Source organism: Leifsonia poae (assembly GCF_020009625.1).
Classification (GTDB): domain Bacteria; phylum Actinomycetota; class Actinomycetes; order Actinomycetales; family Microbacteriaceae; genus Leifsonia; species Leifsonia poae_A.
Genome location: NZ_JAIHLP010000002.1, coordinates 3,884,990 through 3,940,486 on the forward strand (window position 1 = coordinate 3,884,990; position 55,497 = coordinate 3,940,486).

At 68.6% G+C, this 55,497-nt stretch carries 57 protein-coding genes (2 of these 57 only partly in view); 35 read left to right on the top strand and 22 right to left on the bottom strand.

Going from position 1 to position 55,497, the window contains the following annotated elements:
• Positions 1-487, bottom strand: partial view of an ROK family protein gene (locus tag K5L49_RS19125; RefSeq protein ID WP_223695120.1) — the 5' portion only. 461 nt of this gene lie to the left of the window's left edge; the window shows 487 of its 948 coding nt (coding positions 1-487); its start codon is at positions 485-487; the stop codon falls past the left edge of the window.
• Positions 488-572: 85 nt separating this feature from the next.
• On the opposite strand from K5L49_RS19125, the gene K5L49_RS19130 reads away from it, so the two are divergent.
• The 5 genes from K5L49_RS19130 (at position 573) to K5L49_RS19150 (ending at position 5,717) form a co-directional block, all read left to right on the top strand.
• Positions 573-1,553 carry a sugar-binding transcriptional regulator gene (locus K5L49_RS19130; RefSeq protein ID WP_223695121.1) on the top strand — a complete coding sequence of 327 codons (981 nt, stop codon included), beginning with the start codon at positions 573-575 and terminating at the stop codon, positions 1,551-1,553.
• A 1-nt stretch (position 1,554) separates the two neighbouring features.
• On the top strand, positions 1,555-2,592 hold the full coding sequence (gene deoC, locus K5L49_RS19135; RefSeq protein WP_223695122.1) for a deoxyribose-phosphate aldolase: 1,038 nt from the start codon (positions 1,555-1,557) through the stop codon (positions 2,590-2,592).
• A 16-nt stretch (positions 2,593-2,608) separates the two neighbouring features.
• The gene (locus K5L49_RS19140) at positions 2,609-4,123 is read left to right on the top strand and encodes an aldehyde dehydrogenase family protein (protein WP_223695123.1); all 1,515 of its coding nucleotides are present in this window, start codon (positions 2,609-2,611) and stop codon (positions 4,121-4,123) included.
• Positions 4,120-4,980 (top strand): aldehyde dehydrogenase family protein, encoded by an 861-nt coding sequence (locus tag K5L49_RS19145; RefSeq protein WP_223695124.1) that lies wholly within the window; start codon positions 4,120-4,122, stop codon positions 4,978-4,980. The genes K5L49_RS19140 and K5L49_RS19145 overlap by 4 nt, the downstream gene beginning before the upstream one ends.
• Positions 4,981-5,147: 167 nt before the next feature.
• Entirely contained in the window at positions 5,148-5,717 is a 570-nt protein-coding gene (locus K5L49_RS19150; RefSeq protein ID WP_223695125.1) for a GDSL-type esterase/lipase family protein, read from the top strand.
• Positions 5,718-5,722: 5 nt separating this feature from the next.
• Here K5L49_RS19150 and K5L49_RS19155 read toward each other — a convergent pair whose 3' ends face one another.
• From K5L49_RS19155 to K5L49_RS19165, 3 genes are read right to left on the bottom strand one after another with little or no spacing between them, the layout of a single operon-like run.
• Positions 5,723-7,060 (bottom strand): M20/M25/M40 family metallo-hydrolase, encoded by a 1,338-nt coding sequence (locus tag K5L49_RS19155; RefSeq protein WP_223695126.1) that lies wholly within the window; start codon positions 7,058-7,060, stop codon positions 5,723-5,725.
• A 21-nt stretch (positions 7,061-7,081) separates the two neighbouring features.
• Complete coding sequence (locus K5L49_RS19160; protein ID WP_223695127.1) at positions 7,082-7,609, bottom strand: O-acetyl-ADP-ribose deacetylase; 528 nt, start codon at positions 7,607-7,609, stop codon at positions 7,082-7,084.
• Between the two features lie 4 nt (positions 7,610-7,613).
• The gene (locus K5L49_RS19165; RefSeq protein ID WP_223695128.1) at positions 7,614-7,892 is read right to left on the bottom strand and encodes a metal-sensitive transcriptional regulator; all 279 of its coding nucleotides are present in this window, start codon (positions 7,890-7,892) and stop codon (positions 7,614-7,616) included.
• 290 nt (positions 7,893-8,182) lie between these two features.
• Between K5L49_RS19165 and K5L49_RS19170 the strand changes: the two genes are divergently transcribed.
• The 3 genes from K5L49_RS19170 to K5L49_RS19180 all read left to right on the top strand — a co-directional run bounded on the left by K5L49_RS19170 (position 8,183) and on the right by K5L49_RS19180 (position 11,407).
• Positions 8,183-8,608: an RbsD/FucU domain-containing protein gene (locus tag K5L49_RS19170; RefSeq protein WP_223695129.1), complete on the top strand. Its 426-nt coding sequence runs from the start codon at positions 8,183-8,185 to the stop codon at positions 8,606-8,608.
• A gap of 88 nt (positions 8,609-8,696) precedes the next feature.
• The gene (locus K5L49_RS19175) at positions 8,697-9,041 is read left to right on the top strand and encodes a DUF6804 family protein (RefSeq protein ID WP_223695130.1); all 345 of its coding nucleotides are present in this window, start codon (positions 8,697-8,699) and stop codon (positions 9,039-9,041) included.
• Positions 9,042-9,250: 209 nt separating this feature from the next.
• Positions 9,251-11,407 (top strand): DEAD/DEAH box helicase, encoded by a 2,157-nt coding sequence (locus K5L49_RS19180; protein ID WP_223695131.1) that lies wholly within the window; start codon positions 9,251-9,253, stop codon positions 11,405-11,407.
• A gap of 29 nt (positions 11,408-11,436) precedes the next feature.
• On the opposite strand, the gene K5L49_RS19185 is transcribed toward K5L49_RS19180, so the two are convergent.
• The 4 genes from K5L49_RS19185 to K5L49_RS19200 are packed head-to-tail and all read right to left on the bottom strand — an operon-like array spanning position 11,437 to position 13,960.
• Positions 11,437-11,652, bottom strand: coding sequence for a hypothetical protein (locus K5L49_RS19185; RefSeq protein WP_223695132.1), 216 nt, complete (start codon positions 11,650-11,652; stop codon positions 11,437-11,439).
• A 44-nt stretch (positions 11,653-11,696) separates the two neighbouring features.
• A complete protein-coding gene (locus K5L49_RS19190) occupies positions 11,697-12,326 on the bottom strand; it encodes a response regulator (RefSeq protein WP_223695133.1) in 630 nt (209 codons plus the stop codon).
• Positions 12,323-13,522, bottom strand: a complete 1,200-nt coding sequence (locus K5L49_RS19195) for a sensor histidine kinase (protein ID WP_223695134.1) — start codon at positions 13,520-13,522, stop codon at positions 12,323-12,325. The genes K5L49_RS19190 and K5L49_RS19195 overlap by 4 nt, the downstream gene beginning before the upstream one ends.
• 45 nt (positions 13,523-13,567) lie before the next feature.
• On the bottom strand, positions 13,568-13,960 hold the full coding sequence (locus K5L49_RS19200) for a DUF3224 domain-containing protein (protein ID WP_223695135.1): 393 nt from the start codon (positions 13,958-13,960) through the stop codon (positions 13,568-13,570).
• A 76-nt stretch (positions 13,961-14,036) separates the two neighbouring features.
• Between K5L49_RS19200 and K5L49_RS19205 the strand changes: the two genes are divergently transcribed.
• From K5L49_RS19205 to K5L49_RS19220, 4 genes are all read left to right on the top strand, one after another.
• Positions 14,037-14,651, top strand: coding sequence for a CYTH domain-containing protein (locus K5L49_RS19205; RefSeq protein ID WP_223695136.1), 615 nt, complete (start codon positions 14,037-14,039; stop codon positions 14,649-14,651).
• A gap of 175 nt (positions 14,652-14,826) precedes the next feature.
• The gene (locus tag K5L49_RS19210) at positions 14,827-15,855 is read left to right on the top strand and encodes a 6-phosphofructokinase (protein ID WP_223695137.1); all 1,029 of its coding nucleotides are present in this window, start codon (positions 14,827-14,829) and stop codon (positions 15,853-15,855) included.
• A gap of 43 nt (positions 15,856-15,898) precedes the next feature.
• Entirely contained in the window at positions 15,899-16,825 is a 927-nt protein-coding gene (locus tag K5L49_RS19215) for an NADP-dependent oxidoreductase (RefSeq protein ID WP_223695138.1), read from the top strand.
• A 46-nt stretch (positions 16,826-16,871) separates the two neighbouring features.
• Complete coding sequence (locus tag K5L49_RS19220; protein ID WP_223695139.1) at positions 16,872-17,279, top strand: hypothetical protein; 408 nt, start codon at positions 16,872-16,874, stop codon at positions 17,277-17,279.
• A gap of 27 nt (positions 17,280-17,306) precedes the next feature.
• Here the strand turns inward: K5L49_RS19220 and K5L49_RS19225 are convergent, their stop codons facing one another.
• Positions 17,307-18,596, bottom strand: a complete 1,290-nt coding sequence (locus K5L49_RS19225) for an alpha-hydroxy-acid oxidizing protein (RefSeq protein ID WP_223695140.1) — start codon at positions 18,594-18,596, stop codon at positions 17,307-17,309.
• Between the two features lie 40 nt (positions 18,597-18,636).
• On the opposite strand from K5L49_RS19225, the gene K5L49_RS19230 reads away from it, so the two are divergent.
• Entirely contained in the window at positions 18,637-19,026 is a 390-nt protein-coding gene (locus K5L49_RS19230) for a DUF1622 domain-containing protein (protein ID WP_223695141.1), read from the top strand.
• 6 nt (positions 19,027-19,032) lie between these two features.
• Here the strand turns inward: K5L49_RS19230 and K5L49_RS19235 are convergent, their stop codons facing one another.
• Positions 19,033-19,419: a DUF5997 family protein gene (locus K5L49_RS19235; protein WP_223695142.1), complete on the bottom strand. Its 387-nt coding sequence runs from the start codon at positions 19,417-19,419 to the stop codon at positions 19,033-19,035.
• Positions 19,420-19,460: 41 nt separating this feature from the next.
• On the opposite strand from K5L49_RS19235, the gene K5L49_RS19240 reads away from it, so the two are divergent.
• Positions 19,461-20,156, top strand: a complete 696-nt coding sequence (locus K5L49_RS19240) for a LysR family transcriptional regulator substrate-binding protein (protein WP_223695143.1) — start codon at positions 19,461-19,463, stop codon at positions 20,154-20,156.
• Here K5L49_RS19240 and K5L49_RS19245 read toward each other — a convergent pair.
• From K5L49_RS19245 to K5L49_RS19260, 4 genes are read right to left on the bottom strand one after another with little or no spacing between them, the layout of a single operon-like run.
• Entirely contained in the window at positions 20,125-22,122 is a 1,998-nt protein-coding gene (locus tag K5L49_RS19245; protein ID WP_223695144.1) for an amino acid transporter, read from the bottom strand. The two genes, K5L49_RS19240 and K5L49_RS19245, sit on opposite strands and share 32 nt — an antisense overlap.
• Before the next feature lie 46 nt (positions 22,123-22,168).
• Positions 22,169-23,665 carry an SDR family oxidoreductase gene (locus K5L49_RS19250; protein ID WP_223695145.1) on the bottom strand — a complete coding sequence of 499 codons (1,497 nt, stop codon included), beginning with the start codon at positions 23,663-23,665 and terminating at the stop codon, positions 22,169-22,171.
• 9 nt (positions 23,666-23,674) lie between these two features.
• A complete protein-coding gene (locus K5L49_RS19255) occupies positions 23,675-24,304 on the bottom strand; it encodes a methylated-DNA--[protein]-cysteine S-methyltransferase (protein ID WP_223695146.1) in 630 nt (209 codons plus the stop codon).
• The gene (locus K5L49_RS19260; protein WP_223695147.1) at positions 24,301-24,846 is read right to left on the bottom strand and encodes an RNA polymerase sigma factor; all 546 of its coding nucleotides are present in this window, start codon (positions 24,844-24,846) and stop codon (positions 24,301-24,303) included. Before K5L49_RS19260 ends, K5L49_RS19255 begins: the two co-directional genes overlap by 4 nt.
• Before the next feature lie 187 nt (positions 24,847-25,033).
• Between K5L49_RS19260 and K5L49_RS19265 the strand changes: the two genes are divergently transcribed.
• From K5L49_RS19265 to K5L49_RS19275, 3 genes are all read left to right on the top strand, one after another.
• Positions 25,034-27,610, top strand: coding sequence for a DEAD/DEAH box helicase (locus tag K5L49_RS19265; RefSeq protein WP_223695148.1), 2,577 nt, complete (start codon positions 25,034-25,036; stop codon positions 27,608-27,610).
• A 169-nt stretch (positions 27,611-27,779) separates the two neighbouring features.
• Entirely contained in the window at positions 27,780-28,997 is a 1,218-nt protein-coding gene (locus K5L49_RS19270; RefSeq protein ID WP_308116571.1) for an inorganic phosphate transporter, read from the top strand.
• Complete coding sequence (locus K5L49_RS19275; RefSeq protein WP_223695149.1) at positions 28,994-29,326, top strand: peptidase; 333 nt, start codon at positions 28,994-28,996, stop codon at positions 29,324-29,326. Before K5L49_RS19270 ends, K5L49_RS19275 begins: the two co-directional genes overlap by 4 nt.
• A gap of 90 nt (positions 29,327-29,416) precedes the next feature.
• Here the strand turns inward: K5L49_RS19275 and K5L49_RS19280 are convergent, their stop codons facing one another.
• Complete coding sequence (locus K5L49_RS19280) at positions 29,417-30,694, bottom strand: uracil-xanthine permease family protein (protein ID WP_223695150.1); 1,278 nt, start codon at positions 30,692-30,694, stop codon at positions 29,417-29,419.
• 85 nt (positions 30,695-30,779) lie between these two features.
• Between K5L49_RS19280 and K5L49_RS19285 the strand changes: the two genes are divergently transcribed.
• From K5L49_RS19285 to K5L49_RS19305, 5 genes are all read left to right on the top strand, one after another.
• Positions 30,780-32,234 (top strand): NCS2 family permease, encoded by a 1,455-nt coding sequence (locus K5L49_RS19285; protein ID WP_223695344.1) that lies wholly within the window; start codon positions 30,780-30,782, stop codon positions 32,232-32,234.
• Positions 32,235-32,352: 118 nt separating this feature from the next.
• Positions 32,353-32,667, top strand: coding sequence for a DUF4190 domain-containing protein (locus tag K5L49_RS19290; protein ID WP_223695151.1), 315 nt, complete (start codon positions 32,353-32,355; stop codon positions 32,665-32,667).
• An 82-nt stretch (positions 32,668-32,749) separates the two neighbouring features.
• Entirely contained in the window at positions 32,750-33,433 is a 684-nt protein-coding gene (gene trmB / locus K5L49_RS19295; RefSeq protein WP_223695152.1) for a tRNA (guanosine(46)-N7)-methyltransferase TrmB, read from the top strand.
• Between the two features lie 9 nt (positions 33,434-33,442).
• Positions 33,443-34,825 (top strand): aldehyde dehydrogenase family protein, encoded by a 1,383-nt coding sequence (locus K5L49_RS19300; RefSeq protein WP_223695153.1) that lies wholly within the window; start codon positions 33,443-33,445, stop codon positions 34,823-34,825.
• 145 nt (positions 34,826-34,970) lie between these two features.
• Positions 34,971-36,494 carry an aspartate ammonia-lyase gene (locus K5L49_RS19305; protein WP_223695345.1) on the top strand — a complete coding sequence of 508 codons (1,524 nt, stop codon included), beginning with the start codon at positions 34,971-34,973 and terminating at the stop codon, positions 36,492-36,494.
• A gap of 87 nt (positions 36,495-36,581) precedes the next feature.
• Here K5L49_RS19305 and K5L49_RS19310 read toward each other — a convergent pair whose 3' ends face one another.
• On the bottom strand, positions 36,582-37,457 hold the full coding sequence (locus tag K5L49_RS19310) for a fumarylacetoacetate hydrolase family protein (protein WP_223695154.1): 876 nt from the start codon (positions 37,455-37,457) through the stop codon (positions 36,582-36,584).
• Positions 37,458-37,527: 70 nt separating this feature from the next.
• Here K5L49_RS19310 and K5L49_RS19315 point away from each other — a divergent pair, with 70 nt between their 5' ends.
• On the top strand, positions 37,528-38,448 hold the full coding sequence (locus K5L49_RS19315) for an alpha/beta fold hydrolase (protein WP_223695155.1): 921 nt from the start codon (positions 37,528-37,530) through the stop codon (positions 38,446-38,448).
• Positions 38,449-38,468: 20 nt separating this feature from the next.
• Here the strand turns inward: K5L49_RS19315 and K5L49_RS19320 are convergent, their stop codons facing one another.
• The gene (locus K5L49_RS19320) at positions 38,469-39,233 is read right to left on the bottom strand and encodes a glycosyltransferase family 2 protein (RefSeq protein WP_223695156.1); all 765 of its coding nucleotides are present in this window, start codon (positions 39,231-39,233) and stop codon (positions 38,469-38,471) included.
• Positions 39,234-39,280: 47 nt separating this feature from the next.
• Complete coding sequence (locus K5L49_RS19325) at positions 39,281-40,798, bottom strand: AlkA N-terminal domain-containing protein (RefSeq protein ID WP_223695157.1); 1,518 nt, start codon at positions 40,796-40,798, stop codon at positions 39,281-39,283.
• A 92-nt stretch (positions 40,799-40,890) separates the two neighbouring features.
• Between K5L49_RS19325 and K5L49_RS19330 the strand changes: the two genes are divergently transcribed.
• The gene (locus K5L49_RS19330) at positions 40,891-42,285 is read left to right on the top strand and encodes an FAD-binding oxidoreductase (protein ID WP_223695158.1); all 1,395 of its coding nucleotides are present in this window, start codon (positions 40,891-40,893) and stop codon (positions 42,283-42,285) included.
• 207 nt (positions 42,286-42,492) lie between these two features.
• A complete protein-coding gene (locus K5L49_RS19335) occupies positions 42,493-42,867 on the top strand; it encodes an FKBP-type peptidyl-prolyl cis-trans isomerase (RefSeq protein WP_223695159.1) in 375 nt (124 codons plus the stop codon).
• A 78-nt stretch (positions 42,868-42,945) separates the two neighbouring features.
• Here the strand turns inward: K5L49_RS19335 and K5L49_RS19340 are convergent, their stop codons facing one another.
• A complete protein-coding gene (locus K5L49_RS19340) occupies positions 42,946-43,386 on the bottom strand; it encodes a carboxymuconolactone decarboxylase family protein (RefSeq protein WP_223695160.1) in 441 nt (146 codons plus the stop codon).
• Positions 43,387-43,468: 82 nt separating this feature from the next.
• On the opposite strand from K5L49_RS19340, the gene K5L49_RS19345 reads away from it, so the two are divergent.
• Together K5L49_RS19345 and K5L49_RS19350 are read left to right on the top strand one after the other, a co-directional pair.
• Positions 43,469-44,050, top strand: coding sequence for a GntR family transcriptional regulator (locus tag K5L49_RS19345; protein WP_223695161.1), 582 nt, complete (start codon positions 43,469-43,471; stop codon positions 44,048-44,050).
• Positions 43,948-44,916, top strand: a complete 969-nt coding sequence (locus K5L49_RS19350) for an aminotransferase-like domain-containing protein (RefSeq protein ID WP_223695162.1) — start codon at positions 43,948-43,950, stop codon at positions 44,914-44,916. The genes K5L49_RS19345 and K5L49_RS19350 overlap by 103 nt, the downstream gene beginning before the upstream one ends.
• A gap of 24 nt (positions 44,917-44,940) precedes the next feature.
• Here the strand turns inward: K5L49_RS19350 and K5L49_RS19355 are convergent, their stop codons facing one another.
• Complete coding sequence (locus tag K5L49_RS19355; protein WP_223695163.1) at positions 44,941-45,699, bottom strand: SDR family NAD(P)-dependent oxidoreductase; 759 nt, start codon at positions 45,697-45,699, stop codon at positions 44,941-44,943.
• A 78-nt stretch (positions 45,700-45,777) separates the two neighbouring features.
• Here K5L49_RS19355 and K5L49_RS19360 point away from each other — a divergent pair, with 78 nt between their 5' ends.
• Positions 45,778-46,383 (top strand): acyl-CoA-like ligand-binding transcription factor, encoded by a 606-nt coding sequence (locus K5L49_RS19360; protein WP_223695164.1) that lies wholly within the window; start codon positions 45,778-45,780, stop codon positions 46,381-46,383.
• A 40-nt stretch (positions 46,384-46,423) separates the two neighbouring features.
• Here K5L49_RS19360 and K5L49_RS19365 read toward each other — a convergent pair whose 3' ends face one another.
• Positions 46,424-47,464, bottom strand: a complete 1,041-nt coding sequence (locus K5L49_RS19365; protein ID WP_223695165.1) for an NAD(P)-dependent alcohol dehydrogenase — start codon at positions 47,462-47,464, stop codon at positions 46,424-46,426.
• Positions 47,465-47,530: 66 nt separating this feature from the next.
• On the opposite strand from K5L49_RS19365, the gene K5L49_RS19370 reads away from it, so the two are divergent.
• The 3 genes from K5L49_RS19370 to K5L49_RS19380 all read left to right on the top strand — a co-directional run bounded on the left by K5L49_RS19370 (position 47,531) and on the right by K5L49_RS19380 (position 49,494).
• Positions 47,531-48,310 (top strand): VOC family protein, encoded by a 780-nt coding sequence (locus K5L49_RS19370; RefSeq protein ID WP_223695166.1) that lies wholly within the window; start codon positions 47,531-47,533, stop codon positions 48,308-48,310.
• Between the two features lie 128 nt (positions 48,311-48,438).
• Entirely contained in the window at positions 48,439-48,708 is a 270-nt protein-coding gene (gene rpsO / locus K5L49_RS19375; RefSeq protein ID WP_223695167.1) for a 30S ribosomal protein S15, read from the top strand.
• Between the two features lie 105 nt (positions 48,709-48,813).
• Positions 48,814-49,494, top strand: a complete 681-nt coding sequence (locus tag K5L49_RS19380; RefSeq protein ID WP_223695168.1) for a lysoplasmalogenase family protein — start codon at positions 48,814-48,816, stop codon at positions 49,492-49,494.
• Between the two features lie 29 nt (positions 49,495-49,523).
• On the opposite strand, the gene K5L49_RS19385 is transcribed toward K5L49_RS19380, so the two are convergent.
• On the bottom strand, positions 49,524-50,726 hold the full coding sequence (locus K5L49_RS19385; protein ID WP_223695169.1) for a low temperature requirement protein A: 1,203 nt from the start codon (positions 50,724-50,726) through the stop codon (positions 49,524-49,526).
• Positions 50,727-50,772: 46 nt separating this feature from the next.
• On the opposite strand from K5L49_RS19385, the gene K5L49_RS19390 reads away from it, so the two are divergent.
• The 4 genes from K5L49_RS19390 to K5L49_RS19405 all read left to right on the top strand — a co-directional run.
• Entirely contained in the window at positions 50,773-51,207 is a 435-nt protein-coding gene (locus K5L49_RS19390) for a VanZ family protein (RefSeq protein ID WP_223695170.1), read from the top strand.
• A gap of 61 nt (positions 51,208-51,268) precedes the next feature.
• On the top strand, positions 51,269-52,411 hold the full coding sequence (locus tag K5L49_RS19395; protein ID WP_223695171.1) for an LLM class flavin-dependent oxidoreductase: 1,143 nt from the start codon (positions 51,269-51,271) through the stop codon (positions 52,409-52,411).
• Positions 52,411-53,040: an FMN reductase gene (locus K5L49_RS19400; RefSeq protein WP_223695172.1), complete on the top strand. Its 630-nt coding sequence runs from the start codon at positions 52,411-52,413 to the stop codon at positions 53,038-53,040. Before K5L49_RS19395 ends, K5L49_RS19400 begins: the two co-directional genes overlap by 1 nt.
• A gap of 497 nt (positions 53,041-53,537) precedes the next feature.
• On the top strand, positions 53,538-55,497 hold the 5' portion of the coding sequence (locus K5L49_RS19405; RefSeq protein WP_223695173.1) for a polyribonucleotide nucleotidyltransferase. Its footprint extends 335 nt past the window's final position; 1,960 of the gene's 2,295 nt are visible here — the first part of the coding sequence; it begins with the start codon at positions 53,538-53,540; its stop codon lies beyond the right edge, outside the window.

Below are 55,497 nucleotides of genomic sequence, written 5' to 3' on the forward strand. Positions count from 1 at the left end.
TGATGACGCGTCCGCCGACGATCAGTCCGCCGCCGATCCCGGTGGAGACCACCATGCCCATGACGTTGTCGACGCCCTGGGCCGCGCCGACCCAGTGCTCAGCGAGAGTGATGGCGACGCCGTCCATCTCGAGGGTCACCCGCAGGTCGAGCCCGGCCTCGTTGACGACGCTCTGCACGAAGTCGCGCAGCGGGTAGTCGCGCCAATGCGGCACGTTGAGCGGCGAGACGAGCCCGGCATCGCGGTCGATCGGGCCGGCGCATCCGATGCCGGCTCCGACCAGTTCGGCGTCGGCGGGGAGCGCCGCGATGGCGTCGCGCACGACACCGCCGACGGAGGCCTCCAGGTCGGCGACGGTGGCGTTGCGACCGGTGGGGCGGCGGTGGCGGGAACCGTCGATCAGGCGGCCGTCGGTGTCGACGAGCGCGGCTTCGACCTTGGTTCCGCCGAAATCGACGGCGATGGCGAGGGGTGTAGGCACGGTCATTACCCTAAAGGAAAGACGCCATGCTCATATGAGCAACAAGCGCGCAAGCGTTGCTCCTGGTGTCCCCGGTTCCTAAGCTGGGGGAGTGGCCCTGAACGACACCGACGAGATCCTGGCCGTCAAAGCGGCGGAGCTGTACTACGAGGCCGGCAAGACGCAAGACGAGATCGGCCTCGCGCTCAGCGTGAGCCGGTGGAAGGTCGGGCGTCTGCTCGTCGCGGCGCGTGAGCACGGTTTCGTGCGCATCGAGATCGTGCACCCGAGTGCTCGCCGGTTCTCGCTGGAACGCGAGCTCTGCGGCTTCTACGACCTGACGGACGCCGTCGTCGTCCCGGCGACCGACTCCGAGGCGGAAGTGCAGGCCCGCGTCGCACAGGCCGCCGCCGACTACCTCACCACCCTGCGCCCGGTGCCGCGCAGCCTCGGCGTGAGCTGGGGGCGCACCCTGAACGCTGTCGCCGCCCGCTTGCGCCCGGGCTGGGCCGTGGGCGTCAATCCGGTGCAGATCAACGGCAGCGTCTCCAGCACCCGGCAGGCCACCGCGGCCGCCGACACGGCAGTCGTGATCGCGCGCAAAGCCCAGGGAACCGCGACGCTCCTGCCGAGTCCGGCGATCTTCGAGCAGGCGGCGACGCGGCGGGCCATCGAGGCCGACCGCTCGGTGCAGAGCGTACTCGAGGTGGCGCGCAACGCCTCGGCCTACCTGTTCAGCGCGGGCGTCGTCGACGACAGCTCGGTGCACGTCGACAGCGGTTACCTCACCCTCGACGATGTCACCTCGCTTGCCGAGAAAGGCGCGGTGGGCGATGTTGTCGGCCGCTTCCTCACCGAGACAGGACAGGTCGCCGACGAAGACCTCAACGATCGAACCCTCGGCATCTCGCTCGACGAGCTGCGTGCCGCCACGACATCCATCGCCGTGATCGCCGGAACGACGAAGCACCGGGTCGCGCATGCGGTGGTGTCGAGCGGCCTGTGCACCATCCTCATCACCGATGAGGCCACCGCGAACAGCCTGCTCGGTCGCAATCCGTCCGGGCACGAAATCAACACAATGAAGGAGTGACGTGACCATCGAAACGACGCCGCCCGTGCGAACCCTCGCACCGGCGGCCCGGGCAGTGGATGTGCTGGGGGGCGACCTCACCGAGGCGAGCCTGCGCCGGTATCTGAACGGCATCCCCGGGGTCGACGCGGTCGGCCTGGAGCAGCGCGCCGCCGGCCTCGGCACGCGCTCGATCAAGACCACCAGCAAAGCATGGGCGCTCGACAAGATCATCGAGCTGATCGACCTCACCACCCTGGAAGGCGCTGACACGCCCGGCAAGGTGCGCTCGCTAGTGGCCAAAGCGCTGACGCCCGACCCGGGAGACCTGAGCGCGCCACGCCCGGCGGCGGTCTGCGTCTACGGCGACATGGTGCCGTACGCCGTTCAGGCGCTCGGCACCGCGCACGCCGGACACAGCCGGGTGGCCGGTGACACGGGCGGTGTGAACGTCGCCGCGGTGGCGACCGCGTTCCCGAGCGGGCGCGCATCCCTCGCCGTCAAATTGGCGGACACGGCGGATGCGGTGGCCGCCGGCGCCGATGAGATCGACATGGTCATCGACCGCGGGGCTTTCCTCTCGGGCCGGTTCGGGCTGGTGTTCGACGAGATCGTCGCCGTCAAGGAGGCCTGCCGCCGCCCCGACGGCAGCTACGCCCACCTCAAGGTGATCCTCGAGACCGGCGAACTGAACACCTACGACAACGTGCGCCGGGCCTCCTGGCTCGCCATCCTCGCCGGCGGCGACTTCATCAAGACTTCCACTGGAAAGGTGTCCCCGGCGGCGACGCTGCCCGTCACCCTGCTCATGCTCGAGGTCGTTCGCGACTGGCATACGCTGACGGGCGAGCAGATCGGTGTGAAACCGGCCGGCGGCATCCGCTCGTCGAAAGACGCGATCAAGTACCTCGTGACCGTCGCCGAGACCGCGGGAGAGCAGTGGCTGCAGCCGCACCTGTTCCGCTTCGGCGCCTCCAGCCTGCTCAACGACGTTCTGCTGCAGCGCCAGAAGCTGACGACCGGACACTACTCCGGCGCCGACTACGTCACGATCGACTAACCGAAAGCCACGAACCATGAGTTTTCTCGAATACGCACCGGCCCCCGAGTCGCGGTCGATCCTGAACCTGCGCGACAGCTACGGCCTGTTCATCGACGGCGAATTCGTCGCCGGCAACGGCACGCCGTTCCAAACCATCTCGCCCGCCACAGAGGAGCGCATCGCCACCATCGCGACAGCGAGCACCGCCGATGTCGACACGGCCGTCTCAGCCGCCCGCCGCTCCTACGAGCGGGTCTGGTCGCGGATGAGCGGCAGCGACCGCGGCAAGTACCTGTTCCGCATCGCCCGTCTCGTGCAGGAGCGCGCTCGCGAGCTCGCCGTCGCCGAGAGCCTCGACAACGGCAAGCCCATCAAGGAGAGCCGGGATGTGGATGTCCCCCTGGTCGCCGCCTGGTTCTTCTACTACGCGGGATGGGCCGACAAGCTCGACCACGCCGGCGTCGGCCCCGCGCCGCGCGCCCTCGGCGTCGCCGCACAGGTGATCCCGTGGAACTTCCCGCTGCTCATGCTGGCGTGGAAGATCGCCCCGGCCCTCGCGGCGGGCAACACTGTGGTGCTCAAGCCGGCGGAGACCACCTCGCTCACCGCGCTCCTCTTCGCGGAGATCGTGCAGCAGGCGGATCTGCCCGCCGGCGTGGTGAACATCGTCACCGGCGCCGGTGAGACCGGCCGCGACCTGGTCAGCCACCCGGACGTCAACAAGGTCGCCTTCACCGGTTCCACCGCCGTCGGCCGGGAGATCGCGCGGTCCGTCGCCGGAACCGACAAGAAGCTCACGCTTGAACTCGGCGGCAAGGCGGCGAACATCGTCTTCGATGACGCGCCGATCGACCAGGCCGTCGAAGGCATCGTCAACGGCATCTTCTTCAACCAGGGTCACGTGTGCTGCGCGGGCAGCCGCCTCCTGGTACAGGAGTCGATCCACGACGAGGTCGTCAACCGCCTCAAGACGCGATTGTCGACCCTGCGCCTCGGCGACCCGCTCGACAAGAACACCGACATCGGGGCGATCAACAGCGCCGAGCAGTTGCAGCGCATCCGCGAACTCTCCGACATCGGCGAGGCCGAGGGGGCCGAGCGCTGGACCGCCGACTGCGTCATCCCGGAGAACGGGTTCTGGTTCGCGCCGACCATCTTCGACAATGTCTCCACCAGCCACCGGATCGCCCGGGAGGAGATCTTCGGGCCGGTGCTCTCCGTGCTCACATTCCGCACCCCGGCGGAGGCGATCGCCAAGGCGAACAACACGCCATACGGGCTGTCGGCCGGAATCTGGTCAGACAAGGGCAGCCGTATTCTCGCCGTCGCCGACAAGCTGCGCGCCGGAGTGATCTGGGCCAACACCTTCAACCGGTTCGATCCTGCCAGCCCGTTCGGCGGCTACAAGGAGTCCGGCTACGGGCGCGAGGGAGGGCGCCACGGGCTGGCGGCCTACCTGAAGCCGGGCCGGGCACTGCCGGCGGTCTCGACCCGCGCATCCACCTCGACCTCGTCGACCACATCGACCCGCAAGGGAGCCAAGAAATGAGCCGCCTGACCGTGCCGAAGACGTACAAGCTCTACATCGGGGGCGCGTTCCCGCGCAGCGAGTCCGGCCGCACCACTGAGGTGCGGTCGGCCACGGGTGTGTTCCTCGCGAATGCCGCCAAGGCCTCCCGCAAAGACGCCCGTGACGCCGTCGTGGCGGCCCGCGCGGCCCTCGGTGGATGGGCGGGGGCGACCGCGTACAACCGCGGCCAGGTGCTCTACCGCATCGCGGAGCTGCTCGAAGGTCGTCGCGCCCAGTTCGTGGACGAGATCGTGCAGTCCGAAGGCCTCACCGCCGCGGCCGCCGGTGCGCAGGTCGACGAGGCGATCGACCGCTGGGTCTGGTACGCGGGCTGGGCCGACAAGTTCGCCCAGGTCGTGGGGAACGCCAACCCGGTCTCCGGCCCGTACTTCAACATCTCGGTGCCGGAACCGACCGGGGTCGTTGCGATCGTCGCACCGCAGGACTCCAGCCTGCTCGGCTTCGTGAGCGCGATCGCACCGGCCCTAGTCGCCGGCAACACGGTCGTGGTCGTGGCGAGCGAGCGATTCCCGCTATCGGCCATCAGCCTCAGCGAGGTGCTGGCGACCAGTGACGTCCCGGGCGGGGTCGTCAACATCCTGACCGGTTCGCCGGCCGAGATCGCGCCGTGGCTGGCCTCCCACGCCGATGTGAACGCGCTGGACCTGGTGGGCGCGGGAGAGCTCGACTGGGTCGACCTGCAGATCGCCGCTGCTGACACGCTCAAGCGCGTGCTGCCGCCGGAGAACGGCGTTGAGGCGGCCTCGCCGGCGCTCGACCGCATCGCGTTCTTCACCGAGACGAAGACGGTCTGGCACACCAAGTCGCTCATCTGACACATCCATCGGGGTGGCGCGAATCGCCGTGCGATCACCTGGTCGCACGGCGATTCGCGCCACCGTGTTCGGGTGATGAGGTCGAGAACTCGGGACCGTCGGGCTCCGGTGCACTGGCGCGCACCCCGATCCCGGGGGAGGATGGGGGAAGAACGTGAGGAGGTGCGATGTCGGATGCGGCACCGATGGCCTTCGTCGGCGACAGTCTCACGCAGGGTGGGGACTGGCAGACGTGGCTACCAGGAGAGACGGTCTACAACTTCGGTGTCGGCGGTGACGCCACCGACGATGTGATCGCTCGTCTCGATGATGTGATCGGCGCTCGCCCGGCGGTCGTCGCCCTGCTGATCGGCACCAACGACCTCGCCTGGCGGCGCTCCGTCGAGCATGTGGTGCGCAACGTGGAGACGATCCTTGTGACGCTGCGGCGGGAGCTGCCCGAGGTGCGCATCCTGGTGCAGTCGGTGCTGCCGCGCGGGCACGAGTTCGCCGACCAGATCCGAGACATCAACCGGCATCTGTGGCAGTTCGCGCCGACGGTGTACGCCCATTGGCTCGACCTCTGGCCGGCTCTGGCCCTGGAAGACGGTGAATTGAACCCGGCGTACAGCGACGACCGGCTGCACCTCAACGCGGAGGGCTACCGCATCTGGGTGGACGAACTCGTCCCCGCCCTGGAGCGGGTGCGCCAGCTGCCCCCGACGAGCCGCGCGATCACCCTGCCCGATCTCGGCTGATCCGGTCAGCGGGAGCGGAGGAGTGAGGCGTAGAAGCCGATGCCCCGCAGCCAGGTGCGCACGTGCATCCGTTCGTTGCGGGCGTGGAGAGTCGCCCGCTCATCACCGCTCATCTCGAACGGCGTGAAACGGTAGACGGCGTCGCTGATCGCGGTGAAATGCCGGCTGTCGCTCGCGCCGAGCATCACGTACGGGGTCACTATCGCTTCAGGGTGGGCTGTGCGGATAGCGGCCGCCATAGCGTCCCATTCCGGGCCGCTCGTCGGTGAGACGGGGGAGGGTTCGCTCGGGTCGACGGCGACGATGCCCACCAGAGGGTCGTGGATCGCTTTGCGGATGTGGGCGAGGGTCTCGGCGACGCTGGAGCCGACCGCGATCCGCACGTTCACCACTGCCTCGGCTGTTTCGGGCAGTGCGTTCGCCGCCAGGCTGCCGCGGAGCTGCGTGACGGCGGTCGTCGTCCTGACGATCGCGCGCGTCTCGTCGCTCATCCGGCTGAGCACAGCCACCAGCGCCGGCTTGAGCCGGCGCGCGTTCGTGAACACCGTGCGTAGTGCGCCGCTTGTGTGCGCGCCCAGCGTCTCGACCATCTGCAGGTTCGTCTCGGAGAGTCGCGCCGGAAAGGGCTTGGCGTTCAGGCGGGTGATCGCGCGTGCGAGTCGAACGGTGGCGGTCAGTCGTGGGGGAGTCGAGGCGTGTCCGCCGCTCTGTTCGACGGTCAGGCTGATGCTGGTGATGCCCTTCTCACTCACCCCGACGACCGCGATCGGCTCGGTGACTCCGGGGAAGATCCCCTCGACGACGGCCCCGCCTTCGTCGACCACGAGTGCCGGGCGGATGCCGCGTTCGGTGAGGGTGGCGACGATCGAGATGGCCCCGGAGCCGACCGTCTCCTCGTCGTGCCCGAAGCTCAGGTACACATCGTTCTCCGGCGTGTATCCGTCGGCGACGAGTGTCTCGACGGCCTCCAGGATGGCGACCAGTGCGCCCTTGTCGTCGAGGGTGCCCCGGCTCCACAGGACCCTGTCATCGCCGTCGCCCGTGAGTTCTGCCCCGAACGGCGGATGCTGCCAGCCTTCCTCGGTGGCCGGCACGACGTCGTAGTGGGCGAGCAGCACCGTCGGGGCGCCCTCGCCCCGCCCTCGCCAGCGGTAGAGCATCGAGTGCCCGTGGAGCTCGCGCTCGAGTGTGCCGTGCAGAGCGGGGTACAACTCGGGCAGCAGTCCGATGAAGCGGTCGAAGCTCGCCCAGTCGGTCTCGTCGATCGCGTTCCGCGACATGGTCGGCACGCGCAGAAGCGTGCGGAACCGCTCGAGTGCGGCATCCTCGTCGATCTCGGTCATCTTCGTTCCCCCGGTTCGTCGTCAGTCGCCGCTCGCCGTGCGGAACGCCGCAAGCGCATCATCGGAGAACAGCACGAACCGCACCCGTTCGACCGGTCCGAAGGATGCGGCAAGCACGGCGCGCACGGTGCTCACGGCGATGCGCGCCGCATCGTCCAGCGGCCACCCGTACGCCCCCGCCGAGATGGCAGGAAAGGCCACGCTCGTCGCCTCCAGCTCGCGGGCGACGCGGAGAGAGGAACGGTACGCGTTCTGCAGCAGCTCGGTGCGATCTTCTTCGGCCGACCAGACCGGGCCCACGGCGTGGATGACCCAGGTCGCGGGCAGGTCGCCCGCGGTCGTGGCCACGGCCCGGCCGGTGGGAAGCCCGTCGGGCAACGTCGTGGCCCGCAGCTCGCGGCATGCTTCGAGGATGGCCGGCCCTCCGGCGCGGTGAATCGCACCATCGACCCCGCCGCCGCCCAGCAGCGAGCTGTTCGCTGCGTTGACCACCGCATCCACGTGTTCGAGGGTGATGTCGCCGCGGACGATCTCGATGACGTCGTCCACGCTCTCAGCCCCGGTTGTTCGACAGCTCGTAGACCTTGAGGAGCTCCACGATCGCGTCGTCGCGCTGGCTGCCCCCTTCGTCGAACATCTCCGAGACGTGGGTCTTCAGATGGTTCTCCACCAGGAGCTTGTTGAGCGAGCCGAGCGACTTCTGGATGGCCAGGGACTGGGTGATGATGTCGATGCAGTAGTCCTCGTTCTCGATCATCTTCTCCAGGCCCCTCAGCTGGCCTTCGAGGATGCGCGTGCGGTGCATGGCGCGTTTCTTGATGTCTGCGATCACAGCTCCAGGATAGCCCCCGATCCCTCATACCCCACTGGGGTACATATCGCCGCCGGGTCGTGATTCTGCTCCCCGGATCGGCTCCCGCCTCTCGGGTGGGATTTCGGGTAACACGACGTCACATTCGCGCGCCGAGCAGGGCTTTAAGTCGGGTGGAATTCCGGATCGCGGGGCGGCGCCTGGCCTCTCGGCGACATTACCCCAGAACGGGGGGTGGGGGAGGACATACTGGGGGGTCTATCCTCCAGCTAGGGGTTGAGAAATATTCGTTTTACAGGAAAGGCCCGACTTTGCTGAAGAACCTCAGCCCGCTGCTGTCTGGTGCGCTCTTGAGCGCGCTGGATTCCATGGACGATGGCGACATGCTTACCCTTGTCGGCAGCGGCTATCCAGTGCAAGAAATAGTTTCACCCGTCATTCATCTTGGAGAGGTGACAACAGAGGCCGCGGCGGACGCGATCCTCAGTGTGTTCCCTCTCGACAACGCAGACCCGTCGCCGATCATGTTCCTCGATCTCGGCGGAGAACCGTACGATGTGCCCGACGTGGCGTTCGCAGTGAATGGCATCGCGTCCGATGCCGAACTTCGCCGCGTCGCAATGACACGTCTGGAGCTCGACGACTTCGTCGCGCTCGCCCGCCAATCCGTGGTCACCGTACGAGTGGGGTCCGACGCCCCGCCCTGTGCGTTCCTGCTGCGAAAAGGCTCCTGCTAATCACACACAGCCTGCGGCTCCGCCCGTGCCCTCTCGGCGCGGGCGGAGCGGCATTCCTCCACAGGCCGCTGCCGTAGACTCGATTCCCGTGTCACGACCAGCATCCCAACAGCCCGCCTTCAGCCGTGTCGCGCTCGCGCCCGGACTGCTCGGCGCCATCGTGCTCATCGCCGGTCTCGCCCTGGTGGGTGGCGACTGGTACCTCTACGTCCAATACGCGACGGCCATCCTCGCGTTGATCCTCTGTGTCTTCGCTGGGCAGGCGAAGCAGTGGTGGTGGTTCGTCGGTTTGATCCCCGTCGCCGTCATCTGGAACCCGGTGTGGCCCATCCCGTTCGACGAGGTCGTGCTCCGCGGGCTCCACATCGCCGGCGCGGTGCTGTTCATCGCGGTCGCCGTGAACGTGAAAGTGCCGACAGATCCCCGCCGCTGACGGCTTGGCGTGTGGCCGTCGGGCGCAACCTCGCGTAAACTGATCCCGTGCCACCGCTGTTTCGATGAAGACGGTGGCGCGACCGTCGGCGTCAGCATCCGGATTCTGCATCCGGTCGCCGCGTCGAACCTCGTACGTCTACCGGCGTCCCGCCCTCCGCGGTGGTGACCCACGCGGTCGTCCGGCGACCGCCCGCTCTCTGGAGGACCATGTCCCGTTCTGGTCAACGCACCGCCTCGTCGCGCCCGCAGCAGCGACGCACCCGCCACGCGAACAACGATGGACTCATCCCGGTGCTCGCCCGCAAGGTGCGCGAGGTGGAGGCCAAGGCCGCGGACGGCAAGAAGCTCGGGCCGACGAACCGCACCAAGTTCCAGGTGATCGCGTTCCTGATGCGCGAGGAGCGGGCGCGGGCCAAGTCGGACACCGAACTCGGTGACGCCGCCCGCGCTGAGCAGCTGAAGCGTCTCGACGGCATCGCGACGATCCTCGCGAAGACGGCGGCGCGCGACACCTCGCTCATCGCCCTGCTCGAATCCGAGGCACCGCCGACAGCCACCGCGCAGAAGATGCGCCGCGACTGGTTGCTGGAGTCCGGCACCGAGCTCAGCCCGGACGACCTCATCATCACGACCGAACGACCGGTGGTCAAGCAGGACAGTGTCATCACCCCCGAGCTCGCGGAGAAGCAGGTCATTCCGCAGTCGGTCCGGGCCCGCCAGCTCTCCAACCCGTTCCTCGCCCCCGACTTCTCGCGGGCCGCGGCGCCGGCCTCCGCCCCGCGGCGCCGGCTCGACTCCTGGGAACTGCTCGGCCCCCTGTTCAAGTCGTTCGAATACGGTGCAGGTGGTCAAGCGGCGAGCATGGAGCTTCCGCCTGCCCCTGCGATCGACCGGTATTCCCCTCCCGGCATGGAACTCATGCACCACCAGGCGCGCTTCATCGAGAGCGCGCGGCTCGGACATCGGACCTTCCTGCTCGCCGACGAGCCCGGCCTCGGCAAGACGGCGCAGTCCATCCTCGCCGCCTCGGTCTCCGGCGCCTATCCATTGCTCGCGGTCGTGCCGAACGTCGTCAAGATGAACTGGGCGCGCGAAGTGGAGCGCTGGGCGCCTCACCGGCGTGCCACTGTCATCCACGGCGACGGCGAGGGCCTGGATGCGTTCGCCGATGTGGTCATCGTCAACTACGAGGTGCTCGACCGGCACCTCGCCTGGCTCAGCACGCTGGGCTTCAAGGGCATGGTGGTCGATGAGGCGCATTTCATCAAGAACCTGCACTCGCAGCGCTCCAAGTACGTGCTCGGCCTCGCCGACGCCATCCGGTCCACCGGCGACCCGCTGCTCATCGCGCTCACCGGAACCCCGCTGATCAACGACATCGACGACTTCAAGGCGATCTGGCAGTTCCTCGGCTGGATAGACGGTAACAAGCCGACCCCGGCGCTCATGCAGCGACTGGAGGAGACGGAGCTCACGCCCGCCGACTTCGGCTTCTACGCCGCCGCCCGCGAGGCCGTCATCGATATGGGCATCGTGCGCCGCCGCAAACTCGATGTGGCCGCCGATCTGCCGAGCCGCCGGGTCGTCGACCTGCCCGTCGAGCTCGATGACGATCTGGGCCGTTCCATCCGGCAGGCCGAGCAGGAGCTCGCCGCGCGGCTCGTGTCGAAGTACCGTCGCGCCTCCGCCGCCGGCCGGCCCGACTCGTTCGACGGCGATGACGATGCCCACCGCAAACACCTCATCCGGCTTGTTGCCCAATCGGAGCTGGAGGAGTCGAAGTCGGCCAAGAGCGGGGACAACGTCTTCACCATGGTCCGCAAGATCGGTCAGGCGAAGGCCGGTCTCGCCTCCGACTATGCGGCCCAGCTGGCGCGCTCGGTCGGCAAGGTGGTGTTCTTCGCCAAGCACATCGACGTGATGGATGCGGCGGAGGACGCCTTCGCCGCCCGCGATCTGAAGACGATCTCGATCCGCGGCGACCAGACAGCGATCGCTCGCCAGAAGGAGATCGACGCCTTCAACAACGACCCGGACGTGTCGGTGGCCGTCTGCTCCCTGACCGCCGCAGGCGTCGGGCTCAACCTGCAGGCAGCCTCGAACGTCGTGCTCGCCGAGCTGTCGTGGACGGCCGCTGAGCAGACGCAGGCGATCGACCGCGTGCACCGCATCGGTCAGGAGGAGCCGGTGACGGCCTGGCGCATCATCGCCGCGCAGACGATCGACTCCAAGATCGCGGAGCTCATCGACGCCAAGCAGGGTCTCGCGGCGCGGGCTCTCGACGGCTCCGACGTCGAGCCCGGCTCGGCCGACTCCGTGCAGCTCGAGGCCCTCATCCACCTCCTCACCGACGCCCTGGACTGACACGCCGTCGCCCCTCGACGGGTGGTCGGTCAGGGGACGTCGAGGTCGTCGACGTCGACGTCGTCTGCGTCGAGGGGGACGCGGCGGTCGTCGTCGGGGACGACCTCGTCGGCGTCGAGTTCGTCGCTGTCGATCGGGAGGTCATCCTCGTCGAACGCTGCCGGAGCCGGCTCGTAGTCGCCGTCCTGCGCTTCGATGAAGTCGTGCGGTTCGTCCCCGCCGCGACGAGGGTCGCTCTCGCTCATGCTGCGAGGGTACGCCTGCACCGCCCGGCGGTCGAGGCCCCGACTCAGCTGCGGATGAGCCCGGTCTCGCGGGCCCGCGCGACGGCCGCCGTGCGCGAGGGGACGCCGAGCTTGGTGAAGATGTGCACCAGGTGGGATTTGACGGTCGCCTCGCTCAGAAACAGCGCACGCCCGATCTCGGCGTTGGTGCTGCCGGCGGCCACCAGGCCGAGCACCTCGATCTCACGAGCGCTCAGCCGGCTTCCACGCGCCTCTCGATGTGCTCCGAGTCGGTCGGCGACGGCCGGGGTGAGGGCGGTCTGGCCCGCGGCTGCGGCCCGGACGGCGGCCACGAGCTCGGCCGGCGGTGCATCTTTGAGCAGGTAGCCGCTTGCCCCGGCCTCCACCGCACCGAGGATGTCGGCGTCGGTGTCGTAGTTGGTCAGCACGAGCACGTGCGGAGGATGCGCCGATGAGCGCAGGCTCCGGGTGGCCGTGGTGCCGTCCCCGTCGGCGTCGGCACCGAACTGCAGGTCCATCAGCACCACATCCGGTTCGAGGTCGGCGGAGAGCGCGATCGCTTCGGCCGGGCTCGATGCCTCGCCGACGACGGTCAGGTCGGGTTCGGTCGTGAACAGTGCGCGCAGCCCGGCGCGCACCACCGGATGGTCATCGGCGAGCAGCAGGCGGATCATCCGTTCGCCGTGGTTGCGAGCGGAATCGAGACGGCGACGGCGGTGCCGCGTCCGAGGCGCGCCTCCACGACCGCCTCGCCGCCGAGCGCCTCGGCCCGTTCCCGGATGGCGCGCAGCCCGAACGAGTCGGGGTGGCGTTCGCCGGATCCGATCGCGTCGGTGTCGAATCCGCCGCCGTCGTCGACGACGTCGAGCGTGACGGTGTCGTCCATGTAGCTGAGGGTGACGTCGGCGTTCGCCGCGTGGGCGTGCTGCACGACGTTCGCGAGGGAGCCCTGGGCGATGCGCAGCAGCGCGGTCTCCACGGTCATCGGGAGGACGACGGGCTCGCCGCTCTCGCGCACCGTGACCCGTACGCCGCTGGCCCGCTCGGTCTCAGCGCCCAGCCGGCGCAATGCGCCGGCGAGCGTCTTGTGTTCGAGGGCGGGCGGGGTGAGCTCGCGGATGAATCCGCGGGTCTCGGCGAGACTGGTGGCGGCCGTCTCGCGGGCCAGCCGGATGGTGTCGACGGCCGGGTGGCCCGGATCCGCGCGCTCGGCGGCGTGGAGCAGCAGTTGGATGCTCGACAGGCCCTGGGCGACAGTGTCGTGGATCTCCCGCGCGAGGCGGGCCCGCTCCGCCAGGGTGCCCGCTTCGCGCTCGGTGGCGGCGAGTTGCTCGCGGGTGGCGAGGAGATCGCGGATCAGGATGTCCCGTTCGTGCGCCTCACGGAACAGTGCGCGGTAGCCGAGCCCGATCGCGATGGCGACGGCGGCGCCGAGCACCGGGCCGACCACCCCGCCCACGCTCCACCCGCTGTGCGCGGCGAACAGCAGAACGGCGCAGCCCGTCGCGACGGCGACGGCGACGACATTGGCGGGCAACGGCATCAGGTGCAGGAAGAGGAAGAACAGCGGGAAGACCAGGAAGGTCGCGTCTGCTGTGAGCACAGCGAGCACGAGCCATTCGACGCTCAGCAGGGCGAGCCAGACGAACCGCCAGCGGCCGATGAGGCGGGAGCGCAACGGACCGCCGGCGGCGTAGCTGACGACGAAGGCGATCGACACGACGATCACGGCGGCCGGCCGGGCCCAGTCGTGAGTGGTCGCCACCTCGATGCAGGCTCGGGCGAGCACGAAGCCGGCGAGTCCGACCACGAGGATGTGCAGCCCGATGCGCAAGGCCGTGAACACCGGGGTGAGTGCCGAATGGTTCATCCCCGCCAGCCTAGGGTGTGTCGGCGAGATGCGGCGGGTGCGGGATCACTCGAGCGTGAAGACGAAGAACGGTCCTCTCTCGTCGTGAATGATCCTCGCGGTCCCCGCGAAGCCGGCGAAGTCGCCGGTGCCGGTCCCCGGGATGATGTAGCCGAACGCCGAAGCGTCGTCGGGGCCCTGCATACCGCCGTGGTGGACAGTGAATGCCCCGGTGCGGCCATCGTCGGCGGTCGCGGTGATCCGTTCGGCGGCGAAATAGCCGCGGCTCTCCTCGGTGCCGGAGGAGACGAAGTGCGCCAGGGACTCGCCGACCAGACCCTCGGTGTAGACCTTGCGCATGATGATGGCCCCGACCCATTCCCCAGCGATACCCGGGAGCTCGGCCGGATCCCAGCCGGTGACGTCGAAGCGGGCGGTGATGGTTTCGGTTTCGGTCATGGTTTCACCCTAGGAGTCGGCCAGTGTGCCGGCTAGTAATTTCGCGACAGGGGGCGGTCTGGACTAGACAAGGGTGATGGTGCACCACTCGCAGATCGAGATCGAACGCAAATACGACGTCGACGACGCGACGGAGCCTCCCCGGCTGGTGGGGGCCGGCGCCGTCGCGACCGAGACGGAGCCCGACACAGTGGAGCTCGTCGCCGTCTACCACGACACCGAAGAACTGACGCTCGCGCGGCACCGGGTCGCCGTGCGCATCCGCCGCGGGGGAGCCGACGAGGGCTGGCATGTGAAGCTGCCCGGCGAGGAGGGGCGCACCGAGCTGCACTGGTCGCTCGAGGAAGGCGACCGGCCCCCGGCAGAGCTGCTCGACCTGCTGCGAGAGCAGATCGGGGATGCGCCGCTGCGGCCGATCGCTCGGGTCACAAACCGTCGCACCACCGTCGTCTTGCAGGATGCGGCCGGCTTCGCGCTCGCCGAGCTGTGCGATGACCATGTGGAGAGCGAGAATCTCGTCGCCGGTGGGGTGCGAGCGTGGCGCGAGTGGGAGGTCGAACTGCTCGAGGGCGCCCCCGACACGCGTTCCGGCCGGACCGCCCTGCTCGACGAGATCGAGCGGCGGCTTCTCGCCGCCGGTGCCGTGGTCTCGGCGAGTTCGTCGAAGCTGGCGCGCGCCCTCGGCCTCTGAGATCGGTCGCGCCTGACCAGCGACGCCTGACCAGCGGCGCCGGACCAGCGGCACGCCGGACCAGCGGCGCCTGACCAGCGGCGCCTGGCCGGTCGCGCCCGGCCGATCCCGTTTTTGTGCTCGGGGCGGGCGTCGGGCATGATTCACACGTAGGAACAACACCCCAGGGAGCACCATGAAGATCGGCATTCTCACAAGCGGCGGCGACTGCCCGGGCCTGAACGCGGTCATCCGCGGCGCTGTGCTCAAAGGCGATCGCGTGTTCGACTCGGAGTTCGCCGGTTTCCGGTACGGCTGGCGCGGCGTCGTCGACGGCGACATCATGCCGCTCGACCGGCACAGTGTGCGCGGGCTCTCCCGCCAGGGTGGAACGATCCTGGGTTCCAGCCGAACCAACCCCTTCGAGGGCGACAACGGCGGCCCGGAGAACATCCAGCGCATGATAGACCAGCACGGCATCGACGCGATCATCGCGATCGGCGGGGAGGGCACGCTGACCGCGGCCCGCCGTCTGACCGACGCCGGGCTCAAGATCGTCGGCGTTCCGAAGACCATCGACAACGACCTCGCCGCCACCGACTACTCCTTCGGCTTCGACACGGCCGTTGAGATCGCGACCGAGGCGATCGACCGGTTGCGCACCACGGCCGAGTCGCACCAGCGCTGCATGGTCGTCGAGGTCATGGGCCGCCACGTCGGCTGGATCGCCCTGCACTCCGGGATGGCAGGCGGCGCTCACGCCATCCTCATCCCCGAGCAGCCGCAGTCCATCGAGCAGATCGTGGAGTGGGTCGAGTCGGTGCGCGACCGCGGCCGGGCCCCGGTCATCGTCGTCTCCGAGGGCTTCCATCTCGACACGATGGAGGAGGCTCACTCCCATAAGGGACTGGACGCGTTCAACCGTCCGCGCCTCGGCGGCATCGGCGAGATGCTCGCCCCGATGATCGAGGAGCGAACCGGCATCGAGTCGCGGGCGAGCGTGCTCGGTCATATGCAGCGCGGCGGCGTGCCGAGCGCATACGACCGCGTGCTGGCCACCCGTCTCGGCATGGCGGCGATCGACGCGGTCTACGAGGGTCGATGGGGGTCGATGGTGTCGCTGCGCGGCACGGATGTGGTCAACGTCTCGATCGCCGACGCCACCGGCGGCCTGAAGACGGTGCCTCAAGCCCGGTACGACGAGGCGGCTCTGCTGTTCGGTTGAGCCGGCGGGACTAAGCTCTGCCGCACAGGCGGAAGGAGCTGCTGTGCCCAGGTTCGTTCAATTCGACAAGTTCGGTTCCCGTGAGTACCTCCGGGTGGTGGAGCGGAAACGTCCGTGGCCCGGCCCGGGTCAGATCCTGGTGCGCGTCATGGCGGCCGGACTGAACCTGATCGACGTGAAGGTCTACCGCGACGAGAGCGCCGGCGGCCGGTTCGGGGTCACGCTGCCGAGCGGCATCGGCCAGGACTTCGCCGGCTTCGTCGAGGAGCTCGGCGCTGGGGTCACCGCGTTCGAGGTCGGTGAGGCCGTCTTCGGCAGTGCCCCGTTCGCATCCATCGCCGATTTCGTGATCGTGCGGGCGGACGCGCAGGTTGCGCGCAAACCGGACCCGCTCCCGTTCGAGGTCGCCGGGTCACTCGGGGTCGTCGGCCGCACGGCGATGGCGGCGGTGGGCTCTCTGGGCCTCACCGAGCACGACACCGTGTTGGTGAGCGCGGCGGCGGGCGGTGTCGGGGTGCTGGCCGCGCAGCTGGCGATCCGCGCCGGGGCGAGAGTCGTCGGCACCGCGAGTGAGGAGAACCACGACTACCTCGAAGGGCTGGGCGTGATCCCGGTCGCCTACGGGGACGGGATGACGCAGCGCATCCGCGAGGCTCTCGACGACGGCGACCGTCTCACCGCAGTGCTCGATCAGCACGGGCCCGACACCATCGACGCCGCGCTGGAGCTCGGGGTGGCCGCCGACCGGATCAACACGATCGCCGCCTTCGGGCCGTCTGCGCGGGGCGCGAACACCGTCGGCGGGGCCCAGACCACCGCCGAGGCCATGTCTGAGATCGCCGAGATGCTGGCCGAGAACGAATTGGTGCTGCCGATCGATTCGATCTTCCCGATCGAGCGCGTGGCGGAGGCCTACGGCCGGCTGGAGGCCGGACATCTGCGGGGCAAGATCGTGATCGTCACCGAGTAGGGAGAGGGCGGAACATGGCCGGAAAGAGGACCCCGGGAGGCGTCGGATGATCGCCGACGGTCTCGCGCGCGAGCTGCGGCAGGCGGGGCTGCGCTGGCGCCCCGAATCGGGCGACACCTTCGCGATCGACCGGGCCGAGCTGACCGGTGACCGGTTCACGGTGAGCGATATGACGATCGAGCCGCACGAGTTCGACACCGGTACGATTCTGGGCTTCAACGGCACCACCGAATGGGCGCTCGACTCGCTCGCGGTGGAGGACGCGCTCTGGATCCCGCGTGAGGACCAGTTGCGCGGGCTACTCGGGGAGTCATTCCTGCACCTGGCCCGCACCGCGGACGGGTACCGGGTGAGCATCCGGCTGGGCGGCGAGGAGCGACTCTTCGAGGCCGAGGATGCGGCGACAGCGTATGGGCGGGCTCTGCTCTCCCTCATCGGGGCCTCGGTCTCCTGACCGACCGGTGCGGCGCGCTCACGGCGCTCACGGCGTGACGTCGGTGAGCGCCTTCGGGTCGAGGTCGGCGATGCGGCGAACACCGGCGAGCCCGAGCGTGATGTCCACTTCGGCGATCATCGAGCGAAGGAGATCGCGCACCCCGCCTTCGCCGCCGAGGGTGAGCGCGTAGACGTACGGACGCCCGATCGCGACGGCGGTCGCCCCGAGGGCCAATGCGATCACGACGTCGGCTCCGCTGCGCACGCCACTGTCGAAGAGCACCGGGAGGCGGCCCGCGATGCGCTCGACCACGGCGGGCAGCGCATCCAGACTGGCGATCGCGCCGTCGACCTGGCGACCGCCGTGGTTCGACACCTGCACCGCGTCCACCCCGGCGGTGATCGCCCGCTCGGCATCGTCGGGGTGGAGGATCCCTTTGAGCACGATGGGCAATGCCGTGCGCTCGCGCAGGAACGCCAGGTTCTCCCAGGTGAGCGCAGGATTCGCGAACACGTCGAGAAAGGTCTCGATGGCGGCGAGAGGTTCACCGGAGCGCAGGTTCTCGCGCAGCGTCCCCGGATGCCGGCGCAGGATGCCCGCGAACGAGGCGATCGCTGTGGGGGTGATCGGGCTGCGAGCCCGGGTGCCGCCGGCCGTGAGCCGCCGCCGGACCAGCTCCCGGAACACCGGATCGCTCGTGTACTGCGCGATCCCGCGGCCGCGGCTGAAAGGCAGGTAGCCGAGGTCGAGGTCGCGCGGCCGCCAGCCGAGGACGTGCGTGTCGAGGGTGACCACGATCGCCTCGCAGCCGGAGCGCTCGGCCCGTGAGACGAGACTCGCCACGAGTTCGTCGGAGGAGCTCCAGTAGAGCTGGAACCAGCGGCTCGCGCCGGGCGAGGCGGCGTCCATCGCGGCGGCGACGTCCTCCATCGGTGTCGACGCCTGGTTGGAGAGGACGGCGGGCACACCGGATGAGGCGGCGGCGCGTGCGGCTGCCGCATCCGCCCCGGCGTGCGCGAGGTCGAGCACCCCGATCGGCGCGAGCAGCAGCGGGGTCGCCCGGCGCCGGCCGAACAGGTCGATGCTCAGGTCGCGCTCGGCGACATCGCGCAGCACCCGTGGCACGATGCGATGACGCCCGAACGCCGCCGCATTGGCCGCGGCTGTGCGCTCGAGACCGGCTGAACCGGCGATGTACGCGAACGCCGCGCGGGACATCCGGCGTTCGGCGGCCTGTTCCAAGGCAGGGAACGCGGTGGGGATGCGGGGCCGGCGCCCGGCGACGCCCGCCCGGTAGATCGCGGATTGGGCGTCACGTCCGGCGCTGGAGGGCATGCAGCCCATTCTGCACCCGGGCATGTGGGAGCATGGGCCCATGATCGGTCATACGTTCTTCGAGGCGGTCGCTGTCGGGTTCGAAGTCGCCGGTGTCGCCGTGATGGTGATCGGCTTCGTCGTCGCTCTTCTCATCTCGGCTCGCGCCTGGCTGCGCACCCGGAACGGACAGACCGCGTTCCGCACGCTGCGGGAGAGTTTCGGCGGCGTCATCCTGCTCGGGCTGGAAGTGCTGGTGGCGGCCGACATCGTGAAGACGCTCATCTCGCCGTCACTGAACGACGTGCTGGTGCTCGCCCTGATCGTGCTCATCCGCACGGTGCTGAGTTTCTCGCTGCAGATCGAGATCGACGGCGTCGCGCCGTGGCGTCGTGCGCTGGTCACCGGCCCGGAACGGATCGCCCAGGCGGCAAAGCGCTCCGGCGAATAGCGGCCGTCAGCGCTGGGCGCGCTCGGCGTTGCGGGCCTTCACGCGCGCGTTCTCGGCATGCACGGCCGCCTGCGTGGCGCGCTCGGTGACCAGCCAGGCCGGCGGCTCGGCGAGGAGGTCTTTGATCTGGGCGCTGGTGAGCGCGTCGTCGACGCCGGCGCGGGCGAGGCCGCTGATCGAGACGCCAAGCTTCTGCGCGACGACGTCACGCGGGTGGGGGCCGTCGGCACGCAGCGTCGCAAGCCACTCCGGGGGCTGCGCGGTCAGTTCGGCCAGCTCGGTGCGGCTGATCTCCGTGTTCTGGAACTCCGCCGGGGCGGCCGGGAGGTAGATCCCGAGCTTCTTGGCGGCGGTGGCCGCCTTCATCGTCTGGGGTTTCTTCTCCGGGCTCATGTCTCAAGGGTATCGTCCGGTGGCGCGATAGCCTTGCCAGCATGGCGTCACCCTTCACGATCGCGTTCCCCCTCGGCGTCACCGTCGGAAAATGGACGCGAGTCTTCGAGCAGCGGCATCCGGATGCGGAGCTGCGGGTGGTGCGCGTCGAACCGGCGGATCAGCGTTCCGCGCTGGCGACAGGAGAGGCCGACATGGCCTTTGTCCGCGAGCCGTTCGAGGCCGAGGGGATGCACGTCATCCCGCTCTACGAGGAGAACGTGGTCGTGGTCATGAACCACGAGCATCTGCTCACGCTCGAGAAGGAGCTGAACCGGGCAGACCTGACCGACGAGAAGGAGCTCACCGGCGACTGGTCGGAGACGCTGTTCCGTCGGGTGGCGGCGGGGGACGGGATCGCCGTGCTGCCGCAGTCGATCGCCAAGGCGTTCCAGCGCAAGGACGTGACGGCGATGAGGCTCGAAGATGCCGCGCCGAGCCGGGTGGGGCTGGCCTGGCCGCGCGACAGCCAGCATCCGATGGTCGACGAGTTCATCGGGATCGTGCGGGGGCGGTCGGCCCACAGCTCCCGCAACCCGGAGGTGGCGGCCGGGGAGGCGGCTCAGCGCCAGGAGGCGGAGCGCCGCAAGGTCGAGCGCCAGAAAGCGGCACGGCAGGCTTCGGCGCGCGAGGCTGCGGCGAAACGCAAGAAGGCGGGCGGGCAGATCAGGAAACGTGCACGGCGGGGCGGCGCTTGACGTCGCGTTCTGCTTCGCGCAGCACCTCCCGGGTGACCGGGGCCACCTCGCCGACGCCGGTGATGAGGAACCGGAACATATTGGAGATCGGATTGCCCTCCGTCCACTCGAAGTAGATCGTCGGAACGACGCCGGTCACATCCCGGATCTCGAGCAGCACGGCGGCGATGGTGTTGGGAACGTTGCCGCTCTTCACCCGCAGAACCCGGTAGCCGTGCTTGACCACGCCCTCGACCACGAGGTCTTCTTCGAAGTCGGAGGAGTCGGAGGGGAAGACCTCGAGGAAGATGGTGCGCGAGCGCTGGGGGATATGGCTGAACTTGCGCTCGTCTTTGTTCTTCTGCTCGTACTCCTTGTCGGTGTCGACATCGGGCTCGTGCGAGATGATGCGGATTTCACCCTCGTCGGCGTCTTCGAGCACGAAGTCGATGGCCGTGACGTCGAGCGTGACCGAGGTGGCCCGCAGTTGGAAGGACCGGCCGATGCGGGAGACGATCGAGATGACGAGGATGCCGATGATGAACAGGCTGGCGATCCGCAATCCGTCGGGACGCTCGATGACGTTCACCACGGTCGTGTAGACGAAGATCGCCGTGATGATGCTGAAGATCACGGTGCGTCTCGGCTGGTGCTTGCGCCACGCGGACAGGCTCACGGCGAGGGAGGCCGAGGTGATGAGCACGAGAACGCCGGTCGCGTACGCACCGCCCTGCGCATCCACGTTCGCATCGAAGACGAGCGTGATGATGAACGCGATGGTGGCGAAGACCAGCACGAGCGGCCGCACCGCGCGGGCCCACTGCGGCGCCATGCCGTAGCGCGGGAGGTAGCGGGGAACGAGGTTGAGGAGGCCCGCCATGGCGGAGGCGCCCGCGAACCACAGGATGAGGATGGTGCTCACGTCGTAGACGGTGCCGAAGACATTGCCCAGGTACTCATGCGCCAGGAACGCCAGCGCTCGACCGTTCGCCGCCCCGCCCGGCTGGAACTCCTTCTGCGGGATCAGCAGCGTGGTCGTGAAGCTCGAAGTGATGAGGAAGACGCTCATGATCAGGGCGGCGGTGGTGAGCAGCCGGTGAGCCCCGCGGATGCGCCCGGCCGGCCGGGCCGGATCGTCGTCTTTCTTGCCCTTGATCTGCGGCATGACCGCGACGCCCGTTTCGAACCCGGAGAGACCGAGTGCGAGCTTGGGGAAGACGAGCAGGGCGATTCCGACGACCATGAGCGGGTCGCCGTGCTGGGTGTTGAGCGCCGTCCACCAATCGTCGATGGCCGTCGGATGCTGGAACACCTCGACGATCGAGGTCGCGATCACCACGACGTTCAGCGCCAGGTAGACCGCCACGAGCACGACGGCGATGCCGATGGCCTCGCGGAACCCTTTGAGGAACACGGCGGCCAGCAGCGCCAGCAGCACCAGGGTGATTGCGACCTGGTTGCCGTGGAACCAGCTGGGCGTGTATGGGTTCTCGATGGCGTGCGCGGAGGCGTCGGCCGCCGACAGGGTGATCGTGATCATGAAGTCGGTGGCAGCGAAGCCGAGCAGGACCAGCACGAAGAGCTTGCCCGCCCACCAGGGCAGCAGCCGCTCCAGCATGGCGATCGAGCCGGACCCCTTGAAGCTCTCCCGCGCGACGCGACGGTACACCGGGAGCGCACCGAACAATGTCAGGGCGACCAGGACCAGGGTGGCGAACGGCGAGACGATCCCGGCGGCGAGGGCGGCGATGGCCGGCTGGTAGCCGAGCGTGGAGAAGTAGTCGACACCGGTGAGGCACATGACCTGCCACCAGGAGTGCGGGCGTTCAGGGGCGCGGGCGTGCGGGCCCTGGTGGTCGCCGCGTTCGTCGACGAGCCCGGAGAGCAGCCAGTGGCGGAACGCCCCACCTTTCGGCTTCGTCGCCACTTCGTGCGCTTGGCCGGGAACGGGCCGGTCGGCTGCCTGCTCCGCAGGAGTGCTGGACATCGGAATCCTTCGTCTACCGGCTACTACTGAGCTTCACAGTACCCGGTCACCAGGCCGAGACACGGTAGTCCTTGAGAAAGACTCCGAAGAGGTCATCCCCGGCCTCCCCGCGAACGATCGGGTCGTATACTCGCGCGGCTCCGTCGACGAGGTCGAGCGGTGCGTGGAAGCCTTCCTCGGCGAGTCGCACCTTCGTGTAGTGCGGGCGTTCATCGGTGATCCAGCCCGTGTCGACGCTCGTCATCAGGATGCCGTCGGTTTCGAACATCTCGCGTGCGCTGGTGCGGGTGAGCATGTTGAGCGCGGCTTTCGCCATATTGGTGTGGGGATGTCCCGGCCCCTTGTACTGGCGGCCGAAGACGCCTTCCATCGCCGAGACGTTGACGATATAGCTGCGCCCGGCGGTCGAGGCCGCCATCGAGGCTCGGAGCCGGCTGATCAGCAGGAACGGCGCCGTGGTGTTGCACAACTGCACCTCCAGCATCTCGAGCGGGTCCACATCCTGCACGGCCTGCGTCCAGCTGTTGACCCGGTTCAGATCGGGCACCAGCCCGCCGGCATCGATGGCCGTGCCGTCGGCGTGCTTCGCCAGCGACGACGAGCCGGGGGCCATCGCAAGCGCGGCGAGGTCGTTGGCGGTCAGAGCGGCCGGCCGGGCGAGTTCGCCGACCGTTCCGGCCAGGCTCGCCACCGAGAGCAGCGGATGCGCGGCGACCGACGCCTGAAGGGCCTGCGGGTGCGGGTCGTTCGTATGACCGAATGTCTCCATCTCGGGCAGCGGGCCGTCGGGCAGCGGCTGCGACTCGGCCTCGGCGAGCAGAGAATACGAACCGGGGGAACGGCGCACGGTCTGGGCTGCGTTGTTGACGAGGATGTCGAGCGGACCCTGGGCGGCGACGGAGTCGGCGAGAGCGATCACCTGAGCGGGGTCGCGGAGGTCGATGCCGACCACCCGCAGGCGGTGCAGCCACTCACCCGAGTCGGGGAGCGAGGAGAACCGCCGCACCGCATCCCGCGGGAACCGCGTGGTGATCGTGAGGTGGGCGCCGTCGCGCAGCAGCCGGAGGGCGATGTGCATGCCGATCTTGGCCCGGCCGCCGGTGAGCAGGGCGCGTTTGCCGGTGAGGTCGGTTCTGGCGTTCCGTTTGGCGTGGCTGGTGGCGGCGCAATCGGGGCAGAGCTGGTGGTAGAAGGCGTCGACGACGGTGTACTGCTGTTTGCAGATGTAGCAGGCGCGCGCCTTGAGGAGCGTGCCGGCCGTCGCGCCGGTCGTGTTGGTGCTGAGGTCGAGCCCGCGGGTCTCGTCGTCGATGCGGTCTGGCGCTCCCGTGGCGGTCGCCGCCACCACGGCTCGGTCGGCCTCGGCCACGGCCGCGCGGATGGCTCGGCGCCGGGTCTGTTTGACCGACTTGAACATGTGCGCGGTCGCGTGCCGCACGGTCACGAAGTCCGGGTGATCCTCATCGAGTTCGTGCAGGGCCGCCAGCACACGGAGGGTGGCCGCGAGGTCGTCGGGGTCGAGGGAGGGCGAATCGGGAAGCACCGGAGAATTCTAGGCGCTGCCGATGGGTGCTCCCGACCGCGCCTCGAGATCGAGAAGCGCGGTCTTGGCGGGGAGGCCGCCGATGTAGCCCCCGAGCGTGCCGTCCGTGCGCAGCACGCGGTGGCAGGGCACGACGATCGGCAGTGGATTCGTGGCGCAGGCCGAGCCGACCGCACGCACGGCCTTGGGGTTGCCGACCAGCTGAGCGACCACCTTGTAGGTCTCGGTGCGTCCGTAGGTGATCTGCGGCAGGTGTCGTTGCACCAGCTGACGGAATCCGCGCGACAGCGCGAGGTCGAGTGGCAGATCGAAGCTCTGCCGGGCGCCGTCGAAGTACTCGTCGATCTCGCGCGCGGCCGCATCGAGCCGATTCGGTGAGCGCAGGATGCGTGGGCTCAGACGGCCTGCCAGGGCGTCGAGCACGGCGTCGTGGTCCTCGACCGCATACGCCACACGTACCAGGCCGCGCTCGGTAGCGGCGAGCAGCAGCGGGCCGAGCGGGCTGTCGACGACCGTGTATGCGACATCGAGCAGACCGTCGCGCGCCGCGGCGGACTCCAGATCATCGTGCAGACGGTCGAGCGTCTCCGGCGTGGCCGAGGCGAGCGCAGTGAGCGTGGAAACAAGCGTGTCGGTCATGGTTCTTCTCCGTTCGAGGCGTCGGGCAGCGTCCGGCGCAGGGTTTTGATGCCATCGGCGGCGGCCCGGCGGGCGGCGTCGACGGTTCCGCCGAGGAGGGCGGCCACCTCGGCGTAGGGGAGCCCGACGACGTAGTGGTAGGCCACCGCCTGGCGTTGCCGCGGCGGGAGCGCGCCCACCGCTTCCCAGAGGTCGCGATCGTCCGCCCCGGGGACGCCGAGCGCGCTGGGACGATCGGGAACCTCCGCCACGGGGATCGCGTGCCGTTGCCGGGCGCGCACGATATCGACGGCCTTGCGGTGCGCGATGGTGACGAGCCACGCCTCGACATTGGCGTCGGCCGGCAGCTCGGGATAGGCCCGCAGCGCGGCGAGAAAGGTTTCCGACCAGGCGTCGTCGGCGTCGTGGAGACCGACGACGACTCGGCACACACGCAGAACGGTCTGCGCGTGCTCCGCCACCACGACCTCGAACGGCCGTTTCGCCCGGCTCAGCCCGGCCTCCTGGCCCGGGTGGTCGACGACGGTGTGTCGTGTGTCCATGGGCCGGCCTCATTTCGTGATCTTCTCGACGGTCACTGTGCAGACGCGCGGGGGCGGCGGAACGTGAGACGCCGGTCGACGCATCCGATCCCGAGCGCAGCATAATCCGCCGCCGGGCCTCGCGAAAGCTGTGACCAAGGCGTGTGTGGGCATGCCGGGCCCGCAGACGTGGAAAGGTGGACTCACCATGCCCCGACAGCGCCAGCTCAGTGTGAGCGACATTCCCGGATACACCGGCCCGGACTCGGTCGATGACGATGCGCTGTACGAGACCTTCGTCTCCTGGGTCGAGGCCGGGGGCATCACGCTGTACCCGGCGCAGGACGAGTCGGTGATCGAGATCGTCTCCGGTGCCAACCTCATCCTGAGCACTCCCACCGGAACGGGGAAGTCGCTTGTGGCGGTCGGCGCGCATTTCGCAGCCCTGGCCCGAGGCGAACGCAGCTTCTACACGGCGCCGATCAAGGCGCTCGTCTCGGAGAAGTTCTTCTCCCTGGTGGAGATCTTCGGCGCCGAGAACGTCGGCATGATGACCGGCGACTCGGCGGTCAACGCGGATGCGCCGATCATCTGCTGCACGGCGGAGATCCTCGCGAACCTGGCGCTGCGCCACGGGGCGGACACGCCAGCCGGCCAGGTCGTGATGGACGAGTTCCACTTCTACGCCGATCCGGATCGGGGCTGGGCCTGGCAGGTGCCCTTGCTCACCCTCGACCGGGCCCAGTTCATCCTGATGTCGGCGACACTCGGCGATGTGTCGGCGATCGCGGACGATCTGAGCCGGCGCACGGGTCGCGAGACGGCGACCGTGACCGGCGTCGAGCGTCCCGTTCCGCTGCACTTCTTCTACGAGGTGACCCCGGTGCACGAGACCGTCGAAGATCTGCTCGCCACTGGGCAGGCGCCGATCTACGTCGTGCACTTCTCGCAGCTGGCCGCCCTCGAACGGGCGCAGGCGCTCTCGAGTGCGCGCATCGCCAGCCGCGAGCAGCGAGACGCCATCGCGGAGCTGATCGGCGGGTTCCGGTTCACGACCTCGTTCGGCAAGACGCTGTCGCGGCTGCTGCGCCAGGGGATCGGGGTGCACCACGCGGGGATGCTGCCCAAATACCGCCGTCTCGTCGAGCAGCTCGCCCAGCGCGGTGTACTGCGGGTCATCTGCGGAACGGACACGCTCGGCGTCGGCATCAACGTGCCCATCCGCACTGTTTTGCTCACCGCGCTGACCAAGTTCGACGGCACCCGGATGCGCCAGCTCAACGCCCGCGAGTTCCACCAGATCTCCGGGCGGGCCGGCCGGGCCGGTTACGACACTGCCGGCACGGTGGTCGCGCAGGCGCCCGACCACGAGACGGAGAACATCAAAGCGATCGAGAAGGCCGGTGACGACCCCAAGAAGCGCCGCAAGATCGTGCGTAAGAAGGCGCCGGAGGGTTTCGTCTCCTGGGGGGAGCCCTCGTTCCGCAAGCTGATCGAGGCCGAGCCGGAGACACTCACCTCCTCGATGCAGATCACCAGCGCCATGCTCATCAATGTCGTCGCGCGCGGCGGCGATGTGTTCGAGCATGTGCGATCCCTCGTGTTCGACAACCACGAGCCGTGGAAGCGGCAGCTCGCCCTGGCGCGACGGGCGCTCGGGCTGTACCGCACCCTGGTGACAGCCGGGGTCGTCGAGGCGGTGCGCACGCCCGACGGTGAGGTGCGCATCCGGCTCACCGTCGACCTGCAGCCCAACTTCGCCCTGAACCAGCCGTTGTCACCGTTCGCTCTCGCCGTCTTCGAGCTGTTCGACCGTGAGTCGCCCGAATACGCCCTGGACATCGTCTCGGTCGTCGAGGCGACCCTCGACGACCCGCGGCCTGTGCTCTCGGCGCAGCAATTCCAGGCGCGCGGCGAGGCGGTGGCGGCCATGAAAGCCGACGGTGTGGAGTACGACGAGCGCATGGAGGCGCTCGAGGCGGTCACGCATCCGAAGCCCCACGAAGAGCTGCTGCAGGAGGCGTTCGTCACGTATGCGGGGAGCCAGCCCTGGGTGACCGACTTCGAGCTGCGCCCGAAATCCGTCGTGCGCGACCTGTACGAGCGCGCGATGACCTTCGGCGAGTTCATCGCGTTCTACAAGCTGGCCCGTTCCGAGGGGGTCGTGCTGCGGTACCTCTCGGATGCCTACCGCGCCCTCGGTCAGACCGTGCCGGTGGAACTGCGAACCGACGAGCTGCGCGACATCGTCGAATGGCTCGGCGAGCTGGTGCGGCAGGTCGACTCGAGCCTGCTCGACGAGTGGGAGGAGCTCATCCACCCGGACCTCGCCCGCCACGAGGCCGACAGCGCCGAGATCGCGCCGCCGGCCCCGCGCACCGTCACGATGAACCGGCGGGCGTTCTTCGTGCTCGTGCGCAATGAGCTGTTCCGACGGGTGCAGCTCGCCGCCCTCGACAAAGTGCAGCCGCTCGGTGTGCTCGAGACAGAGGCGGCGGCGCTCGCGGGGGAGACGACGCCGGCGTTCACCGAGCTCGATTGGGACGAAGCCCTCGAGGCGTACTACTCCGAACACGACACGATCGGCACGGATGCGGCGGCCCGGTCGGCGGCCATGATCACGGTCGACGAGACGCCGGCCACCGGCGGGATCTGGCGGGTGCGGCAGACCATCGCCGACCCGGCCGGGGACCACGATTGGGGCATCGACGCCGAGGTGCTACTCGGGCCGTCGGATGAAGCCGGGGTCGCCGTTCTGCGCGTCACCGGTGTCAACCGGCTCTGAGACGCCGCCTGCGGTGCAGGCTCAAGTTGACCTGCACCCGCTGCCGTGTGAGTATCGTCGTGGTTGCGTAACCGCGCCAGGTCACCTGCATGAAATCCCGATGAATTCTTGGTTGGGACGGACTGTGCCGACACGAGACTGATCCTTCCAGAGAAAGGCACCGGCACTGGTGGATCTCACCCTGATCGTCGTGCTCGTCATCGCACTGGCCCTGTTCTTCGATTTCACGAACGGTTTCCACGACACTGCGAACGCGATGGCCACGCCCATCGCCACCGGTGCCATGCGGCCGAAGGTGGCGGTGGCCCTCGCCGCGGTACTGAACCTCGTCGGCGCGTTCCTCTCTACCGAGGTGGCCAAGACCATTTCGGGCGGCATCATCCGCGAGGGGCAGGGCGGCGTGCAGATCACGCCGGAGCTGATCTTCGCCGGTCTCGTCGGCGCGATCATCTGGAACATGGTCACCTGGCTGTTCGGCCTGCCCTCCAGCTCCAGCCACGCCCTCTTCGGCGGCCTGATCGGGGCCGCGATCGTCGGGGTCGGGTTCAGCGCCGTCGACTTCGTGGTCGTGCTCGACAAGGTCATCCTGCCCGCGCTCATCGCGCCGGTCACCGCCGGCGTCGTGGCCTATTGCGCCACCAGACTGGCTTACTGGATCACACGCCGCTACGACGGCCGTCCCGACGGCCGGGGCGGGTTCCGCTACGGCCAGATCTTCTCGTCGTCGCTCGTCGCCCTCTCGCACGGCACCAACGACGCGCAGAAGACGATGGGCGTCATCACCCTCACCCTGATCGCGGCTGGCGTCCAGTCGGCGGGGAGCGGCCCGGAGCTGTGGGTGGTCGTCGCCTGCGCCCTCGCCATCGCGATCGGAACGTATTCGGGCGGCTGGCGCATCATCCGCACGCTCGGCCGAGGTCTCACCGAGGTGAAACCCGCGCAGGGCTTCGCCGCCGAGACCAGCACCGCGGCCACCATCCTGGCCTCCAGCCACCTCGGCTTCGCGCTCTCCACGACCCAGGTCGCTTCGGGTTCGGTGATCGGTTCCGGGCTCGGCCGCCGGGGATCGTCGGTGCGCTGGGGCACGGCGGGTCGCATCGCACTCGGCTGGCTGCTCACCCTGCCGGCGGCGGCCATCGTCGGCGCGATCGCGGCCTGGCTGGCCGATTTCGGACCGGTCGGCATCGCCATCGACGCGGTGATCGCCATCACCGTGATCACCATCATCTTCTTGCTCGCCCGCCGCAACAGCGTGCACAGCGACAATGCTGTCGCACCCGCTCCGGTGCAGGGCGCCAGCGAGGTCGCCGCCTCCGGCCGCGCCGTGAAGATCAAGAAGGTCAAGCCGCTCAAGAAGCCCCGCGGAACGAAGAAGGAGTCGGCATGATCGACTGGGGAGCGTTCTTCATCGTCTTCGTGGCGTCGCTCGTGGGCTCCAGCCTGGTGGTCTGCCTGTACGCGCTCGGGATGCGGCTGCTCGCCGTCTCCGGTCGCGCTCTCTTCGTCGAGCCGGTCGAGTTCACCGACGCGATCACCGTCATCTCTCCGGAGGAGGCGGCACACGCCATGAAGAAGGCCAGGAAGGCCCGCAAGAAGAACCCGATGACCGAGAGGCAGAAGCGGGCCGCGGTCGTCGGCGCTTACGCCTGTTTCGTCCTCTGCGCGGCCGCGGTGCTCTACGGGCTGTACCTGATCATCCCGTTCTTCCACCGGTAGCAGGGAACCCTCGAACCAGCGGTGCTGCCCGGACAACGGCGTCCGGGCAGCCCGTTGCACCCGTATCCGGCGTGCGGACCCCCGCCCACCTCAGTCGGTGCCGCGGAGGCGGGCCACTGTGCGCATCACGTGGTAGACGACGATCGCCGCGATGGTACCGAGGGCGATCCCGTTGAAGGTGAGCTGACCCCAGTTCAGTGTGAAGTCTGCGATGCCCACGACGAGGGCGGTCGCGGCGGTGAACTGATTGACCGGCTTGGAGAAGTCGACCTTGTTGTCGAGCCAGATCTTCACGCCGATGATCCCGATCAGACCGTAGAGCGCGGTCGTCACGCCTCCGAGCACGCCGGCAGGAATGGTGTTGATCACCGCGCCGATCTTGGGGGAGAGCCCGAGCAGCACGGCGACGATGCCCGCCACCCAGTATGCGGCGGTCGAATACACCTTGGTGGCGGCCATCACCCCGATGTTCTCGCCGTACGTCGTGGTGCCCGACCCGCCGAAGAATCCGGCGAGGGTGGTCGCGAGCCCATCGGAGAGGAGCGCCCGCCCGGTGAGCGCGTTGACCGCGGGGTCCGTGAGCTGGGCGACGCCGCGGATGTGGCCCACGTTCTCAGCCACCAGCACGAGGACCACCGGGAGGAACGCCGGAAGGATGCCGAACGTCGCCGCGGGATTCTCGAACGGGTTCGTCGGCAGGGTGAAGACGGGAAGCCCGATCCAGTCGGCCTTCGCCACTTTCGAGAAGTCGACCTCGCCGACGATCACCGCGAACACGTATCCCACGGCGACGCCGAGGAAGATCGAAAGACGGCCGAGCAGCCCCCGGAAGAGTACGGTGCTCAACAGCACGGCGAGCAGAGTGACCAGGGCGGTCCAGGGTGCGACCATGAAATTGTTCTTCGCCGCCGGAGCCAGATTGAAACCGATCAGGGCCACGATGGCGCCGGCGACGACCGGCGGCATCAGAGCGTCGATCCAGCCGGTTCCGGTGAGGATGACTATTCCGCCCACGATCGTGAGCAGCACGCCGACCGCCACGATCCCGAAAAGGGCTCCGCCCATTCCGTTGCTTGCGGTCGCGGCCGTGATCGGTGCGATGAAGGCGAACGACGAGCCGAGGTAACTGGGAAGCCGGTTGCGGGTGATGAGGAGGAACAGGATGGTTCCGACACCGGAGAACAGCAGCGTCGTGCTCGGCGGGAAGTGGGTGAGCACCGGGACCAGGAAGGTCGCGCCGAACATCGCCACGACGTGCTGGGCACCCAGGCCGATGGTGCGGGGCCAGGTGAGCCGTTCGCCGGGGAGCACGACTTCTGCCGCCCCCACGTTCTTTCCGTCACCGTGCAGCGTCCAGGGGAGGGCCATATGCGTCCTTCGCGTCGATGGGCTTTAGGGTTGTCAAGCGCGCATCCGCGCACGATAACCCTCGGTGATCCTACGGGAGACGATCATTTCCGCATCCAGTGCCCCCGCCTCGCCCACGCCGACCGTCGGCCAACGGCTCGACCGGTTCTTCGAGATCACGAAGCGCGGGACCACTTGGGGCACCGAGGTGCGGGGTGGTCTCGTGACATTCGTGACGATGGCGTACATCGTCATCCTGAACCCGCTGATTCTGGGCGGGGCGAAGGATGTGGTGGGCGGCGTGCTCCCGGGCGCCCAGCTGGCCGCCGTGACCGCCCTCACCGCGGGCGTGATGACTCTGCTGTTCGGCCTCGTCGCCCGCCTGCCGTTCGGCCTGGCGGCCGGCCTCGGCATCAACTCGTTCCTGGCCGCCAATGTGGTCAAGATCGTCAGCTGGCCGGAGGCCATGGGGCTGGTGGTGATCGACGGCGTGATCATCGTGCTGCTGGCGGCGACCGGGCTGCGCCGGATGATCTTCAACGCCGTCCCGGCGCAGCTGAAGACCGCGATCACCGTGGGTATCGGTCTGTTCATCGCGTTCATCGGCTTCGTCGACAGCGGTTTCGTGCGCAGCACCAACCAGGCGTCGCCACCGGTGCAACTCGGTGAAGCCGGCTCGATCGCCACGCTCCCCACCGTCGTGTTCCTCATCGCGCTGGTCATCATGGGAGTGCTGATGGCCCGCAAGGTGAAAGGCGCGCTGCTCATCGGCATCGTGACGTCCACCATCGTGGCCATCGTCGCCGAGGCGATCTTCCGGGTGGGGCCGTCGCTCGGAAAGAACCCGGCCGGTTGGAACCTGATCGTCCCGGAGCTCCCCAAATCGCTCGTCGCACTTCCTGACCTCGGCCTGGTCGGCCATTTCGACCTGTTCGGTGCGTTCGGCCGCATCGGCGCGCTCGCCGCGGTGATGCTCATCTTCACTCTGGTCTTCACGAACTTCTTCGACGCGATGGGCACCATGACCGGCCTCGCCCGCGGCGCCGGCCTGGCCGACAAAGACGGCGCCTTCCCCCGGCTGCAGTCGGCGCTGATCGTCGAGGGCATCGGTGCGGTCGCCGGCGGAGGCGCATCCGCGTCGTCGAACACCGTGTTCGTCGACTCCGCGGCCGGCGTCGGCGAAGGCGCGAAGACCGGATTCGCCAGCGTCGTGACCGGTCTGCTGTTCCTGCTCGCGATGTTCTTCACTCCACTCACGCAGGTGGTGCCGCTCGAGGTCGCCGCGGCCGCCCTGGTGGTGGTCGGCGCGCTCATGGTCGTTCAGATCCGTGACATCGACTTCGGCGAGTTCTCCAGTGTGCTCCCGGTGTTCCTCACGATCATCGTCATGCCGCTCACCTACTCGATCGCCAACGGCATCGGGGTCGGCTTCCTCAGCTGGGTCCTCATCCGCTCGCTCGCCGGCAAAGCGCGCCAGATCAGCCCGCTGCTCTGGATCGTCGCCGCCGGGTTCCTGATCTACTTCGCCCGCGGCCCGATCGAGGCGGCGCTTCCGCACTGACGCCCGGTGGCGAAGATCGGGGATTCCCCTGAGCGGAATCGGGGGATATCCCGATGGTGCCCGGGGGCCGTCCGCGGTTGACTGGAGGCATCCGATCAACCGAGGGGAACCGTTCATCATGACCGACGCCGCAGGCCACCACGCACCACAGGCCGCTTACGCGGCACCCATCGCGCAGCCGAGCCAGGGTCTCAGCATTGCCAGTCTCGTGCTCGGGATCGCCTCCCTCGCGTTCAGCTGGACGTTCTTCGCCCCGATCGTGGGGCTGGTGCTCGGCATCCTCGCTGTCGGCAGGGAGCCGGCGGGCAAGACGATGGCCGTCTGGGGCATCGTCCTCAACGCGGTGATGCTCGCCGGTGCGGTGATCGCCGCCATGCTCGCCGTCGTCGGAATCGGTCTCAGCTTCGCCTTCCTGCCGTTCGCATTCCTGTAAGACGCGCTCCGGCCGCACCGGCTTCGACGCCCTTCCGACGGCTTCCGGAGGGGCGTCGATGGCGATACGGGAGAATGGACGGGTGGACACCCCGAATCGCCAGCGCAGTTTCGTCTCGCGCGGACGCAGGACCGAAGCCCAGCAGCGCGCCCTCGAGGAGCTGTGGCCCGACTACGGCATCGACTTCGTGGAGGAGCGGATCGACCTCGACCGGGCCTTCGGCCGTGTCGCGCCCCGCATCGTCGAGATCGGCTTCGGCAACGGCGAGAATCTGCTGACCCTCGCTGCGCAGCGTCCGGAGACCGATTTCCTGGGAGTCGAGGTGCACGGTTCCGGGGTCGGGCGGCTGCTGAACGAGCTGAGCGTGCGGGAGATCGGCAATGTGCGCGTCGTGCGGCACGACGCCGTCGAGGTGTTGGAACGGATGCTGCCCGAGCACAGCCTCGACGAGGTCCTCATCTTCTTCCCGGATCCGTGGCCGAAGAACCGCCACCGCCGACGTCGACTCGTTCAGCCGGAGTTCGCCCTGCTTCTCGCGCGCTCGCTGAAACCGACCGGCACGCTCCGACTCGCCACCGACTGGGCGGACTACGCCGAGCACATGATCGCGGTGCTCGACGCCTGTCCCGAGCTCGTGAACAGCGCCGGCGCCGGTGGCTTCGTGCCGCGCCCGGACGATCGCGCGCTCACCCGATTCGAACAGCGCGGCGAACGCCTGGGGCACGCGATCGTCGACCTCGAGTACCGTACGGTCACGCATCCGTAGGATGGTCGCATGACCCTGGCTCAGACCGTCGACGCTCTACGCCGCTCCTTCGATGCGGGCACCACGAAACCGCTCGCGTGGCGCCTCGCCCAGCTGGCGGCACTGCGCCGGATGCTCACCGAACGGTCGGCGGAGCTCGAGGACGCGCTGCTGGCCGACCTCGCCAAGAACCCCACCGAGTCGCAGGTGGCCGAGCTCGGGTTCGTGGTCAGTGAGATCGACCACATCACGCGTCGGCTGCGTCGCTGGCTGAAACCCCGCCGCGTCACCGTGCCCGGTGCGATCCTTCCCGCCCGTGCCAGCATCGTGCGCGAACCGCTCGGGGTCGTTCTGGTGATCGCGCCGTGGAACTATCCCGTTCAGCTTCTCCTGGCGCCGGTGGTCGGCGCTCTGGCGGCCGGGAACGCGGTCCTGCTGAAACCGAGCGAGCTCGCGCCGGCGACCTCGGCCGCGCTGGCCCGGCTCATCCCCGAATACCTCGACACCCGCGCCGTTGCGGTCGTCGAGGGCGGGGTGGAACAGACCACCGAGCTGCTGGAGCAGCGATTCGACCACATCTTCTATACGGGCAATGCGCGGGTCGGCCGCATCGTCGCCGCTGCGGCCGTGCCGAACCTCACCCCGATCACCCTCGAGCTCGGGGGCAAGTCGCCGGTCTATGTGGACGACACGGTCGATCCGGAGGCTGCGGCGCTGCGCATCGCCTGGGGCAAGTTCATGAATGCCGGGCAGACCTGCGTGGCTCCCGACTACATCCTCGCCACCCAGGCCGTGGCCGCGCGTCTCGCGCCGGCTCTGGCCGCCGCGGTGCGCGAGCTGTACGGCGACGACCCCGCCACGAGTCCCGACTACGGCCGAATCGTCAACGACCGTCAATTCGACCGGCTCACCGGCCTGCTGGATGCGGGCACGACGATCATCGGGGGCGTCTCCGACCCGGTGACCCGCTACCTCGCGCCGACGGTGCTCACCGACGTCCCCCGCGACGCGGCCGTGATGGGCGAGGAGATCTTCGGTCCGGTCCTGCCGATCGTTCCCGTCTCCGGGCTCGACGAGGCCATCGGGATCATCGCCGGCGGCGACAAGCCGCTTGCGCTCTACGTGTTCAGCTCGAGTCGTCGTGTGCGTCGGCGCATCCTCACCGAGACGAGTTCCGGTGCGGTCGGATTCGGCGTGCCCGCGGCGCATCTCGCCGTCGCCGGCCTGCCGTTCGGGGGCGTGGGCGAGAGCGGGATGGGCGCATACCACGGCGAGAACTCGGTGCGGACGTTCAGTCACGAGAAGGCCGTGCTGACCAAATCGCTGAAGCCGGACACCATGAGGCTCATCTACCCGCCGTACACCGAGGCCAAGGACAGATTCGTGCGCGGGCTCCTCCGCAAGCTGAGCTGACACGGCTCCAGACCCACCCTGCGAGACCTCAGGGGAGAGCGGTAGGCTCGAAGCGTCGGCGGCCACGAACGGCCGACATCAGAAGCATGCCACCGCACAACGAGAGGCAACGGAGCCAAGCGTGACCACCCCCAGTACAGCAACAATGGACGAACCCAAGACCAGCCCGATCCCCATCGTGGACGCAAGCGAGAACGTCTCCGACGTGCCCACGCCGGTCACTGCCGGCGGCCCGGTTCGCACCGAGAGCGACTCGCTCGGCGCCCGGGATATTCCCGCCGCAGCATATTGGGGCGTGCACACCTCACGAGCGCTCGAGAACTTCCCGATCGCGAAGCGTCCGATCTCCGTCTACCCCGACCTCGTCGTCGCCCTGGCCAGCGTCAAGCAGGCCGCGACGCGAGCCAACCTCGAGATCGGTGCCCTCGAACCGCACAAGGCCGAGATCATCGACCGCGCCTGCCAGCTCATCATCGACGGCCGGTTCCACGACCAGTTCGTCGTCGGCGTCATGCAGGGCGGCGCGGGAACATCGACGAACATGAACGCCAACGAGGTCATCGCCAATGTGGCGCTCGAGCTCGACGGCCATGGCAAGGGCGAGTACCAGCACCTCAGCCCGATCGATGACGTCAACCGCAGCCAGAGCACCAACGACACATACCCGACGGCCATCAAGATCGCCCTCACGTTCGCGCTCGCCCACCTCCTCGACGAGCTGGCGCTGCTGCGCGACTCCTTCGCCCGCAAGGGGGAGGAGTTCCGCCACGTCCTGAAGGTGGGCCGCACCCAGCTGCAGGATGCGGTGCCCATGACCCTCGGTCAGGAGTTCCACGGGTTCGCCACCACACTGACGGAAGACCACGCCCGACTCACCGAGACCAAGTGGCTGCTCGCCGAGATCAACCTCGGCGCCACCGCGATCGGGACGGGTATCACTGCGGACCCTGGCTACGCCGCCTCCGCCGTCAAACATCTCAACACCATCACCGGGCTCAATCTCGAGACCGCGCCCGACCTCATCGAGTCGACCAGCGATGCCGGTGCATTCATGTCGTTCTCCGGATCGCTGAAACGCAGCGCGATCAAACTCTCGAAGATCTGCAACGACCTGCGCCTGCTTTCCAGCGGCCCGCAGGCCGGTTTCGGCGAGATCAACCTGCCGCCGCGTCAGGCCGGCTCGAGCATCATGCCGGGCAAGGTCAACCCGGTCATCCCGGAGGTCGTCAACCAAGTCGCCTTCGCGGTGGCCGGCTCCGACGTCACCGTGACCATGGCGGCCGAGGGCGGGCAGCTCCAGCTGAACGCCTTCGAGCCGGTGATCGCCCACTCGCTGCTGCAGAGCGTGACGTGGATGACCCAGGCCTTCCACACCCTGCGCGTCAACTGTGTCGACGGCATCACCGCCAACGAGGAACGACTCGGCGCGATGGTCGGCTCCTCGGTCGGCGTCATCACGGCGCTCATGCCGCACATCGGCTACGCGGCGGCTGCAGCCCTGGCCAAGACGGCGCTCCTCACCGGGGGCAACGTGGCCGATATGGTCGTCGATGCCAAATTGATGAGCCGCGAAGACGTGACGAAACTGCTTTCACCGGCCCGCCTGAGCGGCCTGGAAGCGATCACGACCGCCGTGCCCATCGTCAACGCGAGCGACCTCACCGACTGAACCCACGAAAACGGGGCCCCGCTGAGCCCGCTCGCGAGAGCGCGACGGCGAGGCCCCTTTCGTGTGCCGTTCGACCTCTGGCCAGGATCAGGTGACCCGGCAGTACGTGGTGAGGTAGCCGATCCCGCCGATGGAGACGGTGACGGTCGACCGGTCGCGCAGGAAGACCGGCGGCGTGCGCGAGTATCCGGCGCCGCCCGGGCTTCCGGTCGAGATGAGGGTGCCGGGCTGAACTGTGGCCGACCGGGAGAGGAAGGACACGATCTCGGCGACGGAGCGCACCATGTCGGCGGTGGAGGAGTCTTGCAGGATGGCGCCATCGACGTTGGTGGTCAGCCAGAGGTCCTGCGGGTCGCTGATCTCTTCGGCGGTCACGACGACCGGTCCGTTGGGGGTGAAGCCGTCGAAGGATTTGCACCGCGACCATTGCGCCTCGGAGAACTGCAGATCGCGAGCGGTGATGTCGTTGACCACCGTGTAGCCCCACACATAGTCGAGGGCGTCCCGCACCGAGACGTCGCGCGCCGGCTTGCCGATGATCACACCGAGCTCGGCCTCGTAGTCGACCTGGGTGGTGAGGTTCTCAGGCCAGGTGGTGGTGCCCTCGTGGCCCGCCAGCGAGTTGGGCCACAGGGAGAAGACGGTCGCCGCCTTCTCGGTGCGCAGCTTGAGCTCGGAGGCGTGCGCGGCATAGTTGGCGCCGATGGCGATCACCTGCGGCGGGCGCAGGACGGCCGAGGCGTGCCGAAGCTCGCGGATCGGCGTGAGCGACGTGTGCTGCGCGATCGCGTTGTCGACGACGGCCTTCACATGCGCGAGCGCGGCATCGCCCTGCTCGATGAGATCCTGGAGGTCACGCGGAGCCGGATCCATCACCTCGTCGAGGAAGAGAGCGCCGTCTCCGATGACGGCGGCCAGTCGCGGCTGTGGATCTGTGGTGGAACTGAGGTGCGAGAATCTCACTCCACAAGGCTATACGGCCGCGACCGCCGAGCCGATCACAAAGGTCGGCCGCGTCGGCTAGCGTGGAGGCGTGTCCATCGGAGAAAGGCAGTCCGGGGTCGCCGGAGGCGACGACGACGCTGCGCGGCTGGATGCCGGCATCCCCGACATCGATTGGTCGATCGCGCCCGTCGGGGCCCGGTTCTCGCGATTCGACGCCCCGAGCGGCGAATTGGCCGTCGTCTCCTTGGGCGACCCTGCCGACCCGCGTGTCGTGCTCATCCCGGGCGTCACGGGGTCGAAAGAAGACTTCTTCCTGCTGGCGCCGATCCTCGTCGCCGGCGGTTACTTCGTGCAGAGCTTCGATCTCGCCGGCCAATACGAGTCCGCGCAGGCGGGTCCGGTTCTGGGCGGGCACTACACCTATGAGCTCCTCGTCGGCGACGTTCTCGCTTTCCTGGGTTCGGGGGCGCCGGCACATGTGCTCGGCTACTCGTTCGCCGGGGTGCTGGCACAATTGGCACTCGCCGAGCATCCCGGGCTTTTCCGCAGTCTCACGCTGCTGACCACGCCTCCGGAACCGGGGCAGGCGTTCCGGGGTGTCCGGGTGATCGGCTGGCTCAGCTGGTTCCTCGGCGGGCGGCAGGGCGCCGGCCTGATGATCTGGGGGATCGTCACCAATAAGAACAAGGTGCCGCTCAGCCGGCTCGCCTTCGTGCGGGCCCGTTTCGCACTGACCAGACGATCGAGCGTCGACGACATCGTCGGTTTGATGAAGCGCGTTCCGGATGTGCGCGACGCGGTGGCCGCGAGCGCGGCGCCGGTGCTCGTGGCCACGGGCAACCACGATCTGTGGCCCACCCATCTGCATGCGGCCAACGCGCAGTCTCTCGGAGCGACGCTGGCGGTGTACACGACCGGGCACAGCCCGTGCGAGACGGCTCCGCACCAGCTCGCCCGCGACATGATCGCACTGTTCCATCGCGCCGAACGCGCCGAACAGAACCGCTGACCCGCCGAACGGGTGCGGCGTCAGGCCACGGCACCCGGAAGGTCGCCCGCGTGCTCTTCCTCCCAGCGGCGGCGCGCAGCACGGCGCCGCCACGGCGACTCCTCCGGCAGGTGCATCCGCAGGGTGGTGTACGCCCACCCGAGACGCCGGCCGAAACCGCGCCAGGTGGAGAACGGACGTGCCGAGATGCCGACGGTGAGGTTCTCGTCGTAGCGCACGATCTGGTCCGGGTCGAGGTGGATGGCGAGGTCGAGGTCGTCGTGGATCTCGCGGAGTCCACGGTGCACCCGCCCGCGCATCCGTTGCCACACGTCGCGGCGCATCGCGAAGTTGGACCCGAAGATCGCGGGATGACCGAGCCAGATCTCCATGGACCAGAAGTATCCGCCGATGTAAAGCATCTGCCCGAGACCTGCGATCAGGGTGCTGCCGTCGTAGAAGATCCCCGGGCCGGTGAGCACCGAGATCTCCGGTGAGTCGACGAACTCGGCCTCGATGTGCAGGAGCCAATCGGACGAAGGCCGGGAGTCGGCGTCGAGCCGGGCGATGATGTCGCCGGTGGCGGCGTCGTAACCGGTCGAGGCGGCAGGCCAGATGCCGCGGACGGGCTCGTCGAGCACCCGGGCTCCGCCGGCGCGGGCGACGGCCGCTGTATCGTCGCTGCTGCCATTGTCGACCACGATGATCTCATCGGCCGGGCGCAGCTGCACGGCGAGATCGCTGAGACAGCGGGCCAGCATTTCGGCATCGTCGAGGGCCGGAATCACGACCGTGATGGAGGGCAAAACCGCATACCCTCCTCACCGCACCAACGGACTGTCTCTTCGCGATCCTACGCCTGCGAGGATCGCCAGAGGTGCATTCCCGCGTAGCTGCGCCACGGCGCCCACCGCGCGCCGTATGCGGCGAGGGCGCGAGCGTCGGAGGGCAGGCCGAGCCGCTCAGCGCCCTGCCGGATCACCAGGTCGCTGGTGAGCAGCACATCCGGGCTGCCGAGAACGCGCATCGCGACGTAACCGGCCGTCCACGGCCCGATACCCGGCAGGGCGACGAGTTTCGCCTCCAGCTCTTCCCGGGATTCGCCGACGTCGATCACGAGGTCGCCCGCGGCCAGCGCCCGGGCGGCGTTCACGATGCTGTCGATGCGTTTGGCCGGTCCCCGCAGCACAGCGTGCCCGTTCTCGGCGATCTGGGCCGCGGTGGGGAAGAGCCGGGTGAAGCCGTCGAGGTCGATCCGTTCGCCCAGTTCCTCGGTGAGGCGGCCGAGCGCGGTGCGGGCGGCGGGCACCGACACCTGCTGTCCGATCAGGGCACGGAACAGGATCTCATCGGGATCGACGGCGCCCGGAACCCGCCGGCCGGGCGCGGCGGCGACGCTACGGGCCAACGCCGGGTCGGAGGCGAGGGCCTCGTCGATCGCCAGCGCATCGGCATCGAGGTCGAGCAGACGCCGGATGCGGGCGACGAGCGGCGCGAGGTCGGCGACGTCACTCAGGGTGGCCTCGCAGATCACATGCGGCGCCGCCGCGGTGCCGCCGAGCCGGAGGCGCACGACCGCGGTGCCGTGCGGCAGCGAAATGGCGCGGGAGTACTCGTCGGCCGAGCCCCGTTCGACGCCGGTGACGGCGCGGGCGGTCAGGAACCCGAGCACGGCGGCCCCATCGAACGGTGCGCGGGCGGGCAGCCGGAGGGTGAGGGCGGCGCGCTCCGACTTCTTCGTGGTGTGCGCGGCGGTGCCGCTGGCGGTGGTGCCGTTGGTGGTGGTGCCGTTCGCCGCAGTGCGGATCTCTCCCGGCGTGGTGCGGTAGATGTCTATCATCGTCTCGTTGAACTGCCGCACGCTGGTGAACCCCGCGGCGAACGCCACGTCCGTGATGGTCAGCTCGGTGCCGGCGAGCAGGAGCCGGGCGGTCTGTGCGCGGTGCGCCCGGGCGAGCGCGAGCGGTCCGGCGCCGAGCTCCGCCACAAGCACCCGACCGAGGTGGCGCGGGGTGTAGCCGAGGCGCTGGGCGAGGCCGGGGACGCCTTCCCGTTCGACCGTGCCGTCGGCGATGAGGCGCATGGCCCGTGCGGCGAGGTCATCACGCACATTCCATTCGGGTGAGCCCGGCACGGCGTCGGGGAGGCAGCGTTTGCACGCACGCAGGCCGGCCTCGTGAGCGGCGGCGGCGGTGAGATAGAACGTCACGTTCGCCGGTTTGGGGGCGACGGCGGGGCAGCTCGGGCGGCAGTAGATGCCGGTGGAGTGCACCCCGGTGATGAACTGGCCGTCGAACCGGGTGTCGCGGGCGGTCATCGCGCGGTAACGCTCGGCGAAGACCGGGTCGGCGAAACGGTCTTCGATGGTCATGGTCCCAGTCTGCCCCTCCGCTCCGACAAGTGATAGCGGAATTCGGACATGACAGCTCCGCGCATCCTCCCGGATTCTCTAAGGTGAGACACATGGATGCACTCGACTGGCTCAGGGCGGCACTCGGCGAAGAGGCGGTCGCCTCCGGGGTGCTCAGTGTCGCGGAAGACGACCTGGAGGCCGCTCGCACCGACCGCTCCGGCTGGAGTGCCGACGGCCGCCCGCTCGCGGTCGTGAACGCCACGACCGTCGCGCACGTCCAGGCTGCGGCGCGCACGGCGAGCGAGTTCCGCATCCCACTCGTGCCGCGCGGGGCCGGCACGGGTCTCGCCGGCGGCGCGAACGGCACGGATGGCGCGATCGTGCTGAGTCTTGCCGGAATGAATCGCATCCTCGAGATCTCGGCGGAGGACGAGCTGGCCGTGGTCGAGCCCGGTGTCGTCAACGCCGATCTCAACCGGGCGTTGGAGCCGTATGGGCTGTGGTTCGCCCCCGACCCGGCCAGTCGTGCCATCGCGACCGTGGGAGGGAACATCGCCACCAACGCCGGCGGCCTGCTCTGTGCCAAGTACGGCGTGACCAGGGAGGCCGTGCTCGCACTCGATGTCGTACTGGCCGACGGGCGGCTGCTCCGGATGGGGCACCGCACGGTCAAAGGCGTGACCGGATACGACCTCACTGCGCTGTTCGTCGGGTCGGAGGGCACCCTCGGGGTGATCGTCGGGGCCACGATCCGTGCGCTCCCGCTCCCCACCGGCACGACCACGACCGTCGGCGCGCTGTTCCCGGATGTGCGCAGTGCGGCGACCGCCGCTGCCGCCATCACGGCGGCCCGCCTGCGCCCGGCGGTGATGGAATTGCTCGACGGGCCCTCGCTGGAGCGGATCGCCGCGTACCTCGGCGAGCAGACCATCGCGGAGGCGTTCGGCCCCATCGGCGGGGGCAGCAGCTACCTGCTCGCCCAGTTCGACGGGCGCGGTTCCGGGGTCGATGCCGAAGCCGCTGGAGTGCTGCTCGGCGAGGCCGGCGGTCGCGTGCGGGTCTCGGTCGACGCGGAAGAGGGAGAACGGCTGCTCGCCATCCGTCGCGCGTTCCACCCGGCGCTGGCGGCGACCGGGGAGGTTCTGATCGAAGACGTGTCGGTTCCCCGCTCGAGAATGCCCGAGATGTTCGCGGCGATCGAACGCATCGGGGAGCGCTACGGCATCGTCATACCGACGGTCGCCCACGCCGGCGACGGCAATCTGCACCCCAACTTCGTCTATTCGGGCGCGGGGGTGCCCGAGAATGTGTGGGAGGCGGCCGACGAGATGTTCCGTACCGCCATCGAGCTCGGGGGCACCTTGACCGGGGAGCACGGCATCGGAGTGCTGAAACGCCGGTGGCTGGCCGATGAGATCGGTCCGGACTCCTACGATCTGCAGGTCAAGCTGAAGTCGGTGTTCGACCCGCTCGGCGTGCTGAACCCGGGCAAGATCTTCGGCTGAGCGTTCGCGCCGCCGGCCGTGGACAGACTCATCGCCCGGTGGTGCGGCGATGCCTGCGACTCTCCCGGGCGACGAGTTGATCTGTGATCTTCTTCTAGGGTGCCGCTGTCGGGCGGCGAGCGCAAGAGCGGATTTCGGACATGGCTGCGGTGACGCGCTGAGCGAACGCCTTTGACGTGGACGCTCGACACCCGGTTGGATGGATGCATGGCAGAAAACACCAACCAGAAGCCCGAAGTCGACGCCCCCGAGGGGCCCGCCCCCATCGCGCTCGAGATCGTCGACATCGTCGAGGGCACCGGCGCCGAGGCGACCCCCGGCGCGAAGGTCGACGTGCACTACCTCGGCGTGGAGTACGAGACCGGCGAAGAGTTCGACTCCTCGTGGAGCCGCGGACAGTCCATCGATTTCCCGCTCAACAGCCTCATCAAGGGCTGGCAGGACGGCATCCCCGGCATGAAGGTCGGCGGTCGCCGCAAGCTGACGGTTCCGCCCGTGCTGGCCTACGGTCCGGCCGGTGGCGGGCACCCGCTCTCCGGTAAGACCCTGATCTTCGTGATCGACCTCCTCGGCGTATCCTGAGCAGGCCTCTCACCCACACCACGAAAACGCTCTCCCCGTCGAACGGGGGGAGCGTTTTTCGTCGGTGGGGCGACGGGATCAGAGCGCGGGCGGGTGCATCCGGGTCGGGATGGCGATGCGGTTCCAGACGTTGATCGTGGCGATGGCGAGCAGCAGGTTCGCCAGGGCCTCCTCGCCGAATTCCGCCAGGGCCCGGGCGTAGAGGTCGTCCGAGACGCCGCCCTGGTGGATGAGTGTCACCGCCTCGGTGAGTTCCAGAGCGACGCGTTCGCGCGGGGTGAACCATTCCGACTCCCGCCAGGTGATCACCGAGAAGACCTTGCGCAGCGGCACGCCGCCGGACTGGAGGTCGACCGAGTGCATGTCGACGCAGAAGGTGCATCCGTTGAGCTGGGAGGCGCGGAGGTTGACGAGGTCACGCAGCGGGTTCTCCACGTGCTGCGAGACGTAGCCGTCGAGGTTGACGGCCTTGCGATAGCCCTCGGGGACAACGGACGCGATGTCGATTCGTTCTGTCATGTCTTCGAGGGTAGGAGCAGTATTGGACCGGCGACAGATCCAATTCTCGCGAAACTGATCAGACCATTTGAAGGAGGCCCGCATGGATGTCCACGTGCCGATCGAAGGCCGCGGCGATCGTGTCGACCGCATCTACCGCCACCTCCGCGAGGCCATCCGCGACGGGCGGCTGCGTCTCGGTGAGCGCCTGCCGTCCACGCGTGACCTGGCGGCCCAGCTCGCCGTCTCCCGCACCACGGTCACCGTCGCCTACGAGCGGCTGGGTGCGGAAGGCTATCTGCTGTCGCGTGTCGGCTCGGGCACGTTCGTCGCCGCGGTGCCGACCCCGCTTCCGCGCTCGCGGGCCCGGGATACGCACACGGCCGCCCTCCCGACCGCGCGCTGGCGCGGCCTCGACGACCCGCTCTGGACGGAGCCCGTCCCGATCGCATACGACTTCAGTGTCGGCTCGCCCGACCCGGCACTGTTCCCCCTGGCGACCTGGCGCCGGTATGTCACCGCCGAGCTGCGGGGCGGCATCCTGCGCGCGGGCACTACCAGGATCCGGCCGGGCTCGAACGGTTGCGTCGCGTCTTGGCCCGGCATCTGGGGGTCGCGCGGTCGGTGGACGCCGGGGCCGACGATGTGCTCATCACCAGCGGCGCCCAGCAGGCCTTCGACGTGATCGGGCGCGTGCTGATCGACCCGGGCGACGTGGTGGCGGTGGAAGATCCGGGCTATCCGCCGGTGCGGCAGCTGTTCGAGAGCCTGGGTGCTCAGGTCGTCCCCGTCGCGGTGGACGAACACGGAATCCGGGTGGCGGAGCTTCCCGCCCGGGCGAGACTGGTCTATGTGACGCCGTCGCATCAGTTCCCACTGGGATCGGTGCTGTCGTTGGGTCGGCGCACGGCGCTGCTGGAGTGGGCGTCGGCGAACGAGGCGGTGATCATCGAAGACGACTACGACAGCGAGTACCGGTTCTCGGATCGTCCGCTCGACCCGCTGCAGAGCCTCGATCAGGAGGGCCGGGTCGTGTACGTCGGCACCTTCTCGAAGACCATGCTCCCCACGCTTCGTCTGGGCTTCCTCGTAGCGCCGCCCTCGCTCCTGCCCGCGCTTCGCAGTGCGAAACGGCTGACGGATTGGCACAACGACTATGTGAGCCAAGCGGCCATGGCCCGCTTCATCGATACCGGCGGTTTCGCCCGGCACGTGCGCCAGGCGACCAAGGCCTACGGTGCCCGTCACCGACAGATCATCGACGCCGCTCGCGAGCTGCTCGGCGAGAGCATGCGGGTCGTGCCCTCGGTGGCCGGGCTCCACGTCTGTCTGGTGCCGGTGGACGATGCCGAACCGTTCGACGCCGACCGGGTCGCGGCCGATGCCGCGGCGGCGGGTGTGTCGGTGCAGTCGATCGCCCGGTTCTCGCAGGGCGACCACCGTGGGCTGATGCTCGGATTCGGTGCGATCGCGCCCGAGGACGTGCCCGATGGGCTGCGGGTGCTCGGCCGGGCGATCGCCCGTTCCGCGCATCCGCAGCCCGATCGGTGACCGGAATCCGCAGGCGGACCGAACCTAGATCGCGGACCAGCCGCCGTCCGAAGCAAGCACCACACCGCTGACATTCGCGGAGTCCTCGCTCAGCAGCCACGTGATCGCGGCCGCGAGCTGCTCCGGCTGCGCGACAGGGGGAACGGTCGTCTGCATGATCGGGCCGAGTCGTTCGCCGGCCCACTGCGACCTGAACGGCGCCTCGATGTTGGTGGCGACCGGTCCCGGGGCGACGGCGTTGGTGCGGATGCCCTTCGGCGTGTAGAAGACCGACGTGCTCTTCGTGAACCCGATGACGGCATGCTTCGAGGTCGTGTACGCGGCACCGGCGGCGGAGCCGCGCAGGCCGGCCTCGGAGGCGACGTTGACGATGGAGCCGCTGCCTGCCTCGACCATGAGCGGTAGCACGGCACGGGTGAGGCGCATCGTGGCGGTCACGTTGATGGTCAGCACGCGCTCCCAGGTGGCGTCGTCGACCTCGCCGGCCGGCTGGAAGCCGTCCATGATCCCGGCGATGTTGGCGACGGCGTCGACCCGGTCGCCGGCCGCGGCGAGCAGGGCGGTGATGGTCTCTTCGCTCGAGACGTCGCCGGCGACGGTCACGAGGTCGAGATCGGGGTGCTCGTTCTTCAGTGCATCGAGGCGGTCGGGGGCGATGTCGCTCGCGATGACGCGGGCGCCCTCCGTGGCGAGGCGGAGCGCCGTCGCCTTACCGATTCCTGACCCTGCACCCGTCACGATGGCGGTCTTTCCGGCGAAGCGAGCGGTGTCTTGCGTGCTCATTGGTGATCTCCTGAACGATTCTGTGGCGCTCGATCTGGGCGTCGATTTATTTATAGCACTCGGTGTCATAATGGAGATGTGAGTTCGCCCGAAACCCTCCCGACTCCGCGCCGCCGCGGTCGCCCGGCCGACGTCGACCCGGAGCGCGTCGCATTGCTCGCTCTCCGGCATTTCGCCGACCACGGCTATGAGGCGACGACGATGGACGACATCGCCCAGCTCGCCGGCATCAGCCGCCGGACCCTCTTCCGCTACTTCCCATCGAAGAGCGACCTCGTCTGGGGTGGCATCGAACCCGTCATCGAACGGCTGCGCTCCGTGCTCGACAGCGCCGACCCCGCCGAGCCGACCATTGATGTTGTGCATCGCGCCATCGTGCGTTCCCTGGCCTTCCCGCCGGATCGTCTCGAAGCGACCCGTCGCCGTCTGGTGCTCATCGCGAACGACGAATCGCTCATCGCCGCCGGCCTCTCCAGGCTGAGCGTCAATCGCGACATCGTCAGCAGCTTCGTCGCCGAGCGAGAGGGTCTCGGGGATGCCTCGCTCCGCGCCCAGGTGCTCGCCGACACTCTGTCGGCGGCGATGTTCTCCGCCCTCACCTGGTGGGCCCGCCACAGCCCAGACGACCCCCGCGACATCGTCGCCTCAGCGTTGCGCGACCTGCGCGACGGCGTGACCGGCTGACGCGACCGAAGTCCCGGCGTGCGCCGACGGCCGGCCGTGCTCAGGCGTTCGGGATGATCACCGCCCGACCGCGGATCGCGCCGGCGTGCAGGCGCTCGTAGGCTTTCGGCGCCTCGTCGAGCGTGTAGGTCTCGATCTCCACCTCGACAGCGCCTGATCGCGCCAGATCGAGCACCTCGATCAGCTCCGAGCGGGAACCCCAATACGGTGCTCGGACAGCTACGTCGTAGGCCACGCGTCCGAAGCCGACGGGGAGCGCACCGCCGCCGATGCCCACGATCGTGACATCGCCGTCGGTCGCGGCCATCGCCCCAGCCAGTTCCACGGTCGGCTGGACACCGACGAAGTCGAAAACGGCGTTCGCGCCCCGCCCGCCGGTGAGCTCGCGGACCGCGGCCACAGCATCCGGGTTCGACAGCAGGGTGTGCTGAGCGCCGACCTCCGTCGCGAGGTCGAGCTTCTCCTGGTTCACGTCGAGCGCGATCACGGTCGCGCCGCTGATGGCGCGCAGGATCTGGATGCCGACATGGCCGAGCCCGCCCGTTCCGATCACGACGGCGGTCGTTCCGGCGCCGAGCTTCGGCAGCGAGGTCTTGATCGCGTGGTAAGGGGTGAGCCCTGCATCTGTCAGCGACACGTTCTTCACCGGGTCGAGGCCGCCGAGCGGAACGAGGTGACGCTCGTCGTCGACGATCATGTACTCGGCCATCGCGCCGGGGGCGCCCAGCCCGGGCGGGCGGATGCCATCGGCCTGCGCGTTGAGGCAGTAGTTCTCCTCGCCGCGAGCGCACATCAGGCATCGTCCGCATCCCCACGGGCCGTAGACGGCGACCGCATCGCCCGGTCTGACACCCGAGACGCCCGCGCCGACCGCCTCGACGATGCCGGCGCCTTCGTGCCCCAACGTCAGCGGAAGTCCGTAGACATACTGCTCGGCCGGCAGCCCCATGATGAACTCATCGGAATGGCAGACGCCGGCGGCGGTGACCGTGAGCAGCACCTGGCCCGGCCCGACCACCGGATCCGGGATGCTCACCACCTCGGGTCGGGAGCCGATCTCGCGATATTGGAGCGCTTTCATGGGAAGCCGTCCTTTCCGAGTCATATGGTCTTCTCGTCACGATACGCGCGGCGTATCGTGACGCGCATGCCGATCATCGACTCCTTCCCGCCCGGCACCCCGATCTGGGTCGACTTGCAGAGCAGCCACCCGCCCGGAGCCGTCGACTTCTACCGTGAGCTCTTCGGCTGGGATGCGGCGCCGGCCTCCGCCGAAACGGGCGGCTACTCCCACGCGACCCTTCACGGGGTTTCGGTGACGGCGATCGGTCCGCTGCCCGAGTCGTTCGGCGAGACCGACCGTTCGGTCTGGACCGCCTACTTCGCTGTCGATGACATCGCAGCGGCAGCCGGCACCGTGGTGGCGGCGGGTGGCAGTGTGCTGGCCCCGCCGTGGGAGCACATCCCCGGGGTGTGGCTCGGGATCGTGGCCGATCCGGCCGGTGCCGTGTTCGGGCTCTGGCAGCAGGCGGCGGGCTCGCGTTGGCTGCGTGGGCAGCCCGGCGCGGTTGACTGGCTCGAGCTCGTCGAGGCCGGCTGTGAGACCTCCTTCGACTTCTACGAGACCGTGCTGGGGGTCGGCGCCAGCCAGATGGCGATGGGAGACGGCGTCTATTCTCTGTTCGATGTGGGGGAGACGAGCGTCGCCGGCGCCACCGAGCCGGCCGTCGACATCCCTCCGCATTGGCTGGTCTACTTCACCGTCGCCGACCTGGATGCAGCCGTCGCGCGTCTGAAGGAACTCGGCGGGGCCGAGCGAGGGAAACCGGATGCCGCAGCCGGGGTGGGGCGCTGGGTGGGCGTCGTCGACCCGTTCGGTGCCGCATTCGCCCTGCTGGAGCCGGCTCCAGTGCCAGAGCCCGCCTGAGTGCGGCGCCGGAGCGCGCATCCGTCTGGTAAACTTTTCCGGTTGCCGTCACTATCGGCCGCGGAGAAAGAGAGCCCAGGCATCCGGCCCCGGGCACCGCGCAAAGAGCGAGAAAGAGGTCCACATCTATGGCACTGGAATCAGACGTCAAGAAGGCGATCATCGAAGAGTACGCCACGCACCCCGGTGACACCGGATCCCCCGAGGTTCAGGTCGCGATCCTGACCAAGCGGATCAAGGACCTCACCGAGCACCTCAAGGAGCACAAGCACGACCACCACTCGCGTCGTGGCCTGCTCCTCCTGGTCGGGCAGCGTCGCCGTCTCCTCGGCTACCTGTCGGACATCGACATCAACCGCTACCGCTCGCTCATCGAGCGCCTCGGTCTGCGTCGATAACCGTCGCACACCGACGGGGCAACGCTTCGTCGACACCGCGAGCTTCTTGCGAACGGGCCGTCACCCTCGGGTGACGGCCCGTTTCGTCGTTGTACGCTCGTCTCCGTGGCCCTCCCGTTCGTGCCGTACATCGTCGTCGGCATCCTGCACCTTCTCGCGCTGCTCTTCGGGGCCGACGCCGCGAGCACTCTCACGAAACCCCTGCTCATGCCGGCGCTGTTCGTCGCGCTGCTCTGGGCGCTCCCTCGGCGTCGGGGCGAGGTGATGCTGCTCGCCTCGCTGGCGTTGCTGTTCGGGTGGCTCGGCGATGTCTCCTTGTTGCCGGCCGGCCCGGGCATCCTGTTCGGTCTGGGCTTCTTCCTCCTCGGCCACCTCGCGTACATCGTGCTGTTCTGGCGCCGGATGCGCGTGCGCCGCCGGCCGCGCTGGTGGGCCGCCGTGGCCCTCCTCTGGTGGGTGGCGCTCGTCGGAATCCTCGCCCCGCACACCGGCGCCCTGCTGGTGCCGCTCGCGCTCTACGGCCTCGTGCTCGGTGGGCTCTTCGTCGTCGGATCGGCCTGCGGCCCCTGGGTCACGGCCGGCTCGACGGCGTTCGTCGTCTCCGACACGCTGCTCGGATTGCACCTGTTCCTGCCCGGATTCAGCCCGTGGCAGATCGACTTCCTCATCATGCTGAGCTATCTGACGGCTCAAGGGCTCTTGGTCGCCGGCATCCTCCGACGTGAGCGTTCGGCCGCCGGCGCCGAGTCGCCCGCGTCGGCCGAAGTGCAGACCGCCGGCTCGTGACCTCCGGGTGCCCGGCCGGGTGACCAGAATCAGCTTTCAGTGCCGCGACCCGTCCGCTTGTCGATGAGGGTCGCAGCCACGAGAGCGGAGGCGACCATGGCGATCCCTGCGGTGACGCCGACGAGACCGATCAGCGGTGAGGCGAGCGGCAGTACCAGCACCAGGAGGACGGCGATGACGGTCTTGAGTGGCCGGATGACCGCCACCGGCACCAGGGGAGCGTGCAGCAGCCACAGCATCAGCAGGAACACTGCGACCGGCACGGCGATCGCATACTCGGCGGCCAGATCGGAGGTCTCCGCATTGGCGGCCGCACGCTGCACGGCCACCTCGAGTCCCGCGCCGATCGCGGTGAGGGAGGCGAAGACGAACGCGTGGCCGTAGCCCCAGATGAACGCCCGGTTCCGTCGGATGCTCAGCCCTTCGGCCGCGGGCTCGAGGAAGTAGAGCCACCAGAGCGCGAAGAGCAGCACCAGGCCGATTGCGGCGATCGTCACCAGCTCGACCCCCAGGCCGTGGCTGGCCAGCCCGTTCTGCACCCCGGCGGCGGCGGCCGAGACGGATTCGCCGAGCACGATGATCGTGAACAGGCCGTAGCGTTCGGCGATGTGGTGCGGGTGCCAGGAGGTCATCCCGGTGCGCTCCGCCCAGAGCGGCACCGAGAGGTCGAGCACGGCCAGCACGATGAAGGCCCACCATCCCCAATCGCCGGGAAGGGCGAGGCGGCTCACCCAACCCACCTGCACCACGGTGATCCCGATCGCGTACCGCAGAGCAGTCGTGCGGCCCTCCGGATGCTCGATCGCGGCCCGCACCCACTGGCTCACCAATCCGACCCGCATGATCAGGTAGCCGACCACGATCGCCGTGAAGTCCTGGTGGTCGAATGCGGCCGGCACCCCGGCGGCGACAACGAGCACGCCGGCCATCTGGACCAGGGTGGTCAGCCGGTACGGCACATCGTCTGTGTCGTAGGCCGAAGCGAACCAGGTGAAGTTCATCCACGCCCACCAGATGGCGAAGAAGACCATCAGATACGGGCCGAGTCCGCTCACGATGTCGCCGCTTTCGGCCTTGTGCGCCAACTGTGTCGAGATCTGAGCGATGGCAACCACGAAGGTCAGATCGAACAACAGTTCCAACGGACTGGAGACACGGTGGGACTCTTCGGTGGCGCGACCGGTCATGCGGATGCGGAAGGCCGGCATCCTGGTCGGGTTCTCGTTGGTCATACGTCATTGTGGCGGTCTCCCAGCCGGTTTGCGCCACGATGGGGGGATGATCCGCCGCCGTCCCGTGCTCAGCATCTTCACGCCGGTGTATCTGGTGCTGGTGGGTGTCGTGACGCTGACTCCGCAGCGGGATTCCGGATCCGATTCGTGGACGCATCGGATCGTCGATGCGATCACGAGTACGCCGCTGACCTCGTGGATGTCGTACGACGGGATCGAGTTCACCGCGAACGTCGTCATGTTCGTGCCGATGGGGTTGCTATTCACGCTGCTGCTCGGCCGCAGGCGCTGGTGGGTGGCCCTGGCGATCGGCGTCGCGGCGACGTGCCTCATCGAGTTCTCGCAGCTGTTCATCCCGGGCCGGGTCAGCGATGTCCGCGACCTGATCGCGAATACTCTGGGCACCGCGGTCGGTATCGGGGTCGCGTTCATCGGCGATGGTCTCGCCGCTTCCCGTCGGGGCGCACTGGCTCGGGAATAGCCCGCCCAGGATAACCGTTGACACCGATATCCATGCAAACGCATTGAAATGGAGTAGGCACATGCAGTTCGGTATCTTCAGCGTCGGCGACATCACGGCCGACCCCACCACCGGTCGCACCCCGACCGACGGATCGCGGTTGCAGGACGTGCTGACCATCGCCCAGCACGCGGAGGAGGTCGGCCTCGACGTCTTCGCGATGGGGGAGCACCACAACCCGCCGTTCTTCCCGTCCAGCCCCGTCGCCATCAACAGCTACCTCGCCGCCACGACGAGCCGCATCATCCTCTCGACCGCCACGACCCTCATCACGACCAACGACCCCGTGCGCATCGCCGAGGAGTACTCGATGCTGCAGCACCTCTCGGGTGGCCGCATGGATCTCACCCTCGGGCGGGGCAACACCGGCCCGGTGTACCCGTGGTTCGGCGAAGACATCCGTCAGGGCATCCCGCTCGCGATCGAGAAGTACGCGCTGCTGCGTCGCCTGTGGCGTGAAGAGTTCGTCGACTGGGAGGGCAAGTTCCGCACGCCGCTGCAGGGCTTCCAATCCACACCGCGGCCCCTCGATGACGTGCCGCCCTTCGTGTGGCATGGCAGCATCCGCAGCCCCGAGATCGCCGAGCAGGCCGCCTTCTACGGCGATGGCTTCTTCGCCAACCACATCTTCTGGCCGGCATCGCACACGCAGCAGATGATCGCCCTCTACCGTCAGCGCTTCGAGCACTACGGCCACGGCACGGCCGCTCAGGCGATCGTCGGCCTCGGTGGTCAGGTGTTCATGCGCAAGAACTCGCAGGATGCGGTGAACGAGTTCCGGCCGTACTTCGACAACGCCCCCGTGTACGGACACGGCCCTTCGCTGGAGGAGTTCACCTCGCAGACGCCCCTGACCGTCGGCAGCCCGCAGGAAGTCATCGACCGCACGCTCGGCTTCCGCGACTACGTGGGCGACTACCAGCGTCAGCTCTGGCTGCTCGACCACGCCGGACTCCCACTGAAGACCGTGCTCGAGCAGCTCGACCTCCTCGGCTCCGAGGTGGTCCCGGTGCTGCGCAAAGAATTCGACGCGCTGCGGCCGGCCGGTGTTCCGGACGGCCCGACGCACGCCGCTCTGGTGGCTGCGCGGGATGCGGCGGAGCAGGATGCGGTCGAGCCGCCCGCGGCCGGGGTGTCCGCCGGACTCGCCTCGGAGGTGAAGTGATGACCGCCCGCACGATCGCCGTCGTCTCCGCCGGCCTCAGCCAGCCGTCGTCCAGTCGGTTGCTGGCCGACCGGCTCGCGGAGGCGACGGTGCGCCGGCTCACCGAGCGGGGCGTCGAGGTGGCGGTGCAGACGATCGAGTTGCGCGACACGGCGAAAGACGTGACGAACAACCTCCTCGCCGGCTTTCCCAGCCCTGCGCTCGCCGACGTCGTCGAGACGGTCACCGGCGCCGACGGCCTGATCGTTGTGAGCCCCATCTTCACGACCAGCTACAGCGGAATGTTCAAGTCGTTCTTCGATGTGATCGACCCCACAGCCCTCGATGGGATGCCCGTGCTGATCGGCGCGACCGGTGGAACCGAGCGCCACTCGCTGGCCCTCGAGTACGCGATGCGCCCGATGTTCACCTACCTGCACGGTGTCGTCGTGCCCACCTCCGTCTACGCCGCCTCCGCCGATTGGGGTAGTGGCGCCGACACGGTGAAGGCACTTCCGGATCGCATCGAGCGCGCCGCGGGGGAGTTCGCGGCGCTCGTCTCGGCATCCGACCGCTCCTCGCTCGTCAAGGACCCGTTCACCCTCGACTCCGACTTCGGAGCCCTTCTCGGCGGCTTCTCCGCCGACTAGCGTCTGCCAGCTTCGCCCTCGTCGTCGAGACCGGGTGCGCACGATCGCGTCCCGGCAGTGCCAGCCACTGATCAGCCACGGTCTCACCTCCGGTCGAGATCGTGCGGGCACGGATGATTCAGAACCTGCGCGGCGCCCTGCCGCGCTGACCGGGTGTTTCTCCCGGATTCCCGGCGTCACCTGGTAGGCTTCTCCCGGTCGACTCGATTGTTGGCCGGGCAGTTTCTCGAAACGCCCCCAACTGAATATCGAGCACCAAACGGAGCAGGCTGGCAGGAGCTGGTCCTCGGTGGTGGTATCCGGATGCGCCGGCACGACGAGCGCAACCGTGTATTTCTACTGATGGCCAGACGGGCACCAACCCTCAGCGTCGATTCGCGGCGCCGGGATGCCGCACGTTCGCGTCGACTGACGTGACGATCTGCCTGTTCCCCTGCTCCGATGCTGAAGTCGCCGCCCACACGGGGAGGCGACGTAAAACAAAGGAGAAAGACCTCTTGGAAGGTCCCGAAATCAAATTCGCCGAAGCCGTTCTCGACAATGGACGCTTCGGCACCCGCACGGTCCGCTTCGAAGCGGGCCGCCTCGCGCAGCAGGCTCAGGGCGCAGTTGCCGCCTACCTCGACGAGGAGACCATGCTGCTGAGCGCGACCAGCGCCAGCAAGCACCCGAAAGACAACTTCGACTTCTTCCCCCTCACAGTGGATGTCGAAGAGCGCAGCTACGCCGCCGGCAAGATCCCCGGCTCGTTCTTCCGTCGTGAGGGCCGCCCCTCCACCGAAGCGATCCTCGTCTGCCGTCTGATCGACCGGCCCCTGCGCCCGTCGTTCGTGACCGGCCTCCGCAACGAGGTGCAGATCGTCATCACCGTTCTGAGCATCGCTCCGGACGAGTTCTACGACGCGCTCGCCATTAACGCGGCCTCGATGTCCACACAGATCTCCGGTCTGCCGTTCAGCGGCCCGATCGGTGCCGTGCGTCTCGCGCTCATCCCCGGCAACGGCGGAGCCGAGGACCAGTGGATCGCGTTCCCGAAGGCCTCGCAGCTGGAAGAGGCCGTCTTCGACATCGTCGTCGCCGGTCGTGTGATCACCGCGGCGGACGGCTCGGAAGACGTCGCCATCATGATGGTGGAGGCCGAAGCGACCGAAGGCAGCTGGAACCTCATCCAGGCCGGCGCCACGAAGCCGAACGAGGAGGTCGTGGCCCAGGGCCTCGAGGCGGCCAAGCCGTTCCTCAAGCAGCTCGTCGCTGCGCAGAACGTTCTGGCGCAGCAGGCCGCGAAGGAGATCGCCGAGTACCCGGTGTTCCTCCCGTACACTCAGGAGACCTACGACAACGTCGCAGGTCTCGCCTACGACGACCTGGTGAACGTTTACCAGATCGCCGACAAGATCGAGCGCCAGAACGCGGACGACGCCCTCAAGGAGCGCGTCAAGGTCGCCCTGACCGAGAAGGTCGAAGCCGGTGTGCTCGACGCCGAGGTGCTGTCGCAGTTCTCGGCGGCGTACAAGTCGGTGTCGAAGGTCGTCATGCGCGGTCGCGTGCTGCGCGAGGGCATCCGCATCGACGGTCGTGGCCTCACCGACATCCGCCCGCTCGACGCCGAGGTGCAGGTCATCCCGCGCGTCCACGGCTCGGCGATCTTCCAGCGCGGCGAGACCCAGATCCTGGGTGTCACCACGCTGAACATGCTCAAGATGGAGCAGCAGATCGACTCGCTGTCGCCGGTCACCAAGAAGCGCTACCTGCACCACTACAACTTCCCGCCCTACTCCACCGGTGAGACCGGTCGGGTCGGGTCGCCGAAGCGTCGCGAGATCGGGCACGGCTTCCTCGCCGAGCGCGCCCTCGTTCCGGTGCTGCCGAGCCGCGATGAGTTCCCCTACGCGATCCGCCAGGTGTCCGAGGCTCTCGGCTCCAACGGCTCCACGTCGATGGGTTCCGTGTGCGCCTCCACCCTGTCCCTGCTGAACGCCGGTGTGCCGCTGCGCGCGCCGGTCGCCGGCATCGCCATGGGCCTGATCTCGGACACGGTCGACGGTGAGACCCGCTACGCGGCGCTGACCGACATCCTGGGTGCCGAGGATGCGCTGGGCGACATGGACTTCAAGGTCGCCGGAACGAGCGAGTTCGTCACCGCGATCCAGCTCGACACCAAGCTCGACGGCATCCCCTCCGCCGTTCTGGCCGGTGCGCTGAAGCAGGCGAAGGATGCTCGCACGACCATCCTCGCGGTGCTGAACGCCGCCATCGACCAGCCCGACGAGATGGCCCCGACCGCGCCCCGCGTGATCTCGGTGCAGATCCCGGTCGACAAGATTGGTGAGCTGATCGGCCCGAAGGGCAAGACGATCAACGCCATCCAGGACGAGACCGGCGCCGACATCTCCATCGAGGAGGACGGCACCGTCTACATCGGCGCTGTCGATGGTCCGTCGGCCGAGGCTGCCCGCG

Bases quoted from the DNA above. Each gene is read 5' to 3' on its own strand.
- K5L49_RS19140 (WP_223695123.1), top strand. From the start codon at position 2,609: ATGAGTTTTCTCGAATACGCACCGGCCCCCGAGTCGCGGTCGATCCTG.
- K5L49_RS19145 (WP_223695124.1), top strand. From the start codon at position 4,120: ATGAGCCGCCTGACCGTGCCGAAGACGTACAAGCTCTACATCGGGGGC.
- K5L49_RS19150 (WP_223695125.1), top strand. From the start codon at position 5,148: ATGTCGGATGCGGCACCGATGGCCTTCGTCGGCGACAGTCTCACGCAG.
- K5L49_RS19155 (WP_223695126.1), bottom strand. From the start codon at position 7,060: ATGACCGAGATCGACGAGGATGCCGCACTCGAGCGGTTCCGCACGCTT.
- K5L49_RS19180 (WP_223695131.1), top strand. From the start codon at position 9,251: ATGTCCCGTTCTGGTCAACGCACCGCCTCGTCGCGCCCGCAGCAGCGA.
- K5L49_RS19185 (WP_223695132.1), bottom strand. From the start codon at position 11,652: ATGAGCGAGAGCGACCCTCGTCGCGGCGGGGACGAACCGCACGACTTC.
- K5L49_RS19190 (WP_223695133.1), bottom strand. From the start codon at position 12,326: ATGATCCGCCTGCTGCTCGCCGATGACCATCCGGTGGTGCGCGCCGGG.
- K5L49_RS19195 (WP_223695134.1), bottom strand. From the start codon at position 13,522: ATGAACCATTCGGCACTCACCCCGGTGTTCACGGCCTTGCGCATCGGG.
- K5L49_RS19200 (WP_223695135.1), bottom strand. From the start codon at position 13,960: ATGACCGAAACCGAAACCATCACCGCCCGCTTCGACGTCACCGGCTGG.
- K5L49_RS19205 (WP_223695136.1), top strand. From the start codon at position 14,037: ATGGTGCACCACTCGCAGATCGAGATCGAACGCAAATACGACGTCGAC.
- K5L49_RS19210 (WP_223695137.1), top strand. From the start codon at position 14,827: ATGAAGATCGGCATTCTCACAAGCGGCGGCGACTGCCCGGGCCTGAAC.
- K5L49_RS19220 (WP_223695139.1), top strand. From the start codon at position 16,872: ATGATCGCCGACGGTCTCGCGCGCGAGCTGCGGCAGGCGGGGCTGCGC.
- K5L49_RS19225 (WP_223695140.1), bottom strand. From the start codon at position 18,596: ATGCCCTCCAGCGCCGGACGTGACGCCCAATCCGCGATCTACCGGGCG.
- K5L49_RS19230 (WP_223695141.1), top strand. From the start codon at position 18,637: ATGATCGGTCATACGTTCTTCGAGGCGGTCGCTGTCGGGTTCGAAGTC.
- K5L49_RS19235 (WP_223695142.1), bottom strand. From the start codon at position 19,419: ATGAGCCCGGAGAAGAAACCCCAGACGATGAAGGCGGCCACCGCCGCC.
- K5L49_RS19240 (WP_223695143.1), top strand. From the start codon at position 19,461: ATGGCGTCACCCTTCACGATCGCGTTCCCCCTCGGCGTCACCGTCGGA.
- K5L49_RS19245 (WP_223695144.1), bottom strand. From the start codon at position 22,122: ATGTCCAGCACTCCTGCGGAGCAGGCAGCCGACCGGCCCGTTCCCGGC.
- K5L49_RS19255 (WP_223695146.1), bottom strand. From the start codon at position 24,304: ATGACCGACACGCTTGTTTCCACGCTCACTGCGCTCGCCTCGGCCACG.
- K5L49_RS19260 (WP_223695147.1), bottom strand. From the start codon at position 24,846: ATGGACACACGACACACCGTCGTCGACCACCCGGGCCAGGAGGCCGGG.
- K5L49_RS19265 (WP_223695148.1), top strand. From the start codon at position 25,034: ATGCCCCGACAGCGCCAGCTCAGTGTGAGCGACATTCCCGGATACACC.
- K5L49_RS19275 (WP_223695149.1), top strand. From the start codon at position 28,994: ATGATCGACTGGGGAGCGTTCTTCATCGTCTTCGTGGCGTCGCTCGTG.
- K5L49_RS19280 (WP_223695150.1), bottom strand. From the start codon at position 30,694: ATGGCCCTCCCCTGGACGCTGCACGGTGACGGAAAGAACGTGGGGGCG.
- K5L49_RS19290 (WP_223695151.1), top strand. From the start codon at position 32,353: ATGACCGACGCCGCAGGCCACCACGCACCACAGGCCGCTTACGCGGCA.
- K5L49_RS19300 (WP_223695153.1), top strand. From the start codon at position 33,443: ATGACCCTGGCTCAGACCGTCGACGCTCTACGCCGCTCCTTCGATGCG.
- K5L49_RS19305 (WP_223695345.1), top strand. From the start codon at position 34,971: ATGGACGAACCCAAGACCAGCCCGATCCCCATCGTGGACGCAAGCGAG.
- K5L49_RS19325 (WP_223695157.1), bottom strand. From the start codon at position 40,798: ATGACCATCGAAGACCGTTTCGCCGACCCGGTCTTCGCCGAGCGTTAC.
- K5L49_RS19330 (WP_223695158.1), top strand. From the start codon at position 40,891: ATGGATGCACTCGACTGGCTCAGGGCGGCACTCGGCGAAGAGGCGGTC.
- K5L49_RS19335 (WP_223695159.1), top strand. From the start codon at position 42,493: ATGGCAGAAAACACCAACCAGAAGCCCGAAGTCGACGCCCCCGAGGGG.
- K5L49_RS19340 (WP_223695160.1), bottom strand. From the start codon at position 43,386: ATGACAGAACGAATCGACATCGCGTCCGTTGTCCCCGAGGGCTATCGC.
- K5L49_RS19345 (WP_223695161.1), top strand. From the start codon at position 43,469: ATGGATGTCCACGTGCCGATCGAAGGCCGCGGCGATCGTGTCGACCGC.
- K5L49_RS19355 (WP_223695163.1), bottom strand. From the start codon at position 45,699: ATGAGCACGCAAGACACCGCTCGCTTCGCCGGAAAGACCGCCATCGTG.
- K5L49_RS19365 (WP_223695165.1), bottom strand. From the start codon at position 47,464: ATGAAAGCGCTCCAATATCGCGAGATCGGCTCCCGACCCGAGGTGGTG.
- K5L49_RS19370 (WP_223695166.1), top strand. From the start codon at position 47,531: ATGCCGATCATCGACTCCTTCCCGCCCGGCACCCCGATCTGGGTCGAC.
- rpsO (WP_223695167.1), top strand. From the start codon at position 48,439: ATGGCACTGGAATCAGACGTCAAGAAGGCGATCATCGAAGAGTACGCC.
- K5L49_RS19385 (WP_223695169.1), bottom strand. From the start codon at position 50,726: ATGACCAACGAGAACCCGACCAGGATGCCGGCCTTCCGCATCCGCATG.
- K5L49_RS19390 (WP_223695170.1), top strand. From the start codon at position 50,773: ATGATCCGCCGCCGTCCCGTGCTCAGCATCTTCACGCCGGTGTATCTG.
- K5L49_RS19395 (WP_223695171.1), top strand. From the start codon at position 51,269: ATGCAGTTCGGTATCTTCAGCGTCGGCGACATCACGGCCGACCCCACC.
- K5L49_RS19400 (WP_223695172.1), top strand. From the start codon at position 52,411: ATGACCGCCCGCACGATCGCCGTCGTCTCCGCCGGCCTCAGCCAGCCG.